Genomic DNA, 56,995 nt, shown 5'->3' with positions numbered 1-56,995 from the left:
ATCCGCAGCGGGACGCCCGCGACGAACATCGCGCCCGAGACGAGGAGCAGCAGGACGAGCGCGGTGCCGAGGTCGTGCCCGGCGAGCACCACGAGCACCGCGACGCCCGCCACCGGGACCGCCGGGATCAGCGCGTGCTTCCACTCCCGCAGCAGCGGGAGCTTGCGCGCGAGGACCGCGCCGAGCCACACCGCGAGCGCGAGCTTGATCGCCTCCGAGGGCTGCGCCGAGAAGCCACCCACGCACACCCAGTTCTGGTTCCCGCCCGCGCCGCACCCGAGGCCGGGGACGAACACGAGCAGCTGGAAGACGATCGCGACGCCCAGCACGGGCCACGCGACGGCCTGCAGGAAGCGAGCGGGCACGCGCGCGAGCACGAGCAGGGCCGGCAGGCCGATCAGCGCGTACTTCGCCTGGTCGAAGAAGACGGCGTACGGCGAGTTGCCCTCGTCGAGCGACTCGACGCTCGAGCTCGACAGGACCATGACGAGCCCGATGACGAGCAGCAGCGCGGTGGTCCCGATGAGCACGTAGTAGCTCGTGACGGCGCTGTTCCACTGCCCGAGCACCGAGGTGCGCGGCTCGGTGTCCGCGGGGGACGGCGCGGGCACGGGGCGCGGCGTGCCGCGGGAGGTGACGTGCAGGTCGGCCATGGCTCAGGCGTCCTCGCGCAGCGCCCGCACGGCGGCCGCGAACCGCTCGCCGCGGTCGGCGTACGACGCGAACTGGTCCATCGAGGCGCACGCGGGCGCGAGCAGGACGGTGGCGGGCCCGGCCGGGGCACCCGCCGCGAGCCGTCGGGCCTCGTGCACGGCGCGGGTCATCACCGACCCAGTGTCACCGGCGTCCACCTCGACGACCGGGACGTCCGGAGCGTGTCGGGCAAGTGCCTCCCGCAGCGGCGCGCGGTCGACGCCGATGAGGACGACGGCCCGCAGCCGGTCGCGCCGGCTCGCGACGAGCTCGTCGAACGTCGCCCCCTTCGCGAGCCCGCCGGCGACCCACACGACGCTGCCGGGTCCGAACGACGCGAGGGACGCAGCCGCGGCGTGCGCGTTGGTGGCCTTGGAGTCGTCGACGTAGGCGACGCCGTCGAGGACGGCGACGGGCGCGATGCGGTGCGAGCCGGGCGCGTAGGCACGGAGCCCGTCGCGCACCGCCTCCGGCTCCACGCCGTGCGCGAGCGCGAGCGCGGCCGCGGCGAGAGCGTCGGCGACGACGTGCGGCGGCACGGCGCCGTCCGGGCCGGCCAGGCGGTGCAGGTCGGCGAGCGTGCCGAGCTCCGCGGCGTGCGTGTGCCGCAGGCGCGCGAAGCCGCGGTCGACCAGGACGTCCTCGACGAGGCCCACCTGCCCGACCGACGGCGTGCCGGTCGTGAAGCCGACCGCGACGCACCCGTCCACGACGTCCGCCTCGCGCACCAGGTGCTCGGTCATGGGGTCCGCGGCGTTGTACACGCACGCGACCTGCGCGTGCTCGAAGACCCGGCCCTTCGCGGCCGCGTAGGCCTCCATGGAGCCGTGCCAGTCCAGGTGGTCGGGTGCGACGTTGAGCACCGCGGCGGCCTGCGCGGACATGCTCGAGGTGTGGTGCAGCTGGAAGCTCGACAGCTCGACGGCCAGGACGTCGCGCGCGGGGTCGGTCGCGGCCAGCACGACGGGCGTGCCGACGTTGCCGACCGCGACGGCGTCGCGGCCCGCGGCGCGCAGCACCGACTCGAGCATCCCGACGGTGGTCGTCTTGCCGTTGGTCCCGGTCACGGCGAGCCACGGGGCGGGCTCGCCGGAGGCCGTGGGCACGCGGACGCGCCACGCGAGCTCGACCTCGCTCCACACCGTCAGCCCGCGCGCGGCGCACGCGCGCAGCAGCGGGTGGTGCGGCGCGAGGCCCGGGGAGACGACGACGAGGTCGGTGCGGTCGAGCACGGTCCCGGCGAGGAGCTCCTCGGTGGACAGGACGTCGCCCGCGGTGTCGTCGACGGGCACGACGCGAGCACCGCGGGCCGCGAGCACCTCCGCCGCGGCGCGGCCGGTGACCCCCATCCCGGCGACGACGACGCGCGCACCGTCCAGGTCGAGCGCAGCCACCTAGCCGGCCACCCACTCGGCGTAGAAGATGCCGACGCCGAGGGCGACGAAGAGCCCGGCGATGAGCCAGAACCGGATGACGATGGTGACCTCGCCCCACCCGGACAGCTCGAAGTGGTGGTGCAGCGGCGCCATCTTGAAGACGCGTTTCCCCGTCATCCGGAAGAAGCCGATCTGGATCACGTCGGACAGCACGACGAGCACGAACAGGCCGCCGATGATCGCCGCGAGGATCTCCGTGCGGGACAGGATCGACAGCCCGGCGAGCGCGCCGCCGAGGGCCAGCGACCCCGTGTCGCCCATGAAGATCTTCGCGGGGCTCGCGTTCCACCAGAGGAACCCGAAGCACGCGCCGGTGATCGCGGCCGCCACGACCGCGAGCGACATCGGGTCCCGCGTCTCGTAGCAGCTCGGTCCGGCCGTCAGGATGTTCTGGCAGCTCTGGTTGTTCTGCCACACGCCGACGACGACGTACGCGCCGAACACGATGAGCGAGACGCCGGTCGCGAGCCCGTCGAGCCCGTCCGTGAGGTTCACGGCGTTGGACCAGGCGGTGATGAGGAAGTTCGCCCAGACGACGAACAGGATGAGCCCGACGGTCGCGCCCGCGAACGCCAGGTCGACGTTCGTGTCACGGATGAACGAGATGTGCGTCGACGCCGGCGTGCGGAACTTCTCGTTCGGGAACTGCAGCGCCGCGACCGCGAAGGTCACGCCCACCAGGCCCTGGCCGACGATCTTCCACCGCGCCTTGAGCCCGAGGCTGCGCTGGCGGGAGATCTTGATGTAGTCGTCGAGGAACCCGACGACGCCGAGCCCGGTCATGAGGAACAGCACAAGCAGGGCCGACGCGGTCGGGAGCGTGCCCGTCGCGATCTGCGCGCCGAGCCAGCCGAGCAGCGTGGCGCCGATGATGACGACACCGCCCATCGTCGGCGTCCCACGCTTGGTGTAGTGCGCGGTCGGACCGTCCTGACGGATGAACTGGCCGTACTGCCGCGCGACGAGGAAGCGGATGAACAGCGGCGTGCCGAGCAGCGCGATGAGCATCGAGAGCCCACCGGCGATGAGGACCGCGATCACTGCGCGACCTCGCCGACCAGCAGGTCGCCGAGCTGCCACAGCCCGGCACCGTACGACGACTTCACGAGCACGACGTCGCCGGGCCGCAGCTCCTCGTCGAGGAACCGCGCGGCGGTCTCGAGGTCGTCCGCGAGCACGACCTCGTCGCCCCACGACCCCTCGTGGTTGGCGCCGTCGCGGATCGCCCGCGCCCCCTCGCCGACCACCACGGTCAGTCCGACGTTCAGCCGCACCACGAGCCGACCGATGGCGTCGTGCGCCTCGCGCGCCTCGTCGCCGAGCTCGAGCATCTCGCCGAGCACCGCGACGGACCGCCGGTCGCGCCCCGCGAGCACGGCGAGCGCCTTGAGCGCGGCGCGCATCGAGTCGGGGTTCGCGTTGTAGGAGTCGTCGATCACGGTCACGCCGTCCGGCCGCTCGACGACGTGCATCCGGTGCGGGCTGAGCGCGTCCGCGGCGCCGAGCCCGACCGCGACCTCGTCGAGCGTGAGACCCACCGCGAGACCGGTGGCTGCGGCGGCGAGCGCGTTGTGCACGTGGTGCTCCCCCACGAGCCGCAGCTCGACCGGCACGGTCCGGCTGCCGGCGCCGTCGCGCGCCTCGAGGACGAAGCGTGCGCGCCCGGACCGGTCCACCACGACGTCGTGCGCGCGCACCTGCGCGCCGGTCGACGCGCCGAAGGTGACGACGTCCCCGGGCGCGAGCGCGCGCATCGCGAGCACGCGCGGGTCGTCGGCGTTGAGCACGGCGACGCCGTCGGGCAGCAGCCCCTGGACGATCTCGCTCTTGGCGGTCGCGACCGCCTCGATCCCGCCGAACCCGCCGAGGTGCGCGTGCCCCACGACGAGGACGACCGCGACGTCGGGCGGCGCGATGTCGGTGAGGTAGGTGAGGTGCCCCGGTCCGCTCGCGCCCATCTCCAGGACGAGGAACCGCGTGCTCTCGTCGGCGCGGAGCACCGTCAGGGGCAGCCCGATCTCGTTGTTGAACGAGCGCACGGGCGCCACGGTCGGCCCCGCCGAGCCGCAGAGCTGCGCGAGCAGGTCCTTGGTGGTCGTCTTGCCGACGGAGCCGGTGATCCCGACGACGCGCAGACCGGGGCCACCCGGCTCGAGCGACGCGGCGCGCAGCCGGACGAGCACCTCGCGCGCGAGGTCCCCCAGGGCCCGCTCGACGTCGGGCACGACGACGACGGGCAGCAGCCGGCCGTCCGCGCCGGTGAGCTCCCGCGCGCCGAGGACGAGCGCGGCTCCCGCCGCGACGGCGCCCGGCGCGTAGTCGTGCCCGTCGACGTGCTCGCCCGGGAGCGCGACGAACAGCCCGCCGGGCTCGACCTCGCGGGAGTCGGTGACGACCGCACCGGCCACGACGAGGCCGTGCGGGTCGACGTCCGGCTCGGCACGCAGCACTCCGCCGGTCGCGGCCGCGATCTCGGCCGCGGTGAGCGCGATCACGCGTGCTGCTCCGCCCGTGCGTGGTCCGGCGTGTGCGCCGCGGCGGCGGCGAGGAAGACGTCTCGGTCGTTGTACCGGTGGAACACCCCGGCGATCTCCTGTGTCGGTTCGTGGCCCTTGCCCGTGACGATGACCGTGTCCTGGTCGGTCGCGAGGGCGAGGGCGTCGCGGATGGCCTGGGCGCGGCTCGTCGCCTCGTGCACGTCGGTGCCGGACGGGCGCTCCGCGCGCACGCCCTCGAGGATCGCGGCGCGGATGACGGCGGGGTCCTCCGAGCGCGGGTTCTCGTCGGTCACGACGAGCACGTCCGCGAGCCGGGCGGCGATCTGGCCCATGATCGGGCGCTTGCCCTGGTCCCGGTCGCCGTCGGAGCCGAAGACGAGGATCAGCCGGCCGGGCGTGATGGGGCGCACCGCCTCGAGCGCGAGCACCAGGGCGTCGGGCGTGTGCGCGTAGTCGACGAGGCACAGCGGGAGGCCGTCGCCGCGCTCGACGACACGCTCCATGCGGCCCGGGATCTCGTGCGCGTGCGCGACCGCGTCGACGGCCGTTGCGAGGTCGACCCCGGCGGTGTGCGCGAGCACGATCGCCAGCGCCGCGTTGGAGACGTTGACCAGGCCGGGCAGCGGGCTCGCGGCGGCGTGCTCGGTGCCGTCCGGACCGCGCAGCGTGAACGTGGAGCCCACGCCGTCGAGGCCGATGTCCGCGGCGACGACCGCCCAGTCGGCGTCCGCGCCGTGCGGGTCGCCGACGTGCGTCGCGACCGTCTCGACCGGGACGGGCGACGTCGCGGCGAGGCGTCGGCCCCACTCGTCGTCGACCACGACGACCCCGCGCCGCGCCTGCTCGGGCGCGAACAGCCGCGCCTTGTCCCGGAAGTACCCCTCCATGTCGCCGTGGAAGTCGAGGTGGTCACGCTGCAGGTTGGTGAAGCCGACGACGTCGAACGTGAGCCCGCGCACGCGGCCGAGCGCGAGCGCGTGCGACGAGACCTCCATCGCGACCGCGCCGGCTCCCCGCTCGCGGGCCAGCGCGAGGATGCCCTGCAGGGCCGGTGCCTCGACCGTCGTGCGGGGGCTCTCGACCGCCTCGTCGCCGACCCGCAGCTCGACGGTCCCGAGTACCGCGGTGGTGCGGTGCGCGGCGCGCAGCGCGGCGTCCACGAAGTAGGTGGTCGTCGTCTTGCCGTTGGTCCCCGTGACGCCGACCGTGACGAGCCCGCGCGCCGGCTCGTCCAGCACGTGCGCGGCCAGCGGGCCGGCCAGGTCACGCGGGTCCGGGGCCACGAGCACGGGCACGCCCAGGTCGCCCGCGAGCTCCGCGCCCGCCGCGTCGGTCACGACCGCGACCGCGCCGGCGTCGACCGCCTGTGCCGCGTAGGTCGCCCCGTGCACGCGCATGCCGGGCACCGCGACGAACAGGTCGCCGGGAGCGACGTCCGTGGACGCGACGGTCACCCCGGTGGTCACGAGCGCCGCGTCGAGCGGCCGGTCCGGGCTCAGCGCGAACGTCTCCACGACGTCGGCGAGCCGGTGGGTCGGGGGATGCTGGGGGCGCATCCGGGCCGGCGACGTCATGGGGAGAATCTACCCCGGTCGGAGGGGCCCCACGCTCGGCGCGGGTCGGCGCCGGGTGCGCTCACCACGTCGTCGGGAACAGCTGCGGAGCGCTCCCCGACGGGGGCACGCCGAGCTCCCCGAGGGCGAACCCGGCGACGTCGCTGAAGACCGGCGCGGCGACCGTGCCGCCGTAGATCGACGTCTTCGGGTTGTGCAGCACGACGCTCACGGCGATGCGCGGGGAGTCGACCGGGGCGACCCCGATGAACGACGCCGTGATGCCCTGGCGGCCGTTGACCCAGTTCTGCGCGGTCCCCGTCTTGCCTGCGACGCGGTACCCGGGGATCGCCGCCCCGCTGCCCGTGCCGTCGTCGACCACGCTCTCCATCATGCTGAGCACGGTCGCGGCCGTCTGCGGGGAGACGACCTGGGTCGTCGCGGGGGCGGGCGCCGGGGTGTAGGTGCCGTCGGCGGAGGTCCAGCCCTTGATGATGTGGGGCTGCACGCGCACGCCGCCGTTCGCGATCGTCGCGAACACCTGCGTCGCCTGGATCGCGGTCACCGACACGGCCTGGCCGAACAGGACCGCGAACTTGGAGCGCCGGTCCCAGCTGTCCCACGTCTCCCACGAGCGCAGGATGCCCGGCGACTCCCCCGGCAGCTCGATGCCCGTGCGCGACCCGAAGCCGAACCGCGTGAGGTAGTCGTGGCGCGTCTGCTGCGGCAGCTGCTGCCCGATCATCACGGTGCCGGTGTTCGACGACTCGGCGAGGACGCCCGTCGTCGTCAGGCGCAGCAGGCCGTGCTCGTGCGAGTCCTTGAACGTCTCGCCGTTCTCCGTCGTGTACGTGTACGGCACCTCGAACTGCGTGAGCGGCGTGACGAGTCCCGCGTCGAGCGCGGCGGCCATCGTGATGACCTTCCCGGTCGAGCCGGGCTCGAACACGTCGGACACCGAGCTCGCGAGCGAGCCGCCCGAGCTCTCGCCCGGGTTGTTCGGGTCGACCGAGCCCGAGTCGGCCAGGGCGAGCACCTCGCCCGTCCGCGTGTCGATGACGACGACGGTGCCGCCCTCCGACCCCGTCGACGCGACCGCGGCCTCGAGGGCCTCCTGCGCCTTGAACTGCAGGTCGGACAGGATCGTCAGCTGGACCGAGTCGCCCTGCTGCGCGGGCGAGCCCGCGGAGTACCCGCCGGGGATGGGCTGCCCCTTGCGGCCCCGCTCGTACGTCTCGAGGCCGGGCGAGCCCGTGAGGCGGTCGTCGAGCGAGCGCTCGAGGCCCTCGAGGCCGACGCCGTTGGAGTTGACGAACCCGACGATGTTCCCCGCGAGGTCGCCGTTCGGGTAGACGCGCTCGGCGACCTTGTCGACCGTGATGCCGGGCAGGCGCAGCGCCCGGATCTGGCGCGCGACCTCGGGCAGGACGTTCTTCGCGATGTACTTGAAGTCCCGGTCCCCGACCAGCATCCCGCCGAGCTCGGAGGCGCTCATCCCGAGCAGGGGCGCGAGCCGCTCCGCGACCCCCGCGGCACCGTCGGGGACCGCCGGCGTGCCGGTGCTGCGGAACTCGCCGACCTGCTTCTGGTTCACCGCGATGTCGTACCGCTCGACCGAGGCGGCGAGCGTGCGGCCCTCGGCGTCCGTGATCTCGCCGCGTGCGCCGAGCACCTCGTACGACGAGAGCCGCTGCTGGCGCGCCTGAGCCGCGATCTCGTCCCCCCGGATCCCCTGCACCCACACGAGCCGCCCGCCGAAGGCGAGCAGCACGACCAGCACGAGGACGGTGAGGAAGCCCATGCGCCCGCGCGACCCGGCCTGGACGCCCGCGGGGCGCCGCGGGCCACCGCCTCCCGTGAGCCCTCCGCCCGCGGGCCGGCGGGCGGGAGCCGCCCCGCCGCGCGGCCGCGGCAGCACGTCCACGGTCCGCGACCCCGCGCGGGCGGCCGCCGGCCGCGCCGTCCCTGCCGGGCGCGAGCCGGAGGTCGAGGCGCGCTGCGGGGGCATGCCCCCAGTCTGCGGGCGTCGCGGCTGGACCCGCGGCGACCCGCCGACGCGCGCCGTCATCCGCCTGCTGCGGCCGGGGCCGGCGACCCCTGGACGGTGCCGTCGGACACGCGCACCCAGCCCGTGCCGTCGGCGGGCACCATGCCGAGCGCGCGGGCGGCGGCGGCGACCTGCGCCGGCGACGCCTTCTGGTCGAGCTGCGCCTGGAGGTCCTTCGCGTCCTGGTCGAGCCGGCCCAGCTCGTTCGACAGGCCGTACTTCTCGTAGGCGCCCGAGGCCATCTGCGTGTTGAGCAGGAGGGCCGAGAGCAGCGCGGCGGCCAGCACCGCCATGCACGCGAGCACGAACGGGACCCGCGTACGTGCGGTCTGCGGCGCGCGGACCAGCCGGAGCCGCGGTGCGGCCGCCGGCTGTCGTGCGGGTGCCGGGTAGGCACGGGCGGTGCTCACCCGTGCGGTCGCCTGAGCGCTCATGCTGCCCTCCTGCCAGGCTGCGGACCACGCAGGTGGTCCGGGGTCGGTCGGATACGTTCGGCGGCGCGCAGCCGGACGGACTGCGCGCGGGGGTTGCGGGCGAGCTCGGCCTCGTCGGCCTCCTCGGCGCCGCGGGTGACGAGCCGCAGGTACGGCGCGTGGGTCTCGGGCTCGACGGGCAGGTCCGGCGGCGCGCTGGACGTCGCACCGGCGGCCAGCGTCCGCTTGACGAGCCGGTCCTCGAGCGAGTGGTACGCCTCGACGACGATGCGTCCGCCGACGGCGAGCGCCTCGACCGACGCCGGCAGGGCGCGCTCCAGGACCTCGAGCTCGCCGTTCACCTCGATCCGCAGCGCCTGGAACGTGCGCTTCGCGGGGTGGCCGCCGGTCTTGCGGGTCGCCGCCGGGATGCTCGCGCGCACGAGGTCGACGAGCTCGCCCGTGCGGGTCAGCGGCGCCTTCTCCCGGGCCCGCACGACGGACCGGGCGATCCGCGCCGCGAAGCGCTCCTCGCCGTAGACGCGCAGCACGCGGGCCAGGTCCCGCTCGTCGTAGCCGTTGACGACGTCCGCGGCGGTCTGCCCGCGCGAGGCGTCCATCCGCATGTCGAGCGGCGCGTCGTGCGCGTAGGAGAAGCCGCGCTCGCGCTCGTCGAGCTGCAGCGACGACACGCCCAGGTCCATGAGGACGCCTTGCACGTGGTCGATGCCGAGCCCGTCGAGGACCTCGCCGATCTCGTCGTACACGGCGTGCACGCCCGTGAACCGGTCGCCGAACGGCGCGAGCCGCCGGCCGGCGAGCGCGAGCGCCTGCGGGTCGCGGTCGATCCCGACGACGCGCACGTGCGGGAAGGCCCGCAGCACGCCCTCGGTGTGACCGCCCATGCCGAGCGTGGAGTCGACCATCACGGAGCCGTCCGCGGCGAGGGCCGGGGCCAGCAGGTCCAGGCAGCGCTGCAGGAGCACCGGCGTGTGGCGGGTGGCCGCGTCGCCGAGGTCGTGCTGGTCCATCGCTGCCTCCTGCCTCTGGTCGCTGGGTCGGGGTACGGCGGTGCCCCGGGCGGGGCGTGCGTGGGGCGGTGGGTCGGGCGGTCCTTCCGCCGTCCGACCAGATCCCCCACCGACCCTCTGGCGCCGGGGAAGTGCGCCAGAGCTGTCGGGGGGAGGTCTCGCCGGGCGGGACAGGGACGGGTGCGGACGGGGTGGTCGGGTGCGGGCGGCGCGGCGGACGGGCTCAGAACGGCCCGTTGGGGAAGACCTCCTCCGCCGTGTCGGCGTAGCCGGCCTCCTGCTCGGCGAGGTACGTCTCCCACGCCTGCAGGTCCCAGATCTCGACGCGGGTTCCCGCCCCGATGACGGCGACGTCCCGGTCCAGCCCGGCGTACTTGCGCAGCACCGGCGGGATCGAGATGCGGCCCTGCTTGTCCGGCAGCTCGTCGCTCGCGCCGGACAGGAAGACGCGCAGGTAGTCGCGCGCCTGCTTGCTCGTCACGGGCGCCTGCCGGAGCTGGTCGTGCATCCGACGGAACTCGTCCATCGGCAGCAGGAACAGGCAGCGCTCCTGGCCGCGCGTCATGACGAGCCCCGGGGCGAGCTGGCCGCGGAACTTGGCCGGGAGGATGAGCCGGCCCTTGTCGTCGAGGCGCGGCGTGTACGTCCCGAGAAAAGGCGCGGACGAGCCGAAGAGGCCGGCCGACGACTCATGCGTCACCACGCCTCCTTCCCGGTCCCGTCCGCGGGCTTCTCCCCGCCTCTCCCGATGCCTCCACGGTACTCCACTTCCCTCCACCTGCCACCGGAAAGACCTGTGAATTCACCCGTCGGAAGACGTGAACATGCAGGTCAGAGAGGGTGGAGGGAAGTGGAGGGCAATCCGCGAGGTTCACCCGCCCGGGGCGTGTCGTCCGGACCCGGACCCGGACAACTCCGGGCGGACCACGCGATTCCCGTGCCACCTCCCGGGTGGGCCGTCGGGCACGTGGAGGGAAGTGGGGGACGGAGTCCAGGTCAGGCCCGGCCTGATTCCTTTAGGCTCGTCCCAGTTCCGCCAAGGGAGGCGTCATGCTGCAGGCCGTGCCGTCGTCGAGCGAGCTCGACGACGTCGTCCGAACCACCGGCCGGATGCGCGCCGGCGTCGAGTCCGTCGTGACCGGGCGGCCCGAGCTCGTCCGCGTCACGCTCGCCGTGCTGCTGGCCGAGGGCCACCTGCTGCTCGAGGACGTGCCCGGTGTCGGCAAGACGACGCTCGCGAAGGCGGTCGCCCGCACCATCGACTGCCCCGTCGGCCGCATCCAGTTCACGCCGGACCTGCTCCCGAGCGACCTCACGGGCGTCAACATCTTCCGCGCGCAGACGCACGAGTTCGAGTTCCGGCCCGGGCCCGTCTTCGCGCACGTCGTCATCGGGGACGAGATCAACCGCGCCTCGCCGAAGACGCAGTCCGCCCTGCTGGAGTGCATGCAGGAGGCCCAGGCGACCGTCGACGGGCGCACCTACCCCCTGCCGCGGCCGTTCCTCGTCGTCGCCACCCAGAACCCCGTCGAGATGGAGGGCACGTACCCCCTGCCCGAGGCGCAGCGCGACCGGTTCATGGCGCGCCTGACCGTCGGCTACCCGAGCGTCGAGTCCGAGCTCGACATGCTCGACCTGCAGGAGACCTCCGACCCGCTCGACCAGCTGCGGCCCGTCACGGACGCAGCCGCCGTCGGCCGGCTCATCGACACCACCCGCCGCCTGTTCGCGGCGCCCGCGGTCAAGCGGTACGTCGTCGACCTCGTCACCGCGACGCGCGAGGACCACGGCCTGCGCCTGGGCGCGTCGCCGCGCGCCGCGATCCAGCTGCTGCGCGCCGCCAAGTCGCTCGCCGCGATGGACGGGCGCGACCACGTCCTGCCCGACGACGTGCAGCAGCTCGCGGAGCCCGTCCTCGCCCACCGGCTCCTGCCCAGCACCGAGTCCCGGCTGTCGGGCCGCTCCACCTCCGACATCGTCAGGGACATCGTCGCCCGCACCCCGCTGCCCGTGCCCGCCGCCGTCACCACCGGCGGCCCGCGCGCCCGACGCGCCATCGGCTGATGGGTCTGCGGCCCACCCGGCGCGGCTGGGCGCTCGGGCTCGCCGGCGTCACGCTCGTCCTGCTCGGCGTCGGCCTCGGCGCGGTGGACCTCGTGCGGCTCGGCACGCTCGTCGTCCTGCTCGCGGTCGGTGCGGCCGTGGTGGTCGGCCTGCTCGACCCCGGCCGCGGACGGCACCGGCTCGCGGTGGCGCGCGACGCCCGGCCGAACCCCGTGCACGCCGGGGAGCAGGCACGCGTCGACGTCCGCATCACCGCCTCCGACCCCGCGGCCCGGGTGCGGCTCGCGGGCCTGCGGTTCGCCGAGCAGGCGGCCACCGAGCTCTCGGGCGGCCGGCCGCTGCGCGCACGCGTCAGCCGCAGCCCGCAGCGCGTGACCGTCTCCTACACCGTCGAGGCCGCCCGTCGCGGGCGATGGCAGCTCGGCCCCCTGGTCGTCACCCGCAGCGACCCCTTCGGAGTGGCGCGGTCGAGCGCGACGCTCGGGGACCACGCCGAGGTCGTCGTCTGGCCCACGGTCGTCCCGCTGCCGACCGCGTCCGACGTGCTCGTCGGCGAGCCCGACCGCGTCGCCCTCGGCGCGCGCACGCCCTCCACCGACGACGCCTCGCTGCGCGACTACCGCGAGGGCGACGACCTGCGGCGCGTGCACTGGCGCAGCAGCGCGCGGCGCGGCGCGCTCATGGTCCGCTCCGACGAGCGGGCCGGCATGCGCCCCGTGTCCGTCCTGCTGGACCTCCCCGCCCGGCTCGCCGCCCTGGAGTGGACGATCTCGCTCGCCGCCTCCATGGCGATCGCGATGCTCGAGGGCGGTCACCCGGTGCGCCTCCTCGGTGGTCGCGACGGCGCCGGCACGGAGTTCCTGCACGCGCGCTCCGGCCCGACCGCGCGTGCCGACCTGCTCGACTCGACCGTCGACCTCGAGGCGCCCCGCTCGCCCGAGGAGGCCGAGTCGCAGCTCCTCGCCGCCGCACACCTGCTGGAGACCACGGAGGCGGGGGGCGAGATCGTGCTGGCCGTCCTCGGCCCGCTCGGCGCGGGGGCGCGGGCCGCGCTCGCGCACGTCGCCGACAACGCCCAGGGATGGGCCGTCGTGCGCGCCGACGGCGCGAGCCCGGCGCACGAGCGGGAGGCGCAGCACACGGTCAACGCCCTGCGCCGCGCCGGGTGGCGCGCGTGCGCCGTCGCGCCGGGCGAGGACGTCGTCGCGTGCTGGCTGCGCCTGCTGGGGAGCGCCCGGTGAACGCCGCACCCGCCCGCATCCCGCGCGGTCCGCGCAGCGTGCTCGCCACCGCCCTGTGCGCCGTGGCGACCTGCGCCGCCGTCACCGCCCTGTCGCACCTGATCGAGCCCGGCCGGTGGCTGACGGTCACCTGGCTCGCCGTCGGCCTCACGGCCGCCGTCGTCGCGGGGGCCCGCGCCGTGACGCGCTCGTGGTGGGCGCCCACCCTCGTCGGCCTCGTCGTGGCCGCCGCCGGCGTGCTCGTGCGGTACGGCGCTCCCCCGGGACGCATCCAGGTCCTGCCCGACCTCGGTTCGCTCGACCGCGCCATGGCCACCGCGCGCGAGGGCGTCGCCGTCATCAACGCCTCGCTCGTCCCGATGCCGGGCGTCCGGCCCGCCGAGCTGCTCGTCGTCGTCGGCGCCGTCCTCGTGCTGCTGGTGGCGGACCTCCTGGCCGTCGGGCTCGGGCTGCCCGCGCTCGCCGGCATCGCCCTGCTCGGCCTGTGGGTGCCCACCGTGTTCCTGGGCTTCCCCGGGGGCACCGGCGCCGTCGCCTGGACCGGCCTCGCCTACCTGCTGCTGCTCGCCCTGAGCGCGGCACCCGCCTCCGCGCACAGCGACCGCGCGCGCCGGACCGGGAGCGCGCTGGCGGGCGCCGCCGCTGTCGTGGTCACCGCGCTCGCCGCCGGACCCGTCGTCGCCGCTCTGCCCGGATGGGCCTCGCTCGCGTTGCCGAGCCTCGGCTCCGGGCCGGTCGGCCCGCTGCAGCTCAGCAGCAACCTCGACCTGCGCGAGAGCCTCGGCACCCGCTCGGGACAGGTCGTGCTCCGCTACACCGTCGTCCCGCCCGAGGGCGCCGACGCGGCGGCCGGCACGGCGCCCGACCTCGAGGTGCCCACGCCGGCGCCGAGCGCGTCGGACGGGCCCGCCGTCACCGCCCGGCTCATCGGACCCCTGCGGGCGTTCACGCTCACGTCCTTCGACGGGCGCGAGTGGCAGCGTGACGACGCGACGGATGTCCGCACGTGGGAGCCGGGCGAGCTCCTCGCGTCCGACCCGGGCATCCGCGGCGGCACACCCGACGCCGCGCGCGGCACGCTCGCGTCCGTGGCCGTCGAGGTCGGGGCGCTGCGCGAGCGCCGGCTCCCCGTCAGCACGTTCCCCCGCACCGTGACCGTCGACGGCGCGTGGTCGTACGACGACGGACGGGACGAGGTCGTCGGGCGCCGGAGCACGTTCGACGGCATGCGCTACTCGATGCTCGTCGAGGTCCCCCGACCTGACGGCCGACGACCTCGCGGGGGCGCGCGTCGGCGACCCGGGCGACGCGGGGGCCTCACTCGCCGTGCCCACCACCGAGCACGCGGCCGAGATCGAGGACCTCGCCCGCTCGCTCACCGCCGACGCGACCACCCCCTACGAGCAGGCGATGGCCCTGCAGTCCTACTTCCGCGCGGCGACGAACTTCACCTACGACACGCGGGTCGCACCCGCGCGCAGCGAGGACGCCGTGTGGGACTTCCTGCAGTCGCGCCGCGGCTACTGCGTGCAGTTCGCGACCGGCATGGCCCTGATGGCCCGCACGCTGGACATCCCGGCGCGCGTCGGGGTCGGGTTCCTGCCGGGTGACGCGGACGGGGACGGGACCTACGTCGTCACCGGGCGCAAGTCGCACGCCTGGCCCGAGCTCTACTTCGCGGACCAGGGCTGGGTCCGGTTCGAGCCGACCCCGGCGATCCAGTCCGGCGCCCCGCCGCTGTGGAGCGACCCGTTCGCCGCGATCGGCCCCGGCGACGACGTGCCCGACGAGGCCCTGCCGTCGGCCGCCGCACCGACGGGCGCCGCCACGACGGCGCCCGTCCCCACCGGGCCGGTCGTCGAGCAGGAGACCGAGCAGAGCTGGACCCGCGTCGGCGTCATCGGTGGCGTGGTGCTCGTCGCCCTCCTGCTCGCCCTGCCCCTGGTGCGCCGCCGCACGCGGACCCGCGCCGACGAGACACCGGAGCGCGCCTGGCTGCGCGCCCGACGGCGGCTCGCGTCCAAGGGCATCAGCTGGAGCGACGCGACGACGCCGCGCGACGCCGTGCTCGCCGTGCAGAGCCAGGTCCTCGCCGCGTCCGGGTCCGAGCTGGACGCGGCGGCCGCGCGCGCCCTGCAGCAGCTGGCGCGCACCGTCGAGCGCCAGCGCTATGCACCCGCACCCGAGGACGTGGCGACCGAGGACCTGCTGCGGTGGACGGACGAGGTCGTGGACGGCGTGACGTCGCAGCTGAGCGGCGCCGGAAGCGGCCGGCCGACCCGCTGAGCGGGCGTCGCTCCCGGGGAGTCGCTCCCGCGCCGCACCAGCCTGCTCGTCGCGCCGCCGGAAGGTCGCGCCCTCGGGGTGCACCGCCTCTCCGTCCGGAGGCCCGCCCCCGACGTGCGCACTGCACGGTCCGGCGCCGGGCTGGTGCGCGGCTCCGCCGTCGCGCGCCGAGGACGGTCTGGTTGACCCGCGCGACGTGCAGGTGGGGAAAGGTCAGCGACCCTCGTCGCGGCGACGGTCCCAGCGCTGCTCGAGACGGGACATGAACCCGCCCTTGCGCGCCGAGGCCGAGGGGCGCACCGCGCCGTCCGCCTGCACGACGCCGCGAGGACCGCTGCGTCGCCCGCCGCGCTGCGGGTCCGCGAAGGCGAAGGCCACGGCGGCGAACATGACGACGAAACCGACGACGCCGAGCAGCGGCAGGCTGCCGGCGGCACCGAGCACGAGCAGGAGCAGACCGATCGCGGCACCGGTGCCGGCGATCAGGTAGCGACTGACGGACCGGCGACCGCGCTGCGTGAGCGTGTTGGCCAGGCGGGGGTCGTCAGACGTGAGCTGGCGCTCCATCTGCTCAAGTACGCGCTGCTCGTACTCGGAGAGAGGCATTCCGACCCCCGTAATGGGCTGTGGATCCGTGACGGGTTCAGGATAGATCCGCGGGAACGAAGGTGGTAGTCGAGCGCGTGTCGCGCCCGTCGACGTGGGCGCCCGTTCGGATCGCCGCGGTGCCGAACCGTGCGCGCACCTGGTCCATGGCGACCTCGGCGTCGCGCCGCGCCGGTACCTCCTCGGCGACCGCCTCCTCCAGCGTGGGCTGCCGGACCACGGCCGCGGCCTCCTCGAGCCCCTCGGCGCGCACCCCGATCAGTCGGACCGGAAGGCCCCGCAGGTCCACACCGGCGAGGAGCTCGCGGGCGACGAGGTAGATCTCGCGCGCCACGTCGCTCGGGGTCGTCAGGGTCCGCGCGCGGGTGAGCGTACGGAAGTCTGACGTGCGGACCTTGATGCTCACGGTGCGGGCGACGAGCCGCTTGTGGCGCAGCCGCGCCGCGCAGCGGTCCGCGAGCTCGAGCGCCTTGGCCTCGACGACGGACAGGTCGGCGACGTCCTCGACGAACGTCTCCTCCGCGCCGATCGACTTCTCGTCACGGTGCGGCTGCACGGGGCGCGGGTCCCGCCCCCAGGACAGGTCGTGCAGGTGCGCGCCGGCGACCTTGCCGACGGCGCGCTGGATCGTCGTCACGTCGCTGTCCGCGAGCTCCGCGACCGTGCGCACGCCCCAGCGCGCGAGGGCCGCCTCGGTCCGCTCCCCGACGCCCCACAGCGCCCCCACCGGCAGCACCCGCAGGAAGTCGACCGTGGCGGCACGCGGGACCAGCAGGACGCCGTCGGGCTTCGCGTGCCCCGAGGCCAGCTTGGCGACGAACTTCGTGGCCGCGATGCCGACCGAGCACGTGATGCCGAACTCGGCCGCCACGCGGCGGCGGACGTCCGCGGCGATCGCGGTCGGCGGGCCGAGCCGTCGGCGGGCGCCGGCGACGTCGAGGAACGCCTCGTCGACGCTCACCTGCTCCACGAGCGCGGTCACGTCATGCAGGATCCGCATGACGCCCGTGGACACCTCGCGGTAGGCCGTGTGGTCGGGAGGGACGACGACCGCTTGCGGGCACTGGCGCAGCGCGGCCGCCATGGGCATCGCGGAGTGCACCCCGAACGCCCGCGCCTCGTACGTCGCCGCCAGGACGACCCCGCGCTGCGCCCCACCGACGATCACGGGCAGACCACGCAGCTGCGGGCGGCGCGCGAGCTCGACCGACGCGAAGAAGGCGTCCATGTCGACGTGCAGGATCGAGCAGCCGTCCTCCTCGTTGCCCCAGTCCCGCCGGGCGGCGTCGGACCGGGGCCCGCGGCTCATGACGCGCTCACGGCGAGCATGCGGGGCACGCGTCCGCCGGGCTCGGTCTCGACGGCACGCCGCGCGGCGTCGACGAAGTCCTCGGCCGCGCACACCGCCTCCTCCGCGCGCGCCGCGGACACGGAGTCGAACCGCCCCGCGTCGACAGCCGAGCGCAGCGCCGCGGCGTGCGCGAAGTAGCCGCTCCAGGACGCCAGCTCGGGGGCGACGACGTCGAGCATGTCCCACACCGTCCGCAGCGCGCGGCGACCGGTGGGCCGACCACGAGCGGCCAGGACCGCCGCGCCAGCGCGGAGGGCGGCGAGGTGCGCGTGCGAGAACTGCTCCCACGCCTCGGAGGAGAACTGCGCGGCCAGGAGCTCCGCATCGGCGCGGGTCAGCAGCTCCACGGCGCGCGCGGGCACCGGCGGCGCCACGTCCGCCCCGCGGTGCTCCACCGGAGGGACGGCATGCACGACCGCCCTGCGCCCGACCTGCCCGCCACCGGCCATGTGCGTCTCCCTCCGTCCTCGTCCAGTATCGAACACCTGTTCGACCGCGTCAACGCCTAGCGTGGCCGCATGACCCGCGAGCGCCCGTCGCGACAGCGCCCAGCCTCCCACCGCCCGCCCACACGGGGTACGCGGCCGGCGTGGCCGACCGGACCCGTGGCCATCCCCACCGGCACCGTCGAGCTCGTCCGCGACCCCGACGACCCCGACGGCGTGACGGTCCTCGTCAACGGCGTGCCGAGCTCGTACCTCGACACCGCCGACCCGCGGCGCCTCGACTTCGAGTACATGCAGCAGATGGCGGCCGTGCTCGAGCGTGTCGGAGCGCCCGGTGCGCCGCTGTCCGTGGTGCACCTCGGAGCGGCGGGCTGCGCGCTCGCGCGCGCGCTCGACGCGGAGCGACCCGGCTCGCAGCAGCTCGCCGTGGAGCTCGACGCCGCGCTGCCCGAGCTCGTGCGCGGCTGGTTCGACCTGCCCCGGTCCCCCGCGCTGCGGATCCGGGCGGGCGACGCGCGCGAGCAGCTCGCCCGCGTCGCGACCGGGAGCGTGGACGTCGTCGTCCGCGACGTCTTCGCGGGCGACACGACGCCCGACCACGTCCGGACCCGCGAGTTCGTGGCCGACGTCGTGCGCGTGCTGCGTCCGGGCGGGGTCTACCTCATGAACTGCGCCGACCGCCCTCCCCTGACGGGCGCCCGGTCGGAGGCCGCGACGCTGCGCGACGCGTTCGACGACGTCGCGGTCGTCGCGGAACCGGGCCTGCTGCGCGGACGCGGGTACGGCAACGTCGTGCTCGCCGCGACGGACGACCCCGCGCTGCTCGGGTCTGCGGGCCTGGCCCGCGCGATCCGCAGCCTGCCCGCCCCCGCCCGGATCCTGCACGGCGAGGAGGCCGCGGCGTTCGCCGGCCGGGCGCCCGTGCTGCGCGACCCGCCGACCGAGGGCGGCGGGTCGGCCGTGCGCCACGAGCCGCAGCGGCAAGGCTGACCGGTGGTGCGGCACGAGCCGCAGCGGCAAGGCTGACCGGTGGTGCGGCACGAGCCGCAGCGGCAGGGCTGACCGGCGGTGCGGCACGACCCGTCGCCGCCGGTCAGACCGGCCGGGCCTGGTGACGCGACAAGGGCCGCACCCGTGGGGGTGCGGCCCTTGTCGGCGACCACCGGACGCCGGGCGCTGGGACCCCGCGTCGAGGAGTGTCAGAGCGGGCGGACGTGCTCCGCCTGCGGGCCCTTGTCGCCCTGCGTGATCTCGAACTCGACGCGCTGGCCCTCGTCGAGGCTGCGGTAGCCCTGCGTGTCGATCGCGGAGTAGTGCACGAAGACGTCGGCGCCGCCGCCGTCCTGCGCGATGAAGCCGTACCCCTTCTCGGCGTTGAACCACTTGACAGCACCCTGTGCCATGACCTGTTCCTTCTGTCCAACCGGTGACGGCACAGGCCCTTCTGCCCGCGCCGTGCCGCAATGCCTCACGTTCTGCACCGGGAGGACCAGCCGAGGCTGGAAGGTGTCGAAGCCCAGGTGAGGGCGCCGGCGCCGGTCCGACGAGCACGTCACTGCAACGTGTGCATCCTCGCACGGTGACCTACGCCACGCCACGCTTTCCGGCACGGGCGAGGAACGACCTGACAACGATCCGGTAAACGTCCGGTCGCGAAAAGGTCGCGGCCCGCGCCGCGGAGAACCGGTCAGCGGGGGGTGTCGCCGTCGCCCTGCTGCTCCGCGAGGAACCGCTCGAACTCAGCGCCCAGCTCGTCGGCCGTGGGCAGGTCCGTCGAGCTCGCCAGCAGGCTCGTGCGGCCGATCGAGCGGGCGAACGCGTCGTACTGCTCCTCGAGCGCCCGCACGACCGTCGCGACCTCCTCCGAGCCCGCGACCTGGCGCTCGATCTCGCGCTCCGCCTCCTGCGCGGCCTCGGTCAGCGCGCCCGCCCGCAGGTCCAGGCCCGTGGCGCGCTCGATGCCGTGCAGCGCCGCGACGCTCGCGCGCGGGTACGCGGACTGCGCGAGGTAGTGCGGCACGTGCACCGCGAAGCCCATCGCGTCGTGCCCGGACTGGCCGAGCCGCAGCTCGAGCAGCGCGCTCGCGCTGGCGGGCACCTGCACACGGCCGAACCAGGACGCCTGGTCCGCCACGAGCTCGGGTCGGGTGGCGTGCGCGGTGACCGACACGGGGCGCGTGTGCGGGATGCCCATGGGCACGCCGTGCACGCCCACCGTCAGCTGGACGTCGAAGCGCTCGACGATCTGCCGCACGGCGGCCACGTACCGCTCCCACTGCACGTCCGGCTCGACGCCGTGCAGCAGCAGGAAGGGGACGCCTGCCGCGTCCTCGACCACGTCCACCGCGAGCTCCGGGTCGGCGTAGTCGCTCCACGTCGTGGAGTCGAACGTCATCACCGGGCGGCGCGAGCGGTAGTCGAGCAGCTGGTCCACGTCGAACGTCACGAGGCGCGTCGCACCGAGCTCCTCGGTCAGGTGCTCGGCGACGAGCTGCCCGGCGCTGCCCGCGTCCACGAAGCCGCGGACCGCGTGCACGAGCACCGGGCCGGCTCCGTCACGGACGCGCTGCGCCAGGTGTGCGGCAGCCTGCGCGTCGACGTCGTAGATCTCGCTCGGGTCCAACATCCTGGGCGTCAGCCTCCTGTCGTGCGCCCACCCCGTGCGGCGGGCATGCCGTCGACAACGCACGACGCCGGCCGGGGATTCCCGGCCGGCGTCGTGCAGGTGGTGCGGGTCAGCGGGTCGGCAGCCGCACGACCTCCACGAAGAACTCGTCGATCTGACGGACGACGTCGATGAAGCGGTCGAAGTCCACCGGCTTGGTGACGTAGGCGTTCGCGTGCAGCGAGTAGCTGCGCAGCACGTCCTCCTCGGACTCCGACGTCGTGAGCACGACCACCGGGATGGAGCGCAGCGACTCGTCCGCCTTGAGCGCCTGCAGCACCTCGCGACCGTCCATCCGCGGCAGGTTGAGGTCGAGCAGGATCAGGTCCGGCGTCGGCGCCTCCGCGTGCTCCCCCTCGCGGCGCAGGAACTCCATCGCGCTCACGCCGTCCGGCACGACCCACAGGCGGTTGCGGACCTTGTTGTGCTCGAACGCCTCCCGGGTCATCAGGACGTCGCCGGGGTCGTCCTCGACGAGCAGCACGTCGATGATCTTGGGACTGGAGGGCACGGGGTCTCCGTTCAGGGGGTGGCGTCCACGGTGTCCGCGGCGGGGACGGGCAACGTCCAGAGGATACGCGTGCCGGTCTCCGGCGACGGCTCGATCCAGATGCGCCCGTTGTGGAACTCGACGATCTTCTTGCACAGCGCGAGGCCGATCCCGGTGCCCTCGTACACGTCCTTCGCGTGCAGCCGCTGGAAGATGACGAAGACGCGGTCGGCGTACTGCTGGTCGATCCCGATGCCGTTGTCCCGGCACTCGATCTCCCACTCCTCGCCGACCCGCCGCGCCGACAGGTGCACCTGCGGCGTGCGATCGGGGTGCCGGAACTTCACGGCGTTGCCGACGACGTTCTGGAAGAGCTGCACGAGCAGCGCCTCCTCGCCCTGCACGGTGGGCAGCGGGTCGTGCGTGACGACGGCACCCGTCTCCGCGATCCGCTCCCCCAGGTTGTCCACGGCCTCGGCGAGCGCCGCGTCCAGGTCGACGTCGGTGACCTCGCCGCCCATGCGGCCCACGCGCGAGAAGCCCAGCAGGTCGTTGATGAGCCGCTGCATCCGCTTCGCACCGTCGACGGCGAACGCGATGTACTGGTCGGCGCGCTCGTCGAGCTGCCCCCCGTACCGCTTCTGCAGCAGCTGCGTGAAGCTCGCGATCTTGCGCAGCGGCTCCTGCAGGTCGTGCGACGCGACGTACGCGAACTGCTCGAGGTCCCGGTTCGAGCGGCGCAGCTCCTCGGCCTGCGTCGTGAGCTGCTCGTGCGCGTCGGCGATCTCGGCGCGCGACGCCTCGACCGCACGCACCTCGGTGACCAGCGCGACGCGCATGCGCTCGACGTCGTCCGCGAGCGCCGCGATCTCGCCCGGGCCGGTGGCCTCGACGGGGTGGGTGAGGTCGCCCGACGCGACGGCGCGCGCGTCCGCCGCCAGGTCGCGCAAGGGCTCGAGCACCCAGCGCCGCAGGGCGACCCACAGGGAGATGCCGACCGCGATGGCGGCGAGCACGAGCAGCACGACCGTCCCGGCGGCGACGAGCGTCCACGTGGACAGCTCGTCGACCGCGTCCGACCGTCGGTCGCGCAGCAGCGTCATGTACGTCTCGGCCTTGCCGCGGGCGTCGTCGAACAGCACGCGGCCGCTCTCGATCTCCTGCGACGTGACCGCGGCCGTGCCGCCGGCGCGCACCTGCTCCATGACGGGCTGCGCGAACTCCTCGTGCCACCGGCGCCCGGCCTCGCCCGCGGCCTGCGCAGCGGCCGTGAGCTCGGGGTCGAGGCCGCGCTCCGCCTCGCGCTCCGCGAGCGTGCGGAACGACAGGTCGTCCTCGGCGGCCCGCTCGAAGGGTTCCAGCGTCACCTCGTCTCCTGTGAGCGCGAAGCCGCGCACCGAGGTCTCGGAGTCGACGAGCTGGATGTAGGCACCGTCCGCCTGCGTGACGGCGTCGAAGAACGTCTCCGTCACGGCGTCCTGCCGCTCGAGCACGCGCCCGAGCACCAGGCCCGTGCCGGCCACGACGAGCGCGAGCGCGAACGCCGCGGTGAGCAGCAGACCGAGCAGGCGGGAGCGGAGCGTCGCGCGGCGCCGGGCGGCGCGCGACGGGGTCGCGGTCACGCGCCCCACCCGAGCAGGACGGCGGCGGCGTCGTCGACGAGGTCGCCTCCGTGCAGCTCACGCACCGCGTGCAGCACCCGGGCGACGACCCCGCCGGGGCCCTCGTCGTCGAGTCCCCCGCCCGCGCGGGCGAGCTCCGCGGCGAGCGCGTCGTCCACCACCGCGAGCAGACCGGCCTTGCCGAGCCGTTCGGGACCGCCGCGGACCGTCGCCTCGAGCAGGCCGTCCGTGTACAGCAGCACCCGCCAGGAGCTCCCCAGCTCGAGCCGCTCGGGTTCCCAGCCGCCCGAGACGGGGATGCCGAGCGCGCGTCCGCGCCGCTGCGTCGGCAGGAGCGTGGACGGCGGGCCCAGCAGGATCGGCGCCGGGTGGCCCGCCTGGTAGAGGTCGGCAGAGGTCCGGTCCGGGGCCACGACGAGCATCGTCGCCGTGGTGAAGACCTCGGGCCGGGCCCGCTCGAACGCCAGCACGCGCTCCAGCAGCCCGAGGATGTCCTGCACGGGCACGCCCGCGAGGACGAGCGTGCGCCACGCGGTCCGCAGCGTCGCCCCGAGCGCGGCCTCGTCCGGCCCGTGTCCGCACACGTCGCCCACCAGCGCCAGCACCGTCCCGTCCGCCCTCTCGACGACGTCGTAGAAGTCGCCGCCCAGCAGCCCCTCCCGGCCGGCGCGGTAGCCGACGAGGACCTCCAGGCCACCGTCGCGCACCGCGGGGGTCGGCAGGAGCGCGCGCTCGAGGCGCGTCGTCTCCTCCGCACGCACGAGGCTGCGGTACAGCTCGCGGTCGGTCGCCTCGAGCCGGCGGCGCTGGACGGCGTAGCGCACCGAGCGGCCGAGCAGGCCGCCGTCGACCTCGCCCTTGACGAGGTAGTCCTGCGCGCCGGCGGCGACCGCCTGGATGCCCGCGTCCGCGTCGGCGAGGCCCGTCAGGACGACGACCGCGGGCGCGCCCGCGTCCAGGAGCCGCTCGAGCGCCCCGATGCCCATCGCGTCCGGGAGCCCCAGGTCGAGCAGCACGCAGTCGACGTCGAGGCGTTCGAGCGCCTCGTCGAGCGAACGCACCCACGTGAGGTCCACGACCAGGCCCGCGTCGTCGAGGTGCTCGCGCACGAGCAGCGCGTCGCCGTCGTCGTCCTCGACCAGCAGCAGGCGGATCGCACCGTCGCGCGCCGGGGGCAGCGCGTGGTCGCGGGCGTCGCCGGCTGCGGCCGGGGCGTGGGTCACGGGAGTCCTCTCGTCGGGCTGGGAGGAAGCGTAGAGGGCACGCCGCGATCCCGCCGCCCGCGTGATCCCGCTCTCACGCCCGTCACCGTCCCGGTGGGTGCGAGCACCCCGCGGGTGGCGGATAATGGACGGCCGCTCCGTCGCCCTGCGCCCGCCCGCGCGGGCCGAGCGCCCCGTCCCCGGGGCGTCGGGGTACGGCACGACGGGCTCGCGGACGGAGGATCAGTGGCAGGGATCGAGAGCGAGCTGGCCGCCGAGCAGCAGACGGTGGACCGGCTCTACGGCCGCCTCGACGACCTGCGGGCGCAGACCCGCGCGCGCCTCGCGCACGTGCGGCGCTCCGGCCCGTCGGGCTCGCCGCAGAACCGCAGCGAGCGTGACGCGTTCGCGACGCTGTACGAGGACCGGGTCGCGCAGCTGGAGGCCGTCGAGGAGCGCCTGGTGTTCGGCCGTCTGGACCTCGACGACGGGAACCGTCGCTACGTGGGGCGCATCGGTCTGACGGACGAGGACCAGTCGCCGCTGCTCACGGACTGGCGGGCGCCCGCCGCGCAGGCGTTCTACCGGGCCACGGCCGCGCACCCCGACGGCGTCGTGCGCCGCCGGCACGTCGTCACGCGCGGCCGGACCGTGACGGGGGTCGAGGACGAGGTGCTCGACCTCGACCTGCTCTCCGACGCCGACGACGCCCGCCTGACCGGCCTGTCGGGTGAGGGCGCGCTGCTCGCGGGCCTCGCGGCGGGCCGCACCGGGCGCATGGGTGACATCGTCGCCACGATCCAGGCCGAGCAGGACACGATCATCCGTGACGAGCTCGGCGGGGCCCTGGTCGTGCAGGGCGGTCCCGGGACCGGCAAGACGGCCGTCGCGCTGCACCGCGCCGCCTACCTGCTGTACGCGCACCGCCGTCAGCTCGAGCGGTCGGGCGTCCTGCTGGTCGGCCCGAGCCGCACGTTCCTGCGCTACATCGACCAGGTGCTGCCGTCGCTCGGCGAGACCGGCGTCGTGACGACGACCGTGGCCGAGCTCGTGCCCGGCCTGGCCGCGACCGGCTCCGAGCCCGAGCAGGTCGCCGAGGTCAAGGGCCGGGCCGTCATGGCGGCGGTCGTCGCGCGCGCGGTCCGGGACCGCCAGCGCGTGCCCGCCGAGCCGGTCACGGTGCGCATCGACGGGCGGACCGTCGTCGTGAGACCGCAGGACGTCGCGTCGGCGATCGCCCGCGCCCGGCGCAACCACCGGCCGCACAACCTCGCGCGGGTCGGCTTCGTGCGCGACATGCTCGGGCGGCTCGCCGAGCAGTACGTCGCCCAGCTCGGCGGGGACATCCCGCCTGACGAGCGCGGCGAGATCCTCGAGGAGCTGCGCACGACGCGCGAGATCCGGGTCGCGCTCAACCTGGCCTGGATGCCCCTGACCCCCGAGAAGCTCCTCGCCGACCTGTGGGCCAAGCCGTGGCGCCTCGAGTCCGCCGCCCCCCAGCTCTCCCCCGCGGACCGCGCGCTGCTCGCGCGGGACCCCGACGCCCCGTGGACGCCGGCCGACGTGCCGCTGCTCGACGAGGCCGCCGAGCTGCTCGGCGAGGACGACCAGGCGGCGCGCGCGCAGGCCAGGGCCGCGGCCGAGCGGCGTGCGTCCGAGCTCGAGTACGCGCGCCAGGTGCTGCAGTCCACCGGCAGCGGCGCGCTCGTGTCCGCCGAGATGCTCGCCGACCGGTTCGCGTCGACGGGTCCGGCGCTCACGACCGCCGAGCGCGCCGCCGCGGACCGCACCTGGACGTACGGGCACGTCGTCGTCGACGAGGCGCAGGAGCTGTCCGCGATGGCCTGGCGCGCCCTGCTGCGGCGCGTGCCGACCCGTTCGCTCACGATCGTCGGCGACGTCGCGCAGACCACCGCCGTCGCAGGCGCGCGCGACTGGGCCCGGATGCTGGACCCGGTGCTGCGCTCGTCGTGGCGGCTCGCGGAGCTCACCGTCAACTACCGGACCCCGGCCCTCGTCGCGGAGACCGCCCGCCGCGTCGCGGCGGCCGCACGGCTGCCCGTCAGCCCGCTGACGTCGGCGCGCGACGTGCCCGACGCCCTCCTGGTCGACCGCGTCTCCGCCGACGGGCTCGCCGTCGCCGCTGCGCGGCACGCGGAGAAGTCGGTCAGCGAGGTCGCCGACGCCACGGGTGCGGGGCGTGTCGCCGTCGTCGCGACGCCCGCGACGCTCGCACGCGTCGACGAGGTGCTGCGCGACGCCGGCACCGCCGCCGTCCTGGGCAGCGGCGCGTCGTCCGCCGACCTCGACGCCCCGCTCGTGCTGCTCACCCCGCGGGAGGCGAAGGGTCTGGAGTTCGACGTCGTCGTCCTCGTCGAGCCAGCCGAGGTCCTCGCGGCGTCCGCGGGCGACCTCTACGTGGCGATGACGCGCCCCACGCGCACCCTGCGCGTGGTGCACGCGGCCGACCTCCCGACGGGGTGGGACGCCCCCGCCTGAGCGGCGGTCGCGCGTGTCCGAGGGCCGGACCGTCTTGGGTCGCGGGGCGGACCGGGCGCACCATAGGGGCGTGCCCAAGGCCCTGCTGCTCGAGAACCTCCACCCGCAGGCGCGCTCGATCCTCGAGTCCGCCGGCTTCGACGTGACCACCCGCACGGGTGCGCTCGACGAGCACGAGCTCGTCGAGGCCCTGCAGGGGGTCCAGCTCCTCGGCATCCGCTCCAAGACGCACGTGACCGCGTCCGTGCTGGAGCGGGCCCCCGACCTCGTCGCCATCGGCGCGTACTGCATCGGGACCAACCAGATCGACCTCGCGACCGCGGCGTCGCGCGGCGTCGCGACGTTCAACGCGCCGTTCTCGAACACGCGCTCCGTCGTGGAGATCGCGATCTCGGAGATCATCGCGCTGACCCGCCGCCTCACCGAGTTCGACAGGGCGATGCACGACGGCGTGTGGAACAAGTCCGCGACCGGCGCGCACGAGGTCCGCGGCCGCACGCTCGGCATCATCGGCTACGGCAACATCGGCACCCAGCTGTCCGTCCTCGCCGAGAACCTCGGCATGTCCGTCGTCTTCTACGACACCGCCGAGAAGCTCGCGCTCGGCAACGCCCGGCGCATGGACACGCTCGACGAGCTGCTCGAGGCGGCCGACGTCGTCACGCTGCACGTCGACGGCCGCAGCGGCAACGCCGGCCTGTTCGGCGCCAAGCAGTTCGCCCGCATGCGCCCCGGCTCGGTGTTCCTCAACCTGTCGCGCGGGTTCGTCGTCGACTACGCGGCCCTGCGCGACGCGGTCGTGTCGGGCCACGTGAGCGGCGCGGCGGTCGACGTCTTCCCGGTCGAGCCCAAGCGCAAGGGCGACCCGTTCGACTCCGAGCTGCGCGGCCTGCCGAACGTCATCCTCACGCCGCACACCGGCGGCTCGACCGAGGAGGCCCAGGAGGCGATCGGCCAGTTCGTGTCGAACAAGGTGCGGGACTACCTCGCCACCGGCTCGACGACGCTCAGCGTCAACCTGCCCAACCTCGCCCTCGACCAGCCGCCCGGCGCGCACCGCCTCGCGTTCCTGCACCGCAACGTGCCCGGGGTGCTGGCCGCCGTGAACGCGACGCTCGCCGAGCACGGCGTCAACGTCGAGGGCCAGCTGCTCGCGACGCGCGGCGAGCTGGGCTACGTGGTGACCGACGCCGGGTCGAGCGTCGACCAGGCCGTCGTCGACGCGCTCGCCTCGCGCCCCGAGTCCGTGCGGCTGCGCCTGCTGTCCTGACCCACCTGCCCGGCCACCCGGGCGCTGGACGTGCGAGAGGCCCCGCCGATGCCGGCGGGGCCTCTCGCGTGATTCGGGCCGGTCGCGGACCCGCCGGTGCGGACGCTCCCGTCAGGAGGCGCCGGACTTGCGCTGGAAGCGCCGCTGGACCGGGCCGGCCGTCTCGGAGCCGTGCACGGGACCGGTGTTCGTCGACGCGTCGGCCGTCCGGTGCTGCGCCGCCTTCTTGCGGTCGAGCGCCTCCCGGAACTTCGCCTTGGCGTCGTCGCTCGCCGCCCCCGCTGCCGGCTTCGCGCTGTCGTTCCCCATCGGCGTCTCCTCGTGGTGCTCGGTCGGTCGGCACGACCGGGACGGAGTCGCCGGTCGTGCGCATGTGCCCGCCCAGCCTCGCCTACCGCAGTGCCCCGCGCCAACCGTTTGTGCCCCGCAGGCGGGCACCGCGTAGGTTCGGCGGCGTGAGCGTCGCGCCCCTGCCCCACCGCCGCGCCGGCGGACTGTCCCTCCCGGTCGTCTCCCTCGGGCTGTGGCAGAGCTACGGCGAGGCCCGCCCGTTCGCCGAGCAGCGTGAGGTCGTCCTGCACGCCGTCGACCGGGGCGTCGTGCACCTCGACCTCGCGAACAACTACGGCCCGCCGCCGTTCGCCGCGGAGGAGAGCGTCGGGCGGCTGCTCGCGACCGACCTGCGCGGGCACCGCGACGAGCTCGTCGTCACCACCAAGGCGGGGTACCGGGCGTGGCCCGGCCCGTACGGCGAGCACGGCTCGGCGAAGTACCTTCGCGCGTCGCTCGACGAGTCGCTGCGACGGCTCGGTGTCGACGCCGTCGACGTGTTCTACAGCCACCGGTTCGACGCGGCGACGCCGCTCGAGGAGACCATCAGCGCCCTGGGGGCGGCCGTGCGCGCGGGCAAGGCGCTGCACGTCGGCATCTCGTCGTACTCCGCCGACCGCACCGTGCAGGCGCTCGACGTGGCGCGGCGGCTGGGTGTGCCGCTCGCCGTGCACCAGCCCGCGTACTCGCTGCTCAACCGCTGGGTCGAGCAGCCGGGCAGCGACGGCCGGACGCTCCTCGACGTCGCCGCCGACGCCGGGATGGCCGTCGTCGCCTTCTCCCCCCTCGCGCAGGGGATGCTCACGACGCGGTACCTCGACGGCGTCCCCCCGACTCGCGCGCCGCACGCGGCGGGCCCCTGCGGCCCGAGTGGCTCACGGACGACGTGCTCACGCACGTCCGCGCGCTCGACGCCGTGGCGCGCGGCGGCGGACGGACGCTTCCTCAGCTCGCCCTCGCGTGGGTGCTGCGCGACCCGCGCGTGACGTCCGTCCTGGTCGGTGCGCGCACCGTGCAGCAGCTCGACGACAACCTGGCCGCCGCGACCGCCGCACCGCTCGACGACGACGAGCTCGCCGCGGTCGAGCCGCACGCCGTCGAGGCCGGCATCAACCTGTGGGGCCCGCGGTCCAGCGACCGCTGACGTCCCACCCGCCGGCCCCGACGGGCGCCGTCAGCCCACCGGCAGGTGCCGCGCCCACCACGCCAGGACGTGCTCGAACCGCTGCACGCGGTGCCGGGGGCGGCCCGACCGCGTGAGCTCGTGACCCTCGCCCGGGAAGAGCAGCAGCTCCGCCTCGACGCCCCGCCGGCGCAGCTCGACGAACCACCGCTGCCCCTGCTCCACCGGGCACCGCCAGTCCTGCTCCGAGTGGATGACCAGCGTGGGCGTCGTCACCGCCCCCACGTGGGCCATCGGCGACTGCGCCGCGACCGCGCGACGCCCCTCCTCGTCCGCCGCGTCGCCGAGGTACTCCAGCCCGAAGAACCAGCCGATGTCGCTCGACCCCACGAAGCTCACCGGGTCGAGGAAGCCGCGCTCGACGACCGCGGCGGCGAAGCGGTCCGTCCGCGTCGTCAGCCACGCCGTCAGGTACCCGCCGTACGACCCGCCCATCACGCCGACGCGCTCCGCGTCCGTCTCCGGCAGCGCGAGCGCCGCGTCCAGCAGCGCCAGCACGTCGTCCGCGTCGACGGTGCCGAACGCGCCGCGGATCGCGGCACCGTGCGCGCGGCCGTACCCCGCCGAGCCGCGCGGGTTGCCGAGCACGACCGCGTAGCCCGCCGCCGCCAGCACCTGGACCTCGTCGAACAGCGCGTGCGTGTACTGCGCGTGCGGGCCGCCGTGGATCATCAGCACCGTCGGGTGCGGCCCCGTCCCGAACCGCTCCGGGTCCGGCGTCACGACCCACCCGTGCACCGGGTACCCGTCCGGCGCGACCGCGTCGAGCTCGCGCGGCTCGCGCAGGCGTCCCGTGGCACGCAACGGCGCCGACAGGTCCGTGCGGACCCGCACGGCGGGACCGTCGACGACCAGGACGTCACCCGCGGTCGCCGGCCCGGCGGCCACCGCGACCACCCGCTCGCCCGCCGCCGCCGTCGACACCGTCGACGCCGACGCGACGGCCGCGCCCGTGAGCACGTGCGAGCCGCCCAGCAGCGTCGTGAGCCCGCCGTCCGCACCGACGCGGGCGAGGTGCACGGCCCCGCGGTGCTGGAGGCCGACGAGCGGGCCGTCCGCGGACGCCGCGAGGATCCCCGCGACCAGGTCCACCGACTCGGGGTCCGTGAGCCGTACGGCCCGCCCGGGCGTCCGCCCCGGCTCGCCGCCGTCGAGGTCGACGCGGAACAGCCCGAGGTGCGCGGCGACGAAGTCGCGCCCCGACGGGCCCACGTCGGTCGCGAGGAGCCACACGGCGGCACCGTCCGGCGTGGGCAGGACCGTCTCGACCGTGAGCGTCGCACCGTGGTCCGCGTCGGTGACCGGCACGAGGCCCGTCAGGCCCGTCGGTCCCCCGGCGACCGGGACCAGGACCGCGTCCCGGCGCAGGTCCTCGTCGCGCGCGCCGTGCCGCGCCACCGCGGCCACGAGCGCGTCGCCCGACGGCAGCCAGCGCGCGTCGCGCACGTCGAGGTCGCCCTCGGTGAGCTGCCGCGCCGCGGGCACGGCCGGCGCGTCGGTGACCGGAGCGTCGGGGTCCGTCGCGACGGCGGGAAGGTCGACCACGAACAGGTGCTGCCGTCGGTCTACGCCGAAGCCGAGGCCGTCGCTGCGGTACTGGAAGCCCGTGATGTGCCGCGGCGGCTCGCTCGCGGGGTCGCCGTCCGGCACGTAGCGCCCCTCCTCCGGGACACGAGCGAGATAGGCGACCGACGAGCCGTCGGGCGAGAAGCGGGGCGACGAGGCCCCGAGCGGAGCGTCGGTGAGCTGCACCGGCTCGCCGCCGGTCGCCTCGACGACGAAGACCTGCGGTTTGCCCCGCGGCTCTGCGCGGCAGAACACGACCCAGCGCCCGTCGGGCGAGACGTCCGGGGCGGTGTCGCGGTGGCCGCGGGTGAGCGGGACGGCCGCGACGTCGCCGTCGAGCGGCACGCGCCACAGGTGGCCGACGTACTCGTCGGACCGCGGGTCGGGCCGGGTGACGGACACGACGGCGGCGGAGCCGTCGGGCAGGACGGCGGGGGAACCGGGAGTGCGCAGCAGCGCGAGGTCGTCGGGGATCACCGCTCGAACCTACGTGACCGTCGCGGGCTCACGGACACGGACGGACGCCCGCGGCGAGCCCCGCGGCAGCGCGCGTCGGAGCGCGGCCGGCGACGGCAGCCGGCGTGCGTCGACGTACGGCCCGCGACGGCGCCCGGCCGACGACGGCGTCAGGCGAGCGGCTCCGACGCGCGGGCGGCGGCGTCAGACCGGTGTCGGCTCGGCCGGGTCGTCCTCGACGTCCGCCCGGTCGTCCGTCCGGTCGTCCCCAGCGTCGCGCTCCACGCGACCCTCCCGGTCGGCGCGCAGCACCGTGATCGCGGCCTCGAAGTCCTCGAGCGAGTCGAAGGCCTGGTAGACGCTGGCGAACCGGAGGTACGCGACCTCGTCGAGCTCGCGCAGCGGCCCGAGGATCGCCAGACCGATCTCGTAGGCGTCGATCTCCGCCGATCCGGACGAGCGCAGCGTCTCCTCGACGCGCTGCGCGAGCACCGCGAGGTCGTCCTCGCTCACCGGCCGCCCCTGGCACGCCTTGCGTACGCCCGTCGCGATCTTCTCGCGGCTGAACGGCTCGGTGACGCCCGACCGCTTGACGACCGACAGGCTCGCCGTCTCGAGCGTCGTGAATCGGCGGTGGCACTGCGGGCACTGGCGGCGACGGCGGATCGACGCGCCGTCGTCGGACGTGCGCGAGTCGACGACCCGGGAGTCCGGGTGTCGGCAGAACGGACAGTGCACCGCTGTCTCCTCGTGGTCGCGGAGGTGGCTGGTTCCGCCGTCCGCTGGGGTCGTCCCGGCGACGCTAGGTCACGCCGGAGGGACGTCGCAAGGCGGGCGCGCACCGGCCGGTGCTCCGCGCACGGGGGTGGCCGCGTCGAGCGACCACCCCCGCGGGGACGCCCCCGTCCCAGGTCACGGACCGACTCGCCTCGGCCCGGCGCGGTGCTGCGGCGAGCGCGGCTGTCGACAGCAGCGCTTCCGCACCTCGACGAGCCCCCCAGCCCGTCTGATGAGGTAAGGCTAACCTATCTGCGTCCGCCTCGACCGTCAACGTCGCTGCACGCTCAGCCACCGGCACCCACGCGGGCGGCGGGCCGGGTCATCGCGCGGGCAGGATGATCGTCTGACCAGCCATCAGCCCGGCGCTCGGCAGCTCGTTCAGCCGCACGAGCTCGAGCACGACGTCGCGCACGTCCTCGCCGGGTCGCGCCACGTCCTCGGCGAGCGCCCAGAGCGTCTCGCCCTCGAGCACCACGTGCCGCGTGACCTCCATCGCGCCCGACACCGGTGAGTCCGCCGCTGCGCGCGAGGCGACGAGCGACACCGCGACGCACAGGAGCAGGGCCAGCAGCACCACGACGACCCGACCGCGCGTCGTGAGCCGCAACGGTCCGGGCACCGCCGCGTCGCGCGCGGGACGGGCCCGGCGGGCCTCCGCGACATCACCCGTCCGGACGAGCGTGAGGTGGCCGCGCGACACCGCAGGACGGCTCGGGGCGGCCGGTCGCCCCGGCACCGCACGCCGCACGCCCGCCGGGGACAGCACCGCTGCGCTCATGTTCGGCCTCCTCCGCTCCCGTTCGAACGCCTGTTCGTCGAACGCCTGTACGAGTTCTACCAGCCGGGCCCGACACGTGTCGAGAGAAGATCGAACAGGTGTTTGATCTCGCAGCTCGCACTGCCTAGGCTGGCCGCGCAGGGCAAGCGCACCACCGACCACCGACATCGCGGCCCCGGGCCGCGCGGCCGGACGTCGGCACGGCGGCGGCGCGGGCCTGTCAGCAGGGCGGCGACCGGCCGACGACGTCAGGAGGGTGCAAGTGAGCGCGAGCGGGGACACCGGGACGACCGGGACCGACCAGGCCGTGGCGACGGTGCACGCCCTGCCGGACGGGCCGCACGGCGTCGACGGCCTGACCGCGCGCCAGCGGCTCGTCCTGGAGACGATCCGGGCGTCCGTCGAGTCGCGGGGCTACCCCCCGAGCATGCGGGAGATCGGCGAGGCCGTCGGCCTGACGAGCCCGTCGAGCGTCAAGCACCAGCTCACGGTGCTCGAGCGCAAGGGGTACCTGCGGCGCGACCCCAACCGCCCGCGTGCCATCGAGGTCGTCCAGCCCGACGACTCGCGCGGCGTGGGCACGTGGACGGCGCCGGACGGCAGCCGGTCCGCGTTCGCGCCCACGGGCGACGACGGCGAGCGCGTGCCCAGCCCGTCGTACGTGCCGGTGGTCGGCCGGATCGCCGCCGGCGGGCCGATCCTCGCGGAGCAGGTCGTCGAGGACGTGTTCCCGCTCCCCCGCCAGCTCGTGGGCGACGGCGACCTGTTCCTCCTGCGCGTGGCGGGCGACTCGATGGTCGACGCCGCGATCTGCGACGGCGACTGGGTCGTCGTGCGGCGGCAGCCCGTGGCGGAGAACGGTGAGATCGTCGCCGCGATGATCGACGGGGAGGCGACCGTCAAGACGCTGCGGCGCGCCGACGGGCACGTCTGGCTGATGCCGCACAACGCCGCGTACTCCCCCATCGCCGGAGACGAGGCGACGATCCTCGGCCGCGTCGTCTCGGTGCTGCGCAGCCTCTGACGGTTCCGCTCCGGCTGCGGCGGCCGGTGGAGCGCGCGAGGCTGGGGCGTGCGCCGGCCCGCGCCGGTGCGGACGACGCACAGGAGGTGGCGGCATGCCCGGACGGATGAGAGACCCCGGACCGAGCGTCAAGGACGCCCGGCTGTACGAGCGGCTTCGCGACGAGGGCAGCAGCAAGGAGAAGGCCGCGCGCATCGCGAACGCCTCAGCGGGCTCGTCGCGCGCCTCCGTGGGCCGCGCGGGCGGCCGCTCCGGCGACTACGAGGACTGGACCGTCGCGGACCTGCGCACGAAGGCCGCCGAGGTCGGCATCCAGGGGCGGTCGTCGATGCGGAAGTCCGAGCTCGTCGCAGCGCTGCGCCGGCACTGACCCGCCCAGCGCCACCGACCCGCCCAGGAGCGCGCTGGCCGACGTCGACACAGCCGGGTGCCGTCCCTCGCGGGCGGCACCCGGCTGGTCACCACTGCCGGGACGACGCGGAGCCGGCCGGCAGGCGCCCGCCGGTACCGGACGAGCGCAGCGGTCAGAAGCCGAAGGAGCGCGCCACCGAGCGGACCGCGTCCGCCGAGCGACGCAGCCCCGCCAGCTCGTCGGCGGACATGGGCACCGCGAGCCGGTCGCCCACTCCACCCGAGCCGACCACGGCGGGCACGGACAGGCACACGTCGGAGATCCCGTAGTAGCCGTCGAGCAGCGAGGACACGGGCAGGATCCGCGACTCGTCGTTCAGCACGGCCTCGATGATGCGCGACCCTGCGAGCGCGACGGCGTAGTTGGTCGCGCCCTTGCCCTCGATGATCCGGTAGGCGGAGTCGACCACCTCGTGCGCGATCCGCTCGCGCACCTCCGCGGTGAGCGGGCCGCGGCCGCCGAGGCCGTTCCACTCGAGCAGCGGCACCGCGCCGATGCTCGCGGAGCTCCACAGCGGGAGCTCGCTGTCGCCGTGCTCACCCGCGACGTACGCGTGCACGTTCTGGACGGCGACGCCCGTCTCGCGCGCGAGGAGGTAGCGCAGCCGGGAGGAGTCCAGCACCGTGCCGGACCCGAACAGCTGCGACGGCGGCAGGCCCGAGATCTTCAGGGCGGCGTACGTCACGACGTCGACCGGGTTCGTCACCATGACGTAGACGGCGTCGGGCGCGACCTCGACGACGGAGGGCAGCACCTTGCGGACCAGCGCGATCGTCGCCTCGGCGAGGTCGATCCGCGTCTGGCCGGGCTTCTGCTTCGCGCCGGCCGTGAACATCACGACGTCGGCCCCCGCGCACACCGCGATGTCGTCCGAGCCGACGACCTCGGCCATCGGCATGAACTGGATGCCGTGCCCGAGGTCGAGAGCCTCGGCCTCGGCCTTGGCCCGGTTGATGTCGAACAGCGCGACGGTCCGGGCCGCACCGCGCATGAGGGCGGCGTAGGCCATCGTCGAGCCGACGGCGCCCGCACCGACGATCGCGAGCTTCGACGTGCGACGCCGGGGCACGGTCGGGTCGGGGACGGCGTCGTCGAGGTCGGGGATGTCGGTCATGGGGTCCTCCTGCGTCGTCGTGCGGCCGCCCGTCGGTCGGGTCGGCCGGGCAGCGCGTCGGTACCCACCAGGAGCGGCACCGCGCGTCGGCGCTGGTCCGAGGCTAGTCCGCCGCAGCGAGACGCTGCAGTGCGGACACGGCGACGTCGCGCTCGGTGGTCCGCCAGAACGCGGGGAGCGAGCGCGCGAGGAAGTCGCCGTACCGGGCGGTCGACAGCCGCGGGTCGAGGACGGCGACGACGCCGCGGTCCTCGACGGTCCGCACGAGCCGACCGGCGCCCTGCGCGAGCAGCAGGGCGGCGTGCGTCGCCGACACCGACATGAACCCGTTCCCGCCGGCCGCGGCGACGGCCTCCGCGCGTGCGGAGCGCACCGGGTCGTCCGGGCGGGGGAAGGGGATGCGGTCGATGAGCACGAGCCTGCACGTCGGGCCGGGCACGTCCACGCCCTGCCACAGCGAGAGAGTGCCGAACAGGCACGTCGGCTCGTCGGCCGCGAACTGCGCGACGAGCGTCGGGAGCTGGTCGTCGCCCTGGAGCAGGACCGGCACGTCCAGGCGCTCACGCAGAGCCAGCGCCGCCGCCGTGGCGGCACGTCGCGACGAGAACAGCCCGAGCGTCCGGCCGCCGGCGGCGCGCACGAGCGCCTCGATCTCGTCGAGCTGCGCGTCGGTCGCGGGCTCACGGCCCGGGGGCGGCAGCCGCCGGGCCACGTAGAGGATGCCCTGGCGGGGGTAGTCGAAAGGGCTGCCGACGTCGAGCCCGCGCCACGTGGGCGTCGCGTCCGGCGACTGGGGTGCCTTCTGCGTGGGCTCGTCCTCGTGAGGTCGGACCTCGGTCGGCCCCACGGGCTCGGCGTCCGGGCGGACCTCGAGGCCCACCGACCTCGCCACGGGGTCGAACGACCCGCCGATGGACAGGGTGGCCGACGTGAGCACGCCCGTGCGCCCCGCCAGCAGGTGCGTGCGGATGAGGCCGTTGACCGCGAGCGGCGCAGCGTGCAGCCGCGTGAGCACCGCGCCACGCCGGTCCTCCGAGCGGGCGCACCACAGCACGGTGTGCCGTGTGTCCTCCGGGTCGGCCGCCATGCGGTCGGCGACCTCGAACAGCGCGAGCATCGCGGACGCCGCCATCTTCAGCCCCCCGTCGGGCGGGGCCGCCTTGCCCCCCGCGGCAGGCTCGGGCTTGAGCACGCTGAGCAGCGTCCGGGAGGCGTCGCGCACCGCGGCGACGGCGGCGCGGGGCGCGTCCGGCAGCCCGTCCGGGAACCGTCCCTCGGGCAGCTCGACGAGAGCCGCGGCGAGCGCCTGGCCCGCGGTGTCGAGGTCGGTGGTCGGCACGCCGCCGTGCCGCCGCGCGAGGCGCGCGGCGTGCTCGACGGTCGCGATCGACAGGTCGGACGTCGCCTGCGCGGTCACGCGGTCCGTGAGCTCGTGCGCCTCGTCGACGACCAGGACGTCGTGCTCGGGAAGCACGCCCGGCGAACCGGACGCGGCGATCCCGAGCATCGCGTGGTTGGTCACCACCACGTCGGCCTCCCGCGCCGCGGCGCGCGCCCGCTCGGGGAAGCACTCGTCGATCATCGGGCAACGGGTCCCCAGGCACTCCAGCGACGTGACCGAGACCTGGCTCCAGGCCCGGTCGGTGACGCCCGGGACGAGGTCGTCACGGTCGCCCGTCGCTGTCTCCTGCGCCCACTCGCGCAGCCGCACCACCTGCTCCCCCAGCGACTCACCGCCGTCGCGCCGCCCTGCGCCCGCGACCGCGGGGTGGTCCGCGGCACCCGCGTGGTCACCGAGGTCGAACAGCGTGCCCGGCTCGTCGTCGGGGTACCCGCCGGCGACCTTGTGCACGCACGCGTAGTTGTGCCAGCCCTTGAGCAGCGCGATCCGCGGGGCGCGCGGCAGCCGCGGCGCGAGCGCGTCGGCGACGAGCGGGAGGTCCCGCGTCACGACCTGCCGCTGCAGCGCGAGCGTCGCCGTGGACACGACCACGCGCTCGTCCGCCAGGACCGCGTGGCGGACCGCGGGCACGAGGTACCCGAGCGACTTCCCCGTGCCCGTGCCGGCCTGCACCAGCAGGTGCTCACCCGACTCGAGCGCGTCCGCGACGGCCGTCGCCATCGTGTGCTGGCCGTCCCGGCGCGCACCCCCGAGGGCGCCGACGGCGAGGTCGAGCAGGTCGTCGACCGAGGGTTCGGCTGGGGGCACCGCGACAGCCTAGTCGGGCTCGCCCACACCCCGACGCGACGCCGGCCGGTCGCCCACGAGGGGTGACCGGCCGGTTCGCAGCAGCTCGCGCCGCCGGGGCTCAGCGGGCGACGGAGGCCGCCTCGAGCTCCGCGGCGAGCGCCTCGTCCACCCGGGCCCGCAGCGCGGTGCCCAGCGGCGTGTGCTCCTCGGCGTCGATGTCGCCGTGCTCGTGCACCCGGCTCACGAGGTCGCCGCGGTCGTACGGGACGACCACGTCGACCGCGACGCCCGGCCGGGGCAGCTGGTCGGCGATGAGCGCCTGGAGCTCCGCGATGCCCTCACCCGTGTGCGCCGAGACGACGACGGAGTGCACCTCGCGCGACCGCAGCCGGGCGATCGCCTCCGCCGACGCACGGTCGGCCTTGTTGAGCACGATGATCTCGGGGACGTCCATCGCGCCCGGGATGTCGGCGAAGACGTGCCGGACGGCCGCGATCTGCCCCTCGGGGTCCGGGTGGGAGGCGTCGACGACGTGCAGCAGCAGGTCGGCGTCCGCGACCTCCTCGAGCGTCGAGCGGAACGCCTCGACGAGCTGGTGCGGCAGCGCGCGCACGAACCCGACGGTGTCGGCGAGCGTGTAGACCCGGCCGTCCGTCGTCTCCGCACGGCGGACCGTCGGGTCCAGCGTCGCGAACAGCGCGTTCTCGACGAGCACACCGGCGTTCGTCAGCCGGTTGAGCAGCGACGACTTGCCGGCGTTGGTGTACCCGGCGATCGCGACCGACGGGATCGCGTTCTTCTTGCGCGACGCGCGCTTGGTGCGGCGCGCGGGCTCCATCGCGGCGATCTCCCGCCGCAGCTTCGCCATCCGGTTGCGGATCCGCCGGCGGTCGAGCTCGATCTTCGTCTCACCGGGACCACGGGAGCCCATGCCGGCACCTGCCCCGCCGACCTGGCCACCGGCCTGCCGGGACATCGACTCGCCCCACCCGCGCAGGCGCGGCAGCAGGTACTCGAGCTGCGCGAGCTCGACCTGCGCCTTGCCCTCCCGGGACTTGGCGTGCTGCGCGAAGATGTCGAGGATCAGCGCCGTCCGGTCGACGACCTTGACGCGCACGATGTCCTCCAGCGCGCGGCGCTGCGACGGCGCCAACTCGCCGTCGACGACGACCGTGTCCGCGCCGACCGACGCGACGAGCATCGCGAGCTCGGCCGCCTTGCCGGACCCGAGGTAGGTACCGGGGTCGGGCGTGCGGCGCCGCTGGATGACGCCGTCGAGGACCTCCGAGCCCGCCGTCTCGGCGAGCGCCGCGAGCTCGCGCAGGGAGATCTCCGCGTCCTCCGCCGTGCCCGTGCCCCAGACGCCGACCAGCACGACCTTCTCGAGGCGCAGCTGGCGGTACTCGACCTCGGTGACGTCCTCGAGCTCGGTCGACAGCCCGGCGACCCGGCGCAGCGACGTGCGCTCCTCGAGGTCGAGCTGGTCGCCGTCGAACGACGAGTGGACGGTCGCACCGTCCTGGAGCGCGGTGCCGGCCCGGGCGAGCACACGCGCGACGACGTCGTCGGCGACGTCCTGCACGGATCGAGGCGGGTCGTACGCCTCGGCCTCGTGGGTGGTGTGCTGCGGGTCGTTCACGCGGATCCTCTCGGTTCGGGTCCTCCCAGGGTCGCACGGCACCCCCGACCCGGCGACGCATTTCGCTGCCGGCCGAGCGGTTCGGCCACCGCCGGTAGGGTCGGCGTCGTGACCGGCCAGGAGCACTACTTCACCGCGCAGCCCGCGTCCCCGGTGGAGCTGCGGACCGTGGGTGTCGAGCTCGCCGGGCGGCGCGTGCAGGTGCAGACCGCCGGCGGCGTGTTCTCCCCCGACCACGTCGACCTCGGCACGCAGGTGCTGCTGCGCACGGCCCCGCCTGCGCCGGCGCAGGGTGACCTCCTGGACCTCGGGTGCGGCTGGGGACCCGTCGCGCTGTCGCTCGCCCTCGAGTCGCCCGACGCCCGCGTGTGGGCGGTCGACGTCAACGAGCGCGCGCTCGACCTCGTCCGGCGCAACGCCGCCGCGCTCGGGCTCGCCAACGTGGTGGCCGCCCTCCCCGACGACGTCCCCGACGACGTGCGCTTCGCGACGATCCGCTCCAACCCGCCGATCCGCGTGGGCAAGGACGCCCTGCACACGCTGCTGCTGCGCTGGCTGCCGCGCCGCACGCCCGGCGGCGACGCGCACCTGGTGGTCGGCAAGAACCTCGGCGCGGACTCGCTGCAGCGCTGGCTCGCCGACGCGCTCGGTGCGGGCACCGTCGTCGAACGGACCGCGAGCGCCAAGGGCTTCCGGGTGCTGGCGGTCCGCGACGCCTGACGTCAGGCGGTCGCGTCCGCGAGGGCGGCCCGCACCTGCGCGAGCGTCGGCACTCCCGCGGCCCGGCGGCGCACCCGCCCGCGCACGTCGAGCACCAGGACCGTGGGGGTCGAGGTGACGTCGAGCCGCTCCCCGAGCGCCAGGTGGTCGGCGACGTCGAGCTCGACGTGGACGACGCCCGGCTCCGAGCGGAGCGCGTGCTCGACGACGAGCCGCGTGCGGCGGCACGGGGTGCAGAACGTGCTGGAGAACTGCACGACGGTCGCGCGCGCGCCGAGCGCTGCCCCCAGGTCCTCGGCCGCGAGGACCACGACCCCGCCCGGTGCCGTGGCGACGGCCCGTGGCAGGTCCCCGGGGGCCTGCGGCGCGCCGACCGCGCCGGCGCCGGGCGCCGTGCTCACGGGGTCCGCGTCGCGACCGCTGCGAGGTCGACCGTGGCCGTCGCGACGAGGACGGCGGGTCCCGCGAGCTCGACGTGGCCGTCGGACAGCGCCGTGACGCGCACGGTGCCGCCGGGCACGTCGACGAGCCACACGTCGGGCGCACCGGCACCGGCCCACGTCCGCACCGCGAGCGCGGCTGCGCACGCGCCCGTCCCGCACGAGCGGGTCTCGCCGACGCCGCGCTCGTGCACGCGCATCGCGACGCGGCCGACGAGCGCGCCGTCGGGCCCGGGTGTCTCCCCCAGGGGCACCACGAGCTCGACGTTCGTGCCGTGCGGCGGGACGGGACGCACCTCGGGCGCGCGCGTGAGGTCGGCCGCGTCGAGCTCCTCGGGGCCGGGGAGCGCGAGGACGGTGTGCGGGTTCCCGACGTCTACGCCGAGCGCCGGCCGCACGTCCGCCAGACCGGCGACGGCCACCTGCGCGTCGAAGCCGTCACGCACCGCGTCCTCGCCTCCGGGCAGGTACCAGCGCCCCATGTCGACCGCGTACCAGACCGCGTCGGGCAGCCCGTCCGGGACGGGCACGCGGCGCACGCGCCGGACACCGGCACGCGTGCCGAGGACGAGCTCGCCGTCGGACGCGTCCCAGAGCCCGAGGCGCTCCGCGAACGCGGCGACCACGCGCACCCCGTTGCCGCACATCTCGGCGACCGAGCCGTCGGCGTTGCGGTAGTCCATGAACCACGTCGCGTCCGGGACGTCGGCGAGCAGTGCGGCCCCCTCGGGGAGGTGGGCGCTGCGGACCAGGCGGATGACGCCGTCCCCGCCGAGGCCGGCCCGGCGGTCGGCGAGCTCGCGCACGAGCGCCGGGGTGAGGTCGAGCAGGCCGTCGCGGTCGTCGAGCAGGACGAAGTCGTTCTGCGTGCCGTGCCCCTTCGTCACCGGCAGGCCGGCCGCGACGGGCGGGGCGGCGGGCGCGGCGGAGGGGGCCGGGACGGTCGTCATGACCCCAGACTACGGCGGGGTGCGGGGTCGTCCGTCGCGGGTCCGAGCGTGCCCGCGTCCGCGCGCGCGACGAGGTCGAGGGCGCGCGCCAGCAGCTCCGGGTCCTGCGCGTCGAGCCAGTGCACGCGCGGGTCGCGCCCGAACCAGCCCATCTGCTTGCGGGCCAGGCGCCGGGTGCCCGCGACGGTGCGCGTGCGCGCCTCGTCCTCGTCGATCTCGCCACGCAGGACCGCGAGCACCTCGGCGTACCCGACCGCGCGGGACGCGGTGCGCCCCAGCCCGCGGGCCGCGAGCCCCTCGACCTCCGCGACGAGCCCGTCGGCCCACATGCGCTCGACGCGCCCGGCGACGCGGGCGTCGAGCGTCGGCCGGTCGCAGTCGAGCCCGATCTGCACGGCCGGCACCTCGTACACGTGCTGCGGGAGCGACGCCGAGTACGGGCGGCCCGTGAGGGCGATGACCTCCAGCGCCCGCACGACGCGGCGGGCGTTGCGCGGCCCGATGCCGTCGGCGGCGACCGGGTCGAGCGTCGCGAGCTCGGCGTGCAGCGCGCGCGACCCCTCGCGCTCCGCACGTTCCTCCAGGCGTGCGCGCAGCTCCGGGTCCGTCCCCGGGAAATCCATGCGGTCGAGCAGCGCGCGGACGTAGAGGCCCGAGCCGCCGACGGCCACCGCGCGGCGGTCCCGGCCAGCGAGGTCGTCGAGGACGGCTCGCGCGCGGGACTGGTAGTCGGCGACGGTGGCGTCCTCGTCGGGCTCCAGGACGTCGAGCAGGTGGTGCGGGACGCCCCGGCGCTGCGCGGGCGGGACCTTCGCGGTGCCGACGTCCATGCCGCGGTAGAGCTGCATCGCGTCCGTGTTCACGACCTCGCCGCCGAGCGCGAGGGCGAGCGCGATCCCCAGGTCGGACTTGCCGGTCGCGGTGGGGCCCACGACGGCGACGACCAGGCTCACGACGCCGCCCCGGCGGCGCGCAGCCTCCACAGCGCGACGAGGTGGTGCGCGCCGAAGCTGGTGTCCTGCGCGAGCACCTCGGCGTCGACCTCCGCCGCAGCGGGCGACGCCTCGGCCGCAGCGCCGTCGACGGCGTCCCGGCGCGCGCCGTGCCCGCCCATGCCGTCCCCGCCTACGCCGGCCCCGCCCACTCCGTCCCCGCCTATTCCGTCCCCGCCCACGCCGGCCCGGACGGCGCCCAGGAGCACCTGCCAGCCCGGCCAGCCGGACACCGCGAGGTCCGCCGCGAGCTGCTCGTCGAGCGCCGAGAGGCGCGCGCGGGCACCGGGCCCGGCGTCGGCGAGGTCGGCCGCGAGCGACGCGTCGAGCGCGGGCGCACGGTCGTCGTCCGCGAGCGGTGCGTCGGGGCCGTGCCGGGCGCTGCCCGACCCGACGACGACGAGCGCGACCCGTTCACCCGCGGCGCCGGCGAGCCGCGACCCGAGCGCCGCGAGGTCCGCCGCACGGTCCCCGGGCCCGGCCGTGGCGCCGGTCGGGGCCTCGGCCGCGGGAGGCATCGGGCCGCCGGCCCGGCCGGCCGCACGGGCGACCTCGACCAGGCGGACCGGCAGGTCCACGGCGGAGCGCGCGAGCAGGTGCAGGGCGAGCGACGTCGCGACCGCCGGGACGAGCCGCGTCGCCCCGTCCCCGACCCGGACCTCGGGCACGTCCCACGCCAGCAGCCGGTCGGGCACGCCCGCCGAGGCGAACGACCCACGCACGACGCCCGACGGCGTCGAGTCGAGCGGGCCCGGGGCGACCACGACCACGCGGTCGGCGTCAGCGGCGGCGCGGCGCACGGCCGTGACGGCGGCCTCGCGCAACGCGGGCAGGGGGTCGAGGGAGCCCGCCACGCCGGGGACGAGGAGGGCGGTGTCGGGCACGAGTGCCGCGGCGACGAGCATGGCCCCGACGCTACCTGTGCCGGTGCGCCGTCGGTGCGCGCGGGTAGGGTCGTGCGCATGGCTCCGTTCGCCGACCGACCCCGCCGTTGGTGGTCGCGCCGTGCCCGGCCGGCGCCCGACACGGTCCGACCCGCCCCCGCGGTGGAGCCCACCGACGACGAGCTCCACGAGCGCGTCGCGGCCCTGCTCGCGCGCGAGCTGGGCGTCGCCGAGCCCGCGGAGGACGTACCGACGCCGGTGACGCCCGCGCGCATCGCGGCGTGGATGACGCAGAACCAGTTCAGCTACTTCGTCGACAACGACGGCGACCTCGGCGGGCTGTGGCGCGGGCGGCTGTTCTACTTCTTCCTCTTCGGCGAGCAGGCGGAGATCCTCCAGGTGCGCGGGCAGTGGCACCGCGAGGTCGCCATCGAGCGCCTCGAGGAGATCCTCGACCTGTGCAACGAGTGGAACGCCGACCGCATCTGGCCCAAGGCCTACGTCCGGGTCCGCGACAACGGTCGCGTGCACGTCGTCTCCGAGGTCGCCACCGACCTCGAGCACGGGGTCACCGACGCTCAGCTGAGCCAGATGCTGTTCTGCGGCCTGTCGACCGGCAGCATGTTCTTCGACGCGCTCGACGAGCGCTACCCCGACCCCGCCGGGGTCGCACCGTGAGGCGGGAGGGACGATGAGCGGACCGGGCTGGCTGCTGCGGGTGCTCGGCGGGCTGCCCAAGCCCGCGAAGCGTCCGACGGCCGACAACGAGCCGCCGACCCCGCTCACGCGTGACCGCATCGGCGACTACCTGCTGGGCCGCGGGTACAAGTTCGTGGTCGACGAGGACGGCGACCTCACCGGCACGTGGGACGGCAGCCGGTTCTGGTTCCTGCTGCTCGGTGAGCAGCAGGAGATCCTCCAGGTCCGCGGCCGCTGGCACCGCACGTTCGCCCTCGAGCAGCGTGCGGGCGTCGGGCTCGCGGTCAACGACTGGAACCGCGAGCGCATCTGGCCCAAGGCGTACCTGCGCGAGGAGGACGGGGTGATCGCGCTCTACAGCGAGGTCTCCGCGGACTTCGAGCCCGGCGCGACCGACCTGCAGCTCGCGCAGCTCCTCGCGTGCGGGCTGGGGACGGGCGTGCAGATGTTCGCCGCGCTCGAGGGTCTGCTGCCGCGCGACGAGACGCCGCCGGACGACCTGCCCGACAACTGAGCCGCCGGGGCGCCGCACGCGACGCGCGGCGGAGCCGGGCGTCGTCAGGCCGGGCGGTGGCCGATGGTCGGCAGGCCGAGCACGACAGGACCTGCCGCACCGCCCGTCCCGCACGCGTCGCCGGCGTGCGCGTGGTCGTCGTCGCCCGCCTGGCGCCGCTCCCACGTGTCGCCCGCCCGGGTCCGCCGGACCGCGAACGTCCCTCCCGTCGCACCCGAGTCGGCGACGAGGTGGTGCGGCGCGCCGTGCGTGACGGTGACCGTGACGACGTCGCCCGGCCGCGGGGCGTCGTGCGGGGCGAGACCGGCCGGGAGTGCCAGGTGCACGAGCCGGTTGTCCTGCGCGCGCCCGGACAGGCGCTCCGTGACGCCGTCCTTGCGGCCCTCGCCCTCGGCGACGAGCACCTCCACGGTGCGCCCGACCTGCGCCCGGTTCTCCTCCAGGGAGATGCGCTCCTGCAGGGCGACGAGCCGCTCGTACCGCTCCTGCACGACGGCCTTGGGGAGCTGGTCGGGCAGGTCGGCGGCGGGCGTGCCCGGACGTGGGGAGTACTGGAACGTGAACGCCGACGAGAACCGCGAGGCCTCGACGACGCGCAGCGTCTCCGCGAAGTCCTCCTCCGTCTCGCCCGGGAAGCCGACGATGACGTCGGTGGTGATCGCGGCGTCGGGCATCGCGGCGCGGACCCGGTCGAGGATGCCGAGGAACCGCTCCGAGCGGTACGAGCGGCGCATCGCACGCAGCACCCGGTCGGAGCCGGACTGCAGCGGCATGTGCAGCTGCGGCATGACCGTGGGCGTCGCGGCCATCGCCTCGATGACGTCGTCGGTGAACGCCGCCGGGTGGGGCGAGGTGAACCGCAGCCGCTCGAGGCCCTCGACGGCACCGGCCGCGCGCAGCAGCTTCGCGAACGCACCGCGGTCGCCGAACTCGACGCCGTAGGAGTTGACGTTCTGCCCGAGCAGGGTGACCTCGATCGCGCCCTGCTGCACGAGCGCCTCGACCTCGGCGAGGATCTCCCCCGGTCGACGGTCGCGCTCCTTGCCGCGCAGGTGCGGGACGATGCAGAACGTGCAGGTGTTGTTGCAGCCGACGCTGATCGACACCCAGCCGGCGTAGACGGACTCGCGTCGCGTCGGCAGCGTGGACGGGAAGACCTGCAGCGACTCCGCGATCTCGACCTCGGCCTTCTGGTTGTGCCGCGCCCGCTCGAGCAGCACGGGCAGGACGTCGAGGTTGTGCGTGCCGAAGACGACGTCGACCCAGGGCGCCCGCTCGACGATCCCGGTGCGGTCCTTCTGCGCCAGGCACCCGCCGACCGCGATCTGCATGCCCGGGCGCGCGCGCTTCGTGCCCGCGAGCCGGCCCAGGTTGCCGTAGAGCTTGTCGGCGGCGTTCTCGCGCACGGCGCAGGTGTTGATGACGATGACGTCCGCGTCCTCCGCGGCGGCGTCGGCGGGACTGGCCGGCACGTAGCCCGCCTGCTCGAGCATGCCGGCCATGTGCTCGGAGTCGTGCACGTTCATCTGGCAGCCGAGCGTCTTGACGAGGTACGTGCGCGGGACGTCGGTCGCGTCGGCGAGCGGCGTCGGTGCGGGCAGGGTCGTGGACATCACCGACAAGGGTACGACCCGCCGCGACACGCCCGGGGCGGCCACACCCGGACACCCGACCTGACGCCACGCAGCCAGCGCACTTGACTGCGGTGTTGCACAACCGTGACCCGCACGGGTAGCAGGAACGGACATTCCCCCTCTAGCGTCGTCGAATGGCTGACCTCGCGGTGCAGGACGGACCCGCCCCCACCGAGCGCCCCGTGGGCGACCCGCTCGTCGTGCTCTCGGGCGTCGACAAGCACTTCGGCGCGCTGCACGTGCTGCAGGGCGTCGACCTGACCGTCCGGCGCGGCGAGGTCGTCGTCATCATCGGCCCGTCGGGCAGCGGCAAGTCGACGCTGTGCCGCACGATCAACCGCCTGGAGACCATCGACGCGGGCACGATCACGATCGACGGCAAGGAGCTGCCGTCGGAGGGGCGCGACCTCGCGCGGCTGCGCGCCGACGTCGGCATGGTGTTCCAGTCCTTCAACCTCTTCGCGCACAGGACGGTCCTGGAGAACGTGACGCTCGGGCCCACGCGGGCCAAGGGGGTCAAGAAGGCCGCCGCGCGCGAGCGTGCGATGGAGCTGCTGCGCCGCGTCGGCGTCGCGGACCAGGCGCACAAGCTCCCCGCCCAGCTCTCCGGCGGGCAGCAGCAGCGCGTCGCGATCGCGCGGGCGCTGGCGATGGACCCGAAGGTCATGCTCTTCGACGAGCCGACGTCCGCGCTCGACCCCGAGATGATCAACGAGGTCCTCGACGTCATGGTCGGGCTCGCCCGCGACGGCATGACGATGCTCGTCGTCACCCACGAGATGGGCTTCGCGCGCCGCGCCGCGCACCGCGTGGTGTTCATGGACGGCGGCCAGATCGTCGAGCAGGCCGACCCCGAGACGTTCTTCACCGCGCCGACGAGCGCCCGCGCCCGCGACTTCCTGTCGAAGATCCTCACGCACTGACCGCCACCGACCCGGACAAGGACACGACCCGACTCCGCACCGCCACGCAGTCCAGCCACACGAAGGGGACCACCATGCGCGCACGACGACTGGTCGCACTCGCGGCCGCCGCCACGCTCGGCCTCGCCGCCTGTTCCAGCGGGGGCGGTGACGACGACACCGACGCGGGCGCGGGCGGTGACGCGACCGAGACCTCCGGCGGCGCCGAGGGCACGATCCGCATCGGCATCAAGTTCGACCAGCCCGGGCTCGGCTTCCAGGACGGCTCCGACTACACCGGCTTCGACGTCGACGTGGCGCGGTACGTCGCCGACGCGCTCGGCTACGGCGAGGACCAGATCGAGTGGGTCCAGGCCCCGTCGGCCCAGCGGGAGAACCTGCTGCAGAACGGCCAGGTCGACATGATCTTCGCGACGTACTCGATCACCGACAAGCGCAAGGAGGTCGTGTCCTTCGCCGGGCCGTACTTCGTCGCCGGGCAGGACCTGCTCGTCGCGGCCGACGACGACTCGATCAGCGGGCCCGAGGACCTCGAGGGCAAGAACCTGTGCTCCGTCACCGGCTCGACCAGCGCGCAGCGCATCAAGGACGAGTACGCGGCCGGGACCAACCTGCTCGAGCAGCCCGGTTACGCCCAGTGCGTCACCGCCCTGATCTCGGGCGCCGTCGACGCCGTCACGACCGACGACATCATCCTGGCCGGCCTCGCGGCGGTGCCGGCGAACGAGGGCAAGGTCAAGGTCGTCGGCAACCCGTTCTCCGAGGAGAACTACGGCGTCGGACTGCCGAAGGACTCCGACCAGTGCGAGGCGATCAACGAGGCCATCACGACGATGGTCGAGGACGGCACGTGGCAGGAGCTCCTCGACGCGAACGTCGGCGCCTCCGGGTACGAGCCCAACGCGGACCTGAACCCGCCGGAGCCCGACGCCTGCGCCTGACCCCCTGACGACCGGTGGTCCGCACCCGCTGCGGGCCACCGGTCGTGCCGACCACACCCGTCGCGCGCGGCGGGCCGGACCACACCCTGGGAGGAGCGCCGGTGGACGACGGCTACCTCGAGCAGTTCCTGTCGCTGTTCGACCAGTTCGACGTGCTCGGCGCGTTCTGGGTCAACATCCAGCTGACGTTCTGGGCGGCGCTGCTGTCGCTCGTGCTCGGCACGGTCCTCGCGGTCATGCGGATATCCCCCGTCCCGAGCCTGCGCTGGGCCGGGTCCACCTACGTGACCCTGCTGCGCAACACGCCGCTCACGATCATCATCGTGTTCTGCGTGCTCGGGCTCTGGGGGCAGCTCGGCGTGCAGCTCTCCCCCGACTTCCAGACCAACTTCTTCCGCCTCGCCGTGGTCGGGCTGAGCGTGTACCACGCGGCGTTCGTCTGCGAGGCGCTGCGCTCGGGCGTCAACACCGTCCCCGTCGGGCAGGCGGAGGCCGCCCGCGCCCTCGGTCTCGGCTTCTGGCCCGCCGCCCGGCTCGTGATCCTGCCCCAGGCGTTCCGCGGTGCGATCGCGCCGCTCGGCAACGTGCTCATCGCGCTGACGAAGAACTCGACGGTCGCCGCGGCCGGGTCGGTCGCCGAGGCGTCCGGCCTCATGCTCACGATGATCGAGTTCCGGCCCGACGTCATCCTCCTGATCTTCTTCACGTTCGCGTCCGGGTTCGTCCTCATCGTGGTGCCGCTCGGCCTCGCGACGACCGCGCTCTCGCGCAGGCTGGCGGTGGCCCGGTGAGCCAGACCGTGCTGTTCGACGCTCCCGGCCCGCGCGCGCGGCGCCGCATGGTGTGGGTCAACGTCGCCGCGACGGTCGTCGTCGCCGGCATCGGTGTCTGGGTGCTCGCCCGCCTCGGTGCGAAGGGGCAGCTCGAAGCGGCGCTGTGGACGCCCTTCCTCACACCCGACCCGTGGGTCGACTACCTGCTGCCCGGCCTCGCGAGCACGCTCAAGGCCGCCGCGATCGCGATCGTCACCTCGGCCGTGTTCGGGCTCGTCTTCGGGCTCGGGCGGCTGTCCGCGTCGCGGGCCGTGCGTGCCGTGAGCGGCGCCGTCGTCGAGTTCTTCCGCGCGGTGCCCGTGCTGCTCATGATGATCTTCTTCTGGCTCGGCCTCGCGCGCCTGCAGCTGCTCGAGCCCCGCGACCTGCCGCTCGTCGCCGTCGTGCTCGGCCTGACGTTCTACAACGGCTCGGTGTTCGCCGAGCTCGTCCGCTCGGGCGTGCACGGGCTCCCGCGCGGGCAGCGCGAGGCCGCGCTCGCCGTGGGGCTGCGACGCGCCCAGTCGCTCCGGCTCGTGGAGGTCCCGCAGGCGCTCATCGCGATGCTCCCGGCGATCGCCAGCCAGCTCGTCGTGATCCTCAAGGACACCGCGCTCGGGTCGATCATCACCTACCCCGAGCTGCTCGACGCCGCCCGGCGGCTCGGCTCCGGCCAGGGCAACATCCTGCAGTCGCTGATCGTCGCCGCCCTCGTGTTCATCGTCATCAACTACGCCCTGACCCGGTTCGCGGGGCTGCTCGCGGGACGCGTCGGCCGCCGCACCGCGGGCCGTGCGCGCGCCGAGGCGCCGAGCCTGGCGGTGACCACGGATCGTTGACCCGACGCGGCACGGCCCGTTCCACGTGGCCCCTCCCGGACGCCGGGGGGGCCGGGCGGCGGGTTCGGGCGGTGCCGCCGCCCGGGCGCGGATCAGCCCGCCGTGGCGCTCGCGCGCGTCTCGCGGACCACGGTCACCTTGATCTCGCCCGGGTAGGCGAGGTCCCGCTCGATGTGCCGCGCGATCGTCACCGCGAGCTGCGGCAGGTCGCTGTCGACCACCCTCTCCGGCTCGACCACGACCCGGATCTCACGTCCGGCGGACATCGCGAGCGCGCGCCGGACGCCCTCGTGCTCGGCGACGAGCTGCTCGAGCTTGTCCATCCGCTCGACGTACTGGTCGAGGTCCTCGCGGCGGGCGCCCGGCCGGGACGCCGAGATCGCATCCGCGACCTGCACGAGCACGGCCTCCACCGTCTCGGGTGCGACCTCGTCGTGGTGGGCGGCGATCGCGTTGACCACCTCCGGCGACTCGCCGAGCCGGCGGGCGAGGTCGGCACCGACCAGCGCGTGCGTGCCGGGCACCTCGGCGGTCAGCGCCTTGCCGACGTCGTGCAGGAACGCGCCACGTCGAGCGACGTCGACGTCGGTGCCCGTCTCGGCGGCGAGCTGGGCGGCCAGGAGCGCCGACTCGACGAGGTGCTCGAGCACGTTCTGCCCGTAGGACGTGCGCAGCCGCAGCCGCCCGAGCGTGCGCACGAGCTCGGGGTGCAGCCCCGCGACCCCGGCGCGCTCGGCGGCGTCGTGACCGGCGGCGTCCGTGCGGTCCTCGGCGCCCGCGAGCGCGTCCGCGTACGCCGCCTCGATCCGCTGCGGGTGGATCCGGCCGTCCGCCATGAGCGCCTCGAGCGCGACCTGCGCGATCTCGCGCCGCTCGGCGTCGAAGCACGACAGGAGCACCGCGCCGGGCTGCTCGTCGACGAGCACGTTGACGCCCGTGAGCGCCTCGAACGCGCGGATGTTGCGCCCCTCCTTGCCGATGATCCGGCCCTTCATGTCGTCCGACGGCAGCGGGAGGGTCACCGTCGACGCCTGCGCGCTCGTCGCGACCGCCGTGCGCTGGATCGCGGTCGCGACGATGCGCCGTGCGCGGGCCTCCGCCGTGCGGCGCGCCTGCGCCTCCGCGCGACGCACCTGCGCCGCGGCGTCGTTCGTCGCCCGCTCGACGAGCCTGCGGGTCAGCTCCTCCAGCGCGGCCTCGCGCGTCAGCCCGGACGCCGACTCCAGCTCCTCGATCGCGGCGCGCTCCGCCTCGAGCACGCGCCGCGCCGCGAGCGCGTCGGCCTCCGCGAGGCGCGTCTGTGCCTCACGCTCGGCCGCGGCGGTGGTGCGATCGGCCTCGCGCGCCGCCTCGTCCGCGAGCCGCTGCGCCTCCCGGCGGGCGTCTGCGGCCTCCTCGGCCCGTGCGCGCGCCTTGCGGTCGAGGTCTTCGACCTGCGCCCGGTCACCGGCCAGCGTCTGCTCACGCTCCGCGAGTCGTCGTTCGCGTCGCTCGGCGTCGGCGAGCAGGGCGCGTGCCTCGTCCTTGATGGACGCGACGTCCTGCTCGGCACGCACGCGCTGCGCCGCCGCCTCCCGCCGCGCGACCAGGACGAGGATGAGCGCGACGAGGCAGGCGCCGAGGAGTCCCACGACGGTGGCGACGACTCCGGGATCCACGCGTTCCTCCTGTCGTCGGGGCACCGCCGTCCTGCGTGGAGCGGCTGCTCACGTCATTGTGTCCCACCTGCCTGGCAGGTCGCGGCACCGCCCGGCGCGGCGCACGTCGGGACCCGGAGGCGGTCGGCCCGGACGGCGAGCCTCCGCCGCCCGAGCTGGCCCCGTCACGGTCGAGCGCTGCCGACGGCGCCGCCCGGACCGAGCCCGGTCCGAGTTGGGCGCAGCGGTGGCGGTCTCAGTCCGCGTCCGCCCCGGCCAGGTCGGCGTCCTGCCCCTCGTGCGCCAGCTCCTCGCGCACCAGCCGGGCCACGAGACCGGGCGGGTACCCCTTGCGGCCGAGCGCTGCATAGGTGCGCCGGGCCCGGGTCTGGGCGTCGAGCCCGGACGTCGCGGCCAGCCGCCGCCGCACGAGGTGGCGCGCCGCCTCCTCCTCGTCGTCGGAGTCGATCTGCTCGAGCGCGCGCTGGGCGTCCTCGTCGTCGACGCCCTTGCGACGCAGCTCCACCGCCAGTGCGCGTCGCGACAGGCCGCGCTCGGTGTGTCGCGTGCGCACGAGCATCTCGGCGTACGCCGCGTCGTCGACGAGCCCGACCTCGGTGAACCGGTCGAGGACGCGCGCGGCGACGTCCTGCGGGACGTCCCGGCGCGCCATCGCCTCCTCGAGCTGGGCGCGGCTGCGCGGTGCTCCCGTCAGCATGCGCAGCGCGATCGCGCGGGCGACCGACTCCTGGTCCGGCTCGGCGTCCTGCGCGGCGGCACCCGTCGGGGGCGGCTCGGACGCCCGCCCCCGACGGCGGTCACGGCTCATGCGCGACGTGTCGCTCAGAAGTCGACCGGCGGCGGCACGTCCGCCGGCGCGTCGAGGCGTGCCCCGATGCCGAGCTTCTCCTTGATCTTCTTGTCGATCTCGTCGGCCAGGTCGGGGTTGTCGCGCAGGAACTTGCGCGCGTTCTCCTTGCCCTGGCCGAGCTGGTCGCCCTCGTACGTGTACCAGGCACCCGACTTGCGCACGAAGCCGTGCTCGACGCCGAGGTCGATGAGGCTGCCCTCACGGGAGATGCCGACGCCGTAGAGGATGTCGAACTCGGCCTGCTTGAACGGCGGGGCCATCTTGTTCTTGACGATCTTCACGCGGGTCCGGTTGCCGACCGCGTCCGTGCCCTCCTTGAGGGTCTCGATGCGGCGGATGTCCATGCGGACGGACGCGTAGAACTTGAGCGCCTTGCCACCGGTCGTCGTCTCCGGGGAGCCGAAGAAGACGCCGATCTTCTCGCGCAGCTGGTTGATGAAGATCGCCGTCGTGCCGGACGCGTTGAGGGCACCGGTGATCTTGCGCAGCGCCTGCGACATCAGGCGGGCCTGCAGACCGACGTGGCTGTCGCCCATCTCGCCCTCGATCTCCGCCTTGGGCACGAGGGCAGCGACGGAGTCGATGACGATGATGTCGATCGCGCCGGAGCGGATCAGCATGTCCATGATCTCGAGCGCCTGCTCACCGGTGTCCGGCTGCGACACGAGCAGCGCGTCGGTGTCGACGCCGAGCTTCTTGGCGTACTCCGGGTCCAGCGCGTGCTCGGCGTCGATGAAGGCCGCGATGCCGCCCGCCTTCTGGGCGTTCGCGACCGCGTGCAGCGCGACGGTCGTCTTGCCGGAGGACTCGGGGCCGTACACCTCGATGATGCGGCCGCGCGGCAGGCCGCCGATGCCGAGCGCCACGTCGAGCGCGATGGAGCCGGTCGGGATCACCTCGACGGGCGGGCGCCCCTCGTCGCCGAGGCGCATGATCGAGCCCTTGCCGAACTGGCGGTCGATCTGGCTGAGGGCGGCCTCGAGGGCCTTCTCGCGGTCCTGGGGTGCGGGCATGTTCCCACCTCGTCGTCTCGTGCAGCGTCCGGCTGCGCCTGCGGGGGCTGGTCTTCGTCGCGGGTGAACGTATGCCCGACCACCGACATCCCGACCGCTGCGCCACCCGCCCTGGGGACCCGGACGAGGCCGGGAGGGGCGGTGGACGGCTCGGTCGCCGATCACCCACGGACCACAGTACCCGAACAGGTGTTCGACGACGGCGACACGCCGACGGCGTGTCGTCCGATCCCGTCCGCACGGCCGGGCCCTCGACCGACGCGGGTCAGGGACCGTCCGCGTGCCGCTGCGGGCCGGGCCCGTCGAGCCGGTCGGGAGCACGGCCTGCCGGCCCGTCCGCCGGGTCGCCGTCGCGCCCGGCGAGCCGGACCTGCTCGCCCGGCGCCAGGACGTGCACGCGACACCCGGGCGCGAGCCGGGCCGCCGCTGCCGCGAACGCCGGCCCCGCGCGGTCCATCCACCCCGGGGGCAGCCGCCGCGACGCGGGCGGGTGCAGCGTGCCCCAGTGCACGGGCACCGCGGCGCGCGCGTGCACCGCGGCACAGGCCCGCGCCGCCTGGTGGGCGTCCATGTGCCCGCCCGACAGGCGCGGCCCCCACCCGCCGACGGGCACCAGCGCCACGTCCACCGGGCCGCCGAGCAGCGCGGGCAGGTCGTGCATCGCGGCGAACGGTGCGGTGTCCCCCGCGAACCACACGCGCGCGGACGGCGCGTCGACGAGGAACCCGTGGGCGGTGTTCGGGCGGTGCGGCATCGGCCGGTCCCCGTGCACCGCGGGCGCGAGCCGCACCCGCACCTCGCTGCCCGGCACCGTCCACCACACGTGGTCCGGCACGCCCAGCGCCGCCTCGACGCCGCGGCCCCGCATCCAGCGCGCGTTCGACGGCGCGGTCAGGACGGGCACGCCGGGAAGCTGCCGCAACGAGCCCAGCTCGGCGTGGTCGTGGTGCAGGTGGGACACGAGGACGGCGTCGGCACCCGCCCAGTGGTCGGGGTCCGGAGCAGCGCCGCGGCGCCGCAGCAGTCCCGCGTGCCCGCGCAGCAGGGGGTCGGTGAGCAGCCGGACGCCGTCGAGGTCCAGGACCGTCGTGGCGTGGCCGAGCCACCGCACGCGCACCCCGCCGGCCGTCACGGCCGCAGCCCCGCGGCCGACGCCCAGCGCAGGAGCTGGGCGTGCACCGCCTCCGCCCCGACCAGCAGCCGCGCGTCGCCGACGTCGTCGCGCAGGTCGTCGTCGACGCCCCAGTCGGTCGGGTGCAGGAGCAGCGCGTGGTTCTGGTCCCCCCCGATGCCGCCGTGCGACCCGACCTGGCCCTCGAACGCGTGCACGTGCCCGCGCTGCGACACCGTGGACACGACGAGCAGGTCGCCGCTGTGCGCGAGCCGCGCGGCCCGCACCAGGTCGGCCCGGCCGCGCGGCCCGTAGGGCGCCAGGGGGTCCTCACCCTCCGCGACCGCGCCGTCCTGCTCGAGGAGCAGCAGCCCGCGCGCACCGACCGCGACGAGGCCCCGGTCGCGCGTGTCCGCGACGACGACGCCGACCGTCGGCCGGGCGGCGAGCCCCGCGACGAGGCCCGGCCACCGCTCCTGCACGTCCTCGAGCGCGAGCCGGCGCGGCGTGCGCGGGAACCACACCAGCCCCAGGTTCCCCGACCCGACCACGACGACCTCGGGGACCTCGCCGGAGCGAGCGGCGTCGCGCCCGTCGCGGGCGTCCGGACCCACGACCGTCGTCGCGCGCCCGCCGCCGAACGCGCTGGTCAGCAGGGCGTTGAGCGGCCCCCAGTCCTCGCCCGTCGCGCTCTGCACGCCGGGGGCCGCCGGTGCCGCCATGAGCGCGCGGACGGTGTCGAGCAGGCTGCGCCCCTCCACGTCCTGCGCGGTCGCCCCGAGGGCCTGCCCGTGGTCGGACAGCACGACCACGCGGTACGCGCGCGGCGCCACCGCGACCACCTGCTCGAGGGTGTGCAGCACCCGGTCCAGGCCCTCCAGCGCGCGCATCGACTCCGGACGCGTGGGCCCCGCGTGGTGCGCGATCTCGTCGTAGTCCACGAGGTCGACGAAGACCGTCGGGTCGCCGCGCATGAGCGCCTCGGCGACGAGGGACGTGCTCAGGTCGCGCATGAGCACGTTCGTCACGCCCCGCAGGACGACGTACCAGCCGCCACGCGAGATGCGCGGCCGCACGTCGCGCACCCGCTGCCGGCGGGCCTGGTACAGCTCCTTGACCATCTCGCCCAGCGACAGGCTCACCGCGCGCGCGAGCACGAACGGGCTCGCGAAGAACCGCAGGAACGACGGGCCCGGACCGAGACCGGCGCGCTCGCCGTCCGGCCCCCGGGTCCGGGCGCGGCTCATCACGACGTACGCGGCCGACGCGTCGCCGGAGAACATCGTCGAGACCGCCGTGCCGCCGCCGGCGAGCAGACCCTTGCCGGTCGTGAGCCGGGCCTCGACGAGCGCGGCGTCGACGGGGTGGTTCGTCACGACGAGCCGCCCCAGGCCCCGGTCCCACCAGCGGAACGCCGGGATCTGCGTCGAGTCGCCGTGCAGGAGGCCGGCCTGGCTGGCCGGCGTGGTCGACGGCACGCGCGCCCACCAGCGCTCGAGCCGGTGCGTGCCGTCGGTGAGCCAGCGCTGCACCGTCGGCGCGAGCCCCGCCTCGATCGCCTGCTGCAGGACGGGCTCCGCGACGCCGTCGAGCTGGACGACGAGCAGCCCCGCCTCGCGCGCACCGTCGTCGGGCCGCGCGCCCGCGCGTCGCGCGCGCCGCCGCGCCCGGCGCAGGACGTCGGCGATGACGTAGTCGCTGTCGTTCGCACCCCACACCCACCGCGCGGCCGCCATGACGACCGCTGTCAGCACGAGCACCGCGGCCGTGGCCCACGCGGAGTCGAGCGCGATCCCCGGGACGTACGCCAGGGCGACCCACGCGACGGCGACCTGGACGAGCAGCCCCGCCGCGAGCGCCCCCATGGCTCCGGCCGCGGCGGCGAACCAGCGCAGCGGCGCGCGCAGCAGCAGGTCGCCCACGCCGACCGCGAGCGCGACGAGGACGACCGAGAGCGGCGACGTCGCGGCCACGCCGTCGACGAGCGCGATCGCGACCGCGAGACCCAGGGCCGTGGTGGCCAGGCTCAGTGCGACGTCGCCCACGTCCGCGAGCGTGGGCACCCACCGCCGCGGCGGGCGGGCGGGTGCGGCCTCGACGGTCACGGGCGCGGACCTCAGCGCCGGGGCGGGGCCGCGCGGTGCGGGTCGCTGCCCCAGCGGGCGGCGTCGGGCACCTGCAGCGCGTCGCACAGCGCGTGCCACACGCTGCGGGGCTCGTCCCCGTCGTCGAGCGCCTGCTGCGCCGTGCGCTGCCCCAGCTCGTCGAGCACGAGCTCGCGCACCAGGCCACGGCCCTCGGCGCTGCCGAGGACGTCGTCGACCAGCTCCCAGAACTCGCGGTACCTCACGGCGACAGCCTGCCACCCGTACCGCCGCCGGCGCGCACCCGCGGCGGGTGGACGTGCGAGCGCCGCACGGCGGGTGTGGGCGCCACCTGACACGATGTCGCGGTGGTGCTCCCGAGGTTCTCCGACGCGACGCGGTCGTGGTTCGAGGGCGCGTTCGAGCAGCCCACGGCCGCGCAGGAGGGCGCGTGGGCCGCGGTCTCGGGCGGCGAGCACGCGCTCGTCGTGGCGCCGACGGGCTCCGGCAAGACGCTCGCCGCCTTCCTGTGGGCGCTCGACGGGCTCCTCACGGACGAGTCGCCGCCCGACCCGGCCGCCCGCTGCCGCGTGCTGTACGTCTCGCCGCTCAAGGCGCTCGCGACGGACGTCGAGCGGAACCTGCGCTCGCCCCTGGTCGGGATCCGGCAGGCCGCCGCACGCCTCGGCCGCACGCTGCCCGACGTGTCGGTGGGGATCCGCACGGGAGACACGCCGCCCGCGGAGCGGCGCGCGTTCGCGACACGGCCGCCGGACATCCTCATCACGACGCCCGAGTCGCTGTACCTCGTGCTGACGTCCGCGGCCCGCTCGGGCCTGTCGGGCGTGCGCACGGTCATCGTCGACGAGATCCACGCGGTCGCGGGCACCAAGCGCGGCGCGCACCTGGCGCTGTCGCTCGAGCGGCTCGACGCCCTGCTCGACCGCCCGGACGGGCCCGGGCCGGCGCAGCGCATCGGCCTGTCGGCGACGGTCCGCCCCGTGGAGACGGTCGCCGAGTTCCTGGGCGGCGCGCGGGCCGCCGC

At 75.3% G+C, this 56,995-nt stretch carries 50 protein-coding genes and 3 pseudogenes (2 of these 53 cut by a window edge); 18 read left to right on the top strand and 35 right to left on the bottom strand.

The features are described from left to right. The 9 genes from ftsW to mraZ form a co-directional block, all read right to left on the bottom strand. Positions 1 to 653 carry the 5' portion of a putative lipid II flippase FtsW gene (gene ftsW / locus CELF_RS08125; protein WP_013770773.1) on the bottom strand. It extends 613 nt beyond the left edge of the window, so only the first 653 of its 1,266 coding nucleotides appear in the window; its start codon is at positions 651 to 653; its stop codon lies off the left edge, out of view. Positions 654 to 656: 3 nt separating this feature from the next. Then, a complete protein-coding gene (gene murD, locus CELF_RS08120; RefSeq protein WP_013770772.1) occupies positions 657 to 2,087 on the bottom strand; it encodes a UDP-N-acetylmuramoyl-L-alanine--D-glutamate ligase in 1,431 nt (476 codons plus the stop codon). Next, positions 2,088 to 3,170: a phospho-N-acetylmuramoyl-pentapeptide-transferase gene (mraY, locus tag CELF_RS08115; RefSeq protein ID WP_013770771.1), complete on the bottom strand. Its 1,083-nt coding sequence runs from the start codon at positions 3,168 to 3,170 to the stop codon at positions 2,088 to 2,090. Further along, positions 3,167 to 4,624, bottom strand: coding sequence for a UDP-N-acetylmuramoyl-tripeptide--D-alanyl-D-alanine ligase (locus CELF_RS08110; protein ID WP_013770770.1), 1,458 nt, complete (start codon positions 4,622 to 4,624; stop codon positions 3,167 to 3,169). Before CELF_RS08110 ends, mraY begins: the two co-directional genes overlap by 4 nt. Beyond that, the gene (locus CELF_RS08105) at positions 4,621 to 6,201 is read right to left on the bottom strand and encodes a UDP-N-acetylmuramoyl-L-alanyl-D-glutamate--2,6-diaminopimelate ligase (RefSeq protein WP_013770769.1); all 1,581 of its coding nucleotides are present in this window, start codon (positions 6,199 to 6,201) and stop codon (positions 4,621 to 4,623) included. Before CELF_RS08105 ends, CELF_RS08110 begins: the two co-directional genes overlap by 4 nt. 61 nt (positions 6,202 to 6,262) lie before the next feature. Then, complete coding sequence (locus CELF_RS08100; RefSeq protein WP_232014323.1) at positions 6,263 to 8,188, bottom strand: peptidoglycan D,D-transpeptidase FtsI family protein; 1,926 nt, start codon at positions 8,186 to 8,188, stop codon at positions 6,263 to 6,265. Between the two features lie 56 nt (positions 8,189 to 8,244). After that, the gene (gene ftsL, locus CELF_RS08095) at positions 8,245 to 8,661 is read right to left on the bottom strand and encodes a cell division protein FtsL (protein WP_013770767.1); all 417 of its coding nucleotides are present in this window, start codon (positions 8,659 to 8,661) and stop codon (positions 8,245 to 8,247) included. Next, a complete protein-coding gene (gene rsmH / locus CELF_RS08090; protein WP_013770766.1) occupies positions 8,658 to 9,671 on the bottom strand; it encodes a 16S rRNA (cytosine(1402)-N(4))-methyltransferase RsmH in 1,014 nt (337 codons plus the stop codon). The genes ftsL and rsmH overlap by 4 nt, the downstream gene beginning before the upstream one ends. Before the next feature lie 223 nt (positions 9,672 to 9,894). Beyond that, complete coding sequence (mraZ, locus tag CELF_RS08085; protein WP_013770765.1) at positions 9,895 to 10,371, bottom strand: division/cell wall cluster transcriptional repressor MraZ; 477 nt, start codon at positions 10,369 to 10,371, stop codon at positions 9,895 to 9,897. A gap of 350 nt (positions 10,372 to 10,721) precedes the next feature. Here mraZ and CELF_RS08080 point away from each other — a divergent pair, with 350 nt between their 5' ends. The 4 genes and pseudogenes from CELF_RS08080 (at position 10,722) to CELF_RS19950 (ending at position 15,262) form a co-directional block, all read left to right on the top strand. Next, positions 10,722 to 11,735, top strand: coding sequence for an AAA family ATPase (locus tag CELF_RS08080; protein WP_013770764.1), 1,014 nt, complete (start codon positions 10,722 to 10,724; stop codon positions 11,733 to 11,735). Next, complete coding sequence (locus CELF_RS08075) at positions 11,735 to 12,976, top strand: DUF58 domain-containing protein (protein ID WP_013770763.1); 1,242 nt, start codon at positions 11,735 to 11,737, stop codon at positions 12,974 to 12,976. The genes CELF_RS08080 and CELF_RS08075 overlap by 1 nt, the downstream gene beginning before the upstream one ends. Then, a pseudogene (locus CELF_RS21145) lies at positions 12,901 to 14,229 on the top strand (TgpA N-terminal domain-containing protein); the annotation flags it as partial. The gene CELF_RS08075 and the pseudogene CELF_RS21145, both read left to right, overlap by 76 nt. 157 nt (positions 14,230 to 14,386) lie before the next feature. Beyond that, positions 14,387 to 15,262, top strand: coding sequence for a transglutaminase-like domain-containing protein (locus tag CELF_RS19950; RefSeq protein WP_157457159.1), 876 nt, complete (start codon positions 14,387 to 14,389; stop codon positions 15,260 to 15,262). A 213-nt stretch (positions 15,263 to 15,475) separates the two neighbouring features. On the opposite strand, the gene CELF_RS08065 is transcribed toward CELF_RS19950, so the two are convergent. Genes CELF_RS08065 through CELF_RS08055 form a run of 3 tightly spaced genes read right to left on the bottom strand, consistent with a single transcriptional unit; the run spans position 15,476 to position 17,614 of the window. Further along, positions 15,476 to 15,868 (bottom strand): DUF3040 domain-containing protein, encoded by a 393-nt coding sequence (locus tag CELF_RS08065; protein ID WP_013770762.1) that lies wholly within the window; start codon positions 15,866 to 15,868, stop codon positions 15,476 to 15,478. A gap of 37 nt (positions 15,869 to 15,905) precedes the next feature. Then, on the bottom strand, positions 15,906 to 17,177 hold the full coding sequence (locus CELF_RS08060; RefSeq protein WP_013770761.1) for a DNA polymerase IV: 1,272 nt from the start codon (positions 17,175 to 17,177) through the stop codon (positions 15,906 to 15,908). Then, on the bottom strand, positions 17,174 to 17,614 hold the full coding sequence (locus tag CELF_RS08055) for an SAV_6107 family HEPN domain-containing protein (RefSeq protein WP_232014322.1): 441 nt from the start codon (positions 17,612 to 17,614) through the stop codon (positions 17,174 to 17,176). Before CELF_RS08055 ends, CELF_RS08060 begins: the two co-directional genes overlap by 4 nt. Positions 17,615 to 17,737: 123 nt before the next feature. Between CELF_RS08055 and CELF_RS08050 the strand changes: the two genes are divergently transcribed. Further along, the gene (locus CELF_RS08050; protein WP_013770759.1) at positions 17,738 to 18,655 is read left to right on the top strand and encodes a spermidine synthase; all 918 of its coding nucleotides are present in this window, start codon (positions 17,738 to 17,740) and stop codon (positions 18,653 to 18,655) included. 209 nt (positions 18,656 to 18,864) lie between these two features. On the opposite strand, the gene CELF_RS08045 is transcribed toward CELF_RS08050, so the two are convergent. From CELF_RS08045 to CELF_RS08025, 5 genes are all read right to left on the bottom strand, one after another. Further along, a complete protein-coding gene (locus CELF_RS08045) occupies positions 18,865 to 19,068 on the bottom strand; it encodes a cold-shock protein (RefSeq protein ID WP_013770758.1) in 204 nt (67 codons plus the stop codon). 284 nt (positions 19,069 to 19,352) lie between these two features. After that, positions 19,353 to 20,291: a proteasome assembly chaperone family protein gene (locus CELF_RS08040; RefSeq protein ID WP_013770757.1), complete on the bottom strand. Its 939-nt coding sequence runs from the start codon at positions 20,289 to 20,291 to the stop codon at positions 19,353 to 19,355. A 109-nt stretch (positions 20,292 to 20,400) separates the two neighbouring features. Beyond that, positions 20,401 to 20,841, bottom strand: a complete 441-nt coding sequence (locus tag CELF_RS08035; protein ID WP_013770756.1) for a response regulator — start codon at positions 20,839 to 20,841, stop codon at positions 20,401 to 20,403. Between the two features lie 11 nt (positions 20,842 to 20,852). Further along, positions 20,853 to 22,442 carry a sensor histidine kinase gene (locus CELF_RS08030; RefSeq protein WP_013770755.1) on the bottom strand — a complete coding sequence of 530 codons (1,590 nt, stop codon included), beginning with the start codon at positions 22,440 to 22,442 and terminating at the stop codon, positions 20,853 to 20,855. Then, positions 22,439 to 23,665: a PP2C family protein-serine/threonine phosphatase gene (locus tag CELF_RS08025; RefSeq protein ID WP_013770754.1), complete on the bottom strand. Its 1,227-nt coding sequence runs from the start codon at positions 23,663 to 23,665 to the stop codon at positions 22,439 to 22,441. The genes CELF_RS08030 and CELF_RS08025 overlap by 4 nt, the downstream gene beginning before the upstream one ends. A 225-nt stretch (positions 23,666 to 23,890) precedes the next feature. On the opposite strand from CELF_RS08025, the gene CELF_RS08020 reads away from it, so the two are divergent. Continuing rightward, positions 23,891 to 26,143 carry a HelD family protein gene (locus CELF_RS08020; protein WP_013770753.1) on the top strand — a complete coding sequence of 751 codons (2,253 nt, stop codon included), beginning with the start codon at positions 23,891 to 23,893 and terminating at the stop codon, positions 26,141 to 26,143. A 70-nt stretch (positions 26,144 to 26,213) separates the two neighbouring features. Further along, positions 26,214 to 27,413, top strand: a complete 1,200-nt coding sequence (serA, locus tag CELF_RS08015) for a phosphoglycerate dehydrogenase (protein WP_041553379.1) — start codon at positions 26,214 to 26,216, stop codon at positions 27,411 to 27,413. A gap of 111 nt (positions 27,414 to 27,524) precedes the next feature. Here the strand turns inward: serA and CELF_RS08010 are convergent, their stop codons facing one another. Further along, positions 27,525 to 27,722, bottom strand: a complete 198-nt coding sequence (locus CELF_RS08010) for a DUF5302 domain-containing protein (RefSeq protein ID WP_013770751.1) — start codon at positions 27,720 to 27,722, stop codon at positions 27,525 to 27,527. A gap of 62 nt (positions 27,723 to 27,784) precedes the next feature. Here CELF_RS08010 and CELF_RS08005 point away from each other — a divergent pair. Then, a pseudogene (locus tag CELF_RS08005) lies at positions 27,785 to 28,887 on the top strand (aldo/keto reductase). 30 nt (positions 28,888 to 28,917) lie between these two features. Here CELF_RS08005 and CELF_RS08000 read toward each other — a convergent pair. The 3 genes from CELF_RS08000 to CELF_RS07990 form a co-directional block, all read right to left on the bottom strand. Then, complete coding sequence (locus tag CELF_RS08000) at positions 28,918 to 30,969, bottom strand: S9 family peptidase (RefSeq protein ID WP_013770750.1); 2,052 nt, start codon at positions 30,967 to 30,969, stop codon at positions 28,918 to 28,920. A gap of 183 nt (positions 30,970 to 31,152) precedes the next feature. After that, entirely contained in the window at positions 31,153 to 31,686 is a 534-nt protein-coding gene (nrdR, locus tag CELF_RS07995) for a transcriptional regulator NrdR (RefSeq protein ID WP_013770749.1), read from the bottom strand. Positions 31,687 to 32,047: 361 nt separating this feature from the next. Further along, positions 32,048 to 32,506, bottom strand: coding sequence for a LysM peptidoglycan-binding domain-containing protein (locus CELF_RS07990; protein WP_013770748.1), 459 nt, complete (start codon positions 32,504 to 32,506; stop codon positions 32,048 to 32,050). A 262-nt stretch (positions 32,507 to 32,768) separates the two neighbouring features. Between CELF_RS07990 and lexA the strand changes: the two genes are divergently transcribed. Both lexA and CELF_RS07980 read left to right on the top strand, forming a co-directional pair. Continuing rightward, entirely contained in the window at positions 32,769 to 33,530 is a 762-nt protein-coding gene (gene lexA, locus CELF_RS07985) for a transcriptional repressor LexA (RefSeq protein WP_013770747.1), read from the top strand. Between the two features lie 94 nt (positions 33,531 to 33,624). Continuing rightward, on the top strand, positions 33,625 to 33,900 hold the full coding sequence (locus CELF_RS07980; RefSeq protein WP_013770746.1) for a Rho termination factor N-terminal domain-containing protein: 276 nt from the start codon (positions 33,625 to 33,627) through the stop codon (positions 33,898 to 33,900). 154 nt (positions 33,901 to 34,054) lie between these two features. Here the strand turns inward: CELF_RS07980 and CELF_RS07975 are convergent, their stop codons facing one another. From CELF_RS07975 to hflX, 3 genes are all read right to left on the bottom strand, one after another. Next, positions 34,055 to 35,056 carry an L-lactate dehydrogenase gene (locus tag CELF_RS07975; RefSeq protein ID WP_013770745.1) on the bottom strand — a complete coding sequence of 334 codons (1,002 nt, stop codon included), beginning with the start codon at positions 35,054 to 35,056 and terminating at the stop codon, positions 34,055 to 34,057. Between the two features lie 103 nt (positions 35,057 to 35,159). Further along, the gene (locus CELF_RS07970; RefSeq protein ID WP_013770744.1) at positions 35,160 to 37,265 is read right to left on the bottom strand and encodes an ATP-dependent DNA helicase; all 2,106 of its coding nucleotides are present in this window, start codon (positions 37,263 to 37,265) and stop codon (positions 35,160 to 35,162) included. 100 nt (positions 37,266 to 37,365) lie between these two features. Continuing rightward, on the bottom strand, positions 37,366 to 38,886 hold the full coding sequence (gene hflX, locus CELF_RS07965; RefSeq protein WP_013770743.1) for a GTPase HflX: 1,521 nt from the start codon (positions 38,884 to 38,886) through the stop codon (positions 37,366 to 37,368). A gap of 108 nt (positions 38,887 to 38,994) precedes the next feature. Between hflX and CELF_RS07960 the strand changes: the two genes are divergently transcribed. Next, positions 38,995 to 39,606 carry a class I SAM-dependent methyltransferase gene (locus CELF_RS07960; protein WP_013770742.1) on the top strand — a complete coding sequence of 204 codons (612 nt, stop codon included), beginning with the start codon at positions 38,995 to 38,997 and terminating at the stop codon, positions 39,604 to 39,606. 2 nt (positions 39,607 to 39,608) lie between these two features. Here CELF_RS07960 and CELF_RS07955 read toward each other — a convergent pair whose 3' ends face one another. The 4 genes from CELF_RS07955 to CELF_RS07940 are packed head-to-tail and all read right to left on the bottom strand — an operon-like array spanning position 39,609 to position 42,893. After that, the gene (locus CELF_RS07955) at positions 39,609 to 40,007 is read right to left on the bottom strand and encodes a thioredoxin family protein (protein ID WP_013770741.1); all 399 of its coding nucleotides are present in this window, start codon (positions 40,005 to 40,007) and stop codon (positions 39,609 to 39,611) included. Continuing rightward, positions 40,004 to 40,996: a diaminopimelate epimerase gene (gene dapF / locus CELF_RS07950; protein WP_013770740.1), complete on the bottom strand. Its 993-nt coding sequence runs from the start codon at positions 40,994 to 40,996 to the stop codon at positions 40,004 to 40,006. Before dapF ends, CELF_RS07955 begins: the two co-directional genes overlap by 4 nt. Further along, positions 40,993 to 41,949: a tRNA (adenosine(37)-N6)-dimethylallyltransferase MiaA gene (miaA, locus tag CELF_RS07945; protein WP_013770739.1), complete on the bottom strand. Its 957-nt coding sequence runs from the start codon at positions 41,947 to 41,949 to the stop codon at positions 40,993 to 40,995. The genes dapF and miaA overlap by 4 nt, the downstream gene beginning before the upstream one ends. Next, complete coding sequence (locus tag CELF_RS07940; protein WP_013770738.1) at positions 41,946 to 42,893, bottom strand: class III extradiol ring-cleavage dioxygenase family protein; 948 nt, start codon at positions 42,891 to 42,893, stop codon at positions 41,946 to 41,948. The genes miaA and CELF_RS07940 overlap by 4 nt, the downstream gene beginning before the upstream one ends. Before the next feature lie 57 nt (positions 42,894 to 42,950). On the opposite strand from CELF_RS07940, the gene CELF_RS07935 reads away from it, so the two are divergent. Both CELF_RS07935 and CELF_RS07930 read left to right on the top strand, forming a co-directional pair. Next, entirely contained in the window at positions 42,951 to 43,550 is a 600-nt protein-coding gene (locus CELF_RS07935; protein ID WP_013770737.1) for a type III secretion system chaperone family protein, read from the top strand. Between the two features lie 13 nt (positions 43,551 to 43,563). After that, positions 43,564 to 44,085 (top strand): type III secretion system chaperone family protein, encoded by a 522-nt coding sequence (locus CELF_RS07930; protein WP_013770736.1) that lies wholly within the window; start codon positions 43,564 to 43,566, stop codon positions 44,083 to 44,085. A 44-nt stretch (positions 44,086 to 44,129) separates the two neighbouring features. On the opposite strand, the gene miaB is transcribed toward CELF_RS07930, so the two are convergent. Beyond that, complete coding sequence (miaB, locus tag CELF_RS07925) at positions 44,130 to 45,698, bottom strand: tRNA (N6-isopentenyl adenosine(37)-C2)-methylthiotransferase MiaB (RefSeq protein ID WP_013770735.1); 1,569 nt, start codon at positions 45,696 to 45,698, stop codon at positions 44,130 to 44,132. 155 nt (positions 45,699 to 45,853) lie between these two features. On the opposite strand from miaB, the gene CELF_RS07920 reads away from it, so the two are divergent. From CELF_RS07920 to CELF_RS07905, 4 genes are all read left to right on the top strand, one after another. Then, complete coding sequence (locus CELF_RS07920) at positions 45,854 to 46,642, top strand: amino acid ABC transporter ATP-binding protein (RefSeq protein ID WP_013770734.1); 789 nt, start codon at positions 45,854 to 45,856, stop codon at positions 46,640 to 46,642. A 74-nt stretch (positions 46,643 to 46,716) separates the two neighbouring features. Further along, positions 46,717 to 47,583 (top strand): glutamate ABC transporter substrate-binding protein, encoded by an 867-nt coding sequence (locus CELF_RS07915; protein WP_013770733.1) that lies wholly within the window; start codon positions 46,717 to 46,719, stop codon positions 47,581 to 47,583. A 101-nt stretch (positions 47,584 to 47,684) separates the two neighbouring features. Further along, positions 47,685 to 48,374: an amino acid ABC transporter permease gene (locus CELF_RS07910; RefSeq protein WP_013770732.1), complete on the top strand. Its 690-nt coding sequence runs from the start codon at positions 47,685 to 47,687 to the stop codon at positions 48,372 to 48,374. Then, positions 48,371 to 49,234, top strand: coding sequence for an amino acid ABC transporter permease (locus CELF_RS07905; RefSeq protein ID WP_013770731.1), 864 nt, complete (start codon positions 48,371 to 48,373; stop codon positions 49,232 to 49,234). Before CELF_RS07910 ends, CELF_RS07905 begins: the two co-directional genes overlap by 4 nt. Before the next feature lie 92 nt (positions 49,235 to 49,326). Here CELF_RS07905 and rny read toward each other — a convergent pair whose 3' ends face one another. The 6 genes and pseudogenes from rny to CELF_RS07875 form a co-directional block, all read right to left on the bottom strand. Further along, complete coding sequence (gene rny / locus CELF_RS07900; RefSeq protein WP_013770730.1) at positions 49,327 to 50,892, bottom strand: ribonuclease Y; 1,566 nt, start codon at positions 50,890 to 50,892, stop codon at positions 49,327 to 49,329. 235 nt (positions 50,893 to 51,127) lie between these two features. After that, entirely contained in the window at positions 51,128 to 51,700 is a 573-nt protein-coding gene (locus CELF_RS07895) for a regulatory protein RecX (RefSeq protein WP_013770729.1), read from the bottom strand. 41 nt (positions 51,701 to 51,741) lie between these two features. Continuing rightward, positions 51,742 to 52,755, bottom strand: a pseudogene (gene recA / locus CELF_RS07890) (recombinase RecA); the annotation flags it as partial. Between the two features lie 265 nt (positions 52,756 to 53,020). Beyond that, on the bottom strand, positions 53,021 to 53,887 hold the full coding sequence (locus CELF_RS07885; protein ID WP_013770727.1) for an MBL fold metallo-hydrolase: 867 nt from the start codon (positions 53,885 to 53,887) through the stop codon (positions 53,021 to 53,023). Continuing rightward, positions 53,884 to 55,971: an alkaline phosphatase family protein gene (locus tag CELF_RS07880; protein ID WP_013770726.1), complete on the bottom strand. Its 2,088-nt coding sequence runs from the start codon at positions 55,969 to 55,971 to the stop codon at positions 53,884 to 53,886. The genes CELF_RS07885 and CELF_RS07880 overlap by 4 nt, the downstream gene beginning before the upstream one ends. An 11-nt stretch (positions 55,972 to 55,982) precedes the next feature. Next, positions 55,983 to 56,216 (bottom strand): DUF3046 domain-containing protein, encoded by a 234-nt coding sequence (locus tag CELF_RS07875; protein WP_013770725.1) that lies wholly within the window; start codon positions 56,214 to 56,216, stop codon positions 55,983 to 55,985. Between the two features lie 102 nt (positions 56,217 to 56,318). Between CELF_RS07875 and CELF_RS07870 the strand changes: the two genes are divergently transcribed. Beyond that, positions 56,319 to 56,995, top strand: partial view of an ATP-dependent helicase gene (locus CELF_RS07870; RefSeq protein WP_013770724.1) — the 5' end (the start) only. The gene runs 4,330 nt beyond the window's last position; 677 of the gene's 5,007 nt are visible here — the first part of the coding sequence; its start codon is at positions 56,319 to 56,321; its stop codon lies beyond the right edge, outside the window.

The organism is Cellulomonas fimi ATCC 484, assembly GCF_000212695.1.
Classification (GTDB): Bacteria; Actinomycetota; Actinomycetes; order Actinomycetales; family Cellulomonadaceae; genus Cellulomonas; species Cellulomonas fimi.
Note: the sequence above shows the minus strand (reverse complement) of the source record. Positions and strands in the feature narration are given on the sequence as shown.

What these genes read in the sequence shown, in the direction of transcription:
- CELF_RS08105 (WP_013770769.1), bottom strand. Translation starts at nt 6,201, where the DNA reads ATGACGTCGCCGGCCCGGATGCGCCCCCAGCATCCCCCGACCCACCGG.
- CELF_RS08100 (WP_232014323.1), bottom strand. Translation starts at nt 8,188, where the DNA reads ATGCCCCCGCAGCGCGCCTCGACCTCCGGCTCGCGCCCGGCAGGGACG.
- ftsL (WP_013770767.1), bottom strand. Translation starts at nt 8,661, where the DNA reads ATGAGCGCTCAGGCGACCGCACGGGTGAGCACCGCCCGTGCCTACCCG.
- rsmH (WP_013770766.1), bottom strand. Translation starts at nt 9,671, where the DNA reads ATGGACCAGCACGACCTCGGCGACGCGGCCACCCGCCACACGCCGGTG.
- CELF_RS08080 (WP_013770764.1), top strand. Translation starts at nt 10,722, where the DNA reads ATGCTGCAGGCCGTGCCGTCGTCGAGCGAGCTCGACGACGTCGTCCGA.
- CELF_RS08075 (WP_013770763.1), top strand. Translation starts at nt 11,735, where the DNA reads ATGGGTCTGCGGCCCACCCGGCGCGGCTGGGCGCTCGGGCTCGCCGGC.
- CELF_RS19950 (WP_157457159.1), top strand. Translation starts at nt 14,387, where the DNA reads ATGGCCCTGCAGTCCTACTTCCGCGCGGCGACGAACTTCACCTACGAC.
- CELF_RS08065 (WP_013770762.1), bottom strand. Translation starts at nt 15,868, where the DNA reads ATGCCTCTCTCCGAGTACGAGCAGCGCGTACTTGAGCAGATGGAGCGC.
- CELF_RS08060 (WP_013770761.1), bottom strand. Translation starts at nt 17,177, where the DNA reads ATGAGCCGCGGGCCCCGGTCCGACGCCGCCCGGCGGGACTGGGGCAAC.
- CELF_RS08050 (WP_013770759.1), top strand. Translation starts at nt 17,738, where the DNA reads ATGACCCGCGAGCGCCCGTCGCGACAGCGCCCAGCCTCCCACCGCCCG.
- CELF_RS08045 (WP_013770758.1), bottom strand. Translation starts at nt 19,068, where the DNA reads ATGGCACAGGGTGCTGTCAAGTGGTTCAACGCCGAGAAGGGGTACGGC.
- CELF_RS08040 (WP_013770757.1), bottom strand. Translation starts at nt 20,291, where the DNA reads ATGTTGGACCCGAGCGAGATCTACGACGTCGACGCGCAGGCTGCCGCA.
- CELF_RS08010 (WP_013770751.1), bottom strand. Translation starts at nt 27,722, where the DNA reads ATGGGGAACGACAGCGCGAAGCCGGCAGCGGGGGCGGCGAGCGACGAC.
- CELF_RS07990 (WP_013770748.1), bottom strand. Translation starts at nt 32,506, where the DNA reads ATGAGCGCAGCGGTGCTGTCCCCGGCGGGCGTGCGGCGTGCGGTGCCG.
- CELF_RS07980 (WP_013770746.1), top strand. Translation starts at nt 33,625, where the DNA reads ATGCCCGGACGGATGAGAGACCCCGGACCGAGCGTCAAGGACGCCCGG.
- CELF_RS07975 (WP_013770745.1), bottom strand. Translation starts at nt 35,056, where the DNA reads ATGACCGACATCCCCGACCTCGACGACGCCGTCCCCGACCCGACCGTG.
- dapF (WP_013770740.1), bottom strand. Translation starts at nt 40,996, where the DNA reads ATGACGACCGTCCCGGCCCCCTCCGCCGCGCCCGCCGCCCCGCCCGTC.
- CELF_RS07940 (WP_013770738.1), bottom strand. Translation starts at nt 42,893, where the DNA reads ATGCTCGTCGCCGCGGCACTCGTGCCCGACACCGCCCTCCTCGTCCCC.
- CELF_RS07935 (WP_013770737.1), top strand. Translation starts at nt 42,951, where the DNA reads ATGGCTCCGTTCGCCGACCGACCCCGCCGTTGGTGGTCGCGCCGTGCC.
- CELF_RS07930 (WP_013770736.1), top strand. Translation starts at nt 43,564, where the DNA reads ATGAGCGGACCGGGCTGGCTGCTGCGGGTGCTCGGCGGGCTGCCCAAG.
- miaB (WP_013770735.1), bottom strand. Translation starts at nt 45,698, where the DNA reads ATGTCCACGACCCTGCCCGCACCGACGCCGCTCGCCGACGCGACCGAC.
- CELF_RS07920 (WP_013770734.1), top strand. Translation starts at nt 45,854, where the DNA reads ATGGCTGACCTCGCGGTGCAGGACGGACCCGCCCCCACCGAGCGCCCC.
- CELF_RS07915 (WP_013770733.1), top strand. Translation starts at nt 46,717, where the DNA reads ATGCGCGCACGACGACTGGTCGCACTCGCGGCCGCCGCCACGCTCGGC.
- CELF_RS07895 (WP_013770729.1), bottom strand. Translation starts at nt 51,700, where the DNA reads ATGAGCCGTGACCGCCGTCGGGGGCGGGCGTCCGAGCCGCCCCCGACG.